30 protein-coding genes are annotated in these 44,404 nt (G+C 57.7%); 22 read left to right on the forward strand and 8 right to left on the reverse strand.

The genetic code is table 11. The features are described 5' to 3' along the window. The first annotated feature begins 343 nt into the window (after positions 1–343). The 10 genes from KDX30_RS22710 to KDX30_RS22755 all read left to right on the forward strand — a co-directional run bounded on the left by KDX30_RS22710 (position 344) and on the right by KDX30_RS22755 (position 19,714). Positions 344–994 carry a GNAT family N-acetyltransferase gene (locus tag KDX30_RS22710; RefSeq protein WP_231677562.1) on the forward strand — a complete coding sequence of 217 codons (651 nt, stop codon included), beginning with the start codon at positions 344–346 and terminating at the stop codon, positions 992–994. Positions 995–1,060: 66 nt separating this feature from the next. Continuing rightward, positions 1,061–2,794 carry an autotransporter assembly complex protein TamA gene (locus KDX30_RS22715; protein ID WP_231677563.1) on the forward strand — a complete coding sequence of 578 codons (1,734 nt, stop codon included), beginning with the start codon at positions 1,061–1,063 and terminating at the stop codon, positions 2,792–2,794. Next, positions 2,791–6,480: a translocation/assembly module TamB domain-containing protein gene (locus KDX30_RS22720; protein ID WP_231677564.1), complete on the forward strand. Its 3,690-nt coding sequence runs from the start codon at positions 2,791–2,793 to the stop codon at positions 6,478–6,480. The genes KDX30_RS22715 and KDX30_RS22720 overlap by 4 nt, the downstream gene beginning before the upstream one ends. A 159-nt stretch (positions 6,481–6,639) precedes the next feature. Next, positions 6,640–7,140, forward strand: coding sequence for a thiol peroxidase (gene tpx, locus KDX30_RS22725; protein WP_095093918.1), 501 nt, complete (start codon positions 6,640–6,642; stop codon positions 7,138–7,140). Between the two features lie 159 nt (positions 7,141–7,299). After that, positions 7,300–8,610, forward strand: coding sequence for an MdtA/MuxA family multidrug efflux RND transporter periplasmic adaptor subunit (locus KDX30_RS22730; protein WP_231677565.1), 1,311 nt, complete (start codon positions 7,300–7,302; stop codon positions 8,608–8,610). Next, complete coding sequence (locus KDX30_RS22735) at positions 8,607–11,717, forward strand: MdtB/MuxB family multidrug efflux RND transporter permease subunit (RefSeq protein ID WP_027897984.1); 3,111 nt, start codon at positions 8,607–8,609, stop codon at positions 11,715–11,717. Before KDX30_RS22730 ends, KDX30_RS22735 begins: the two co-directional genes overlap by 4 nt. Further along, a complete protein-coding gene (locus KDX30_RS22740) occupies positions 11,714–14,821 on the forward strand; it encodes a multidrug efflux RND transporter permease subunit (protein WP_099268836.1) in 3,108 nt (1,035 codons plus the stop codon). The genes KDX30_RS22735 and KDX30_RS22740 overlap by 4 nt, the downstream gene beginning before the upstream one ends. Further along, a complete protein-coding gene (locus tag KDX30_RS22745; protein ID WP_231677566.1) occupies positions 14,818–16,296 on the forward strand; it encodes an efflux transporter outer membrane subunit in 1,479 nt (492 codons plus the stop codon). The genes KDX30_RS22740 and KDX30_RS22745 overlap by 4 nt, the downstream gene beginning before the upstream one ends. A 324-nt stretch (positions 16,297–16,620) precedes the next feature. After that, positions 16,621–18,708 (forward strand): putative bifunctional diguanylate cyclase/phosphodiesterase, encoded by a 2,088-nt coding sequence (locus KDX30_RS22750; protein ID WP_231677567.1) that lies wholly within the window; start codon positions 16,621–16,623, stop codon positions 18,706–18,708. Positions 18,709–18,967: 259 nt separating this feature from the next. Then, positions 18,968–19,714, forward strand: coding sequence for an SDR family oxidoreductase (locus KDX30_RS22755; protein ID WP_099268839.1), 747 nt, complete (start codon positions 18,968–18,970; stop codon positions 19,712–19,714). 5 nt (positions 19,715–19,719) lie between these two features. Here the strand turns inward: KDX30_RS22755 and mapR are convergent, their stop codons facing one another. Next, entirely contained in the window at positions 19,720–21,150 is a 1,431-nt protein-coding gene (gene mapR, locus KDX30_RS22760) for a GntR family transcriptional regulator MpaR (RefSeq protein WP_231677579.1), read from the reverse strand. Positions 21,151–21,503: 353 nt separating this feature from the next. Between mapR and KDX30_RS22765 the strand changes: the two genes are divergently transcribed. Then, entirely contained in the window at positions 21,504–22,034 is a 531-nt protein-coding gene (locus KDX30_RS22765) for an MgtC/SapB family protein (protein ID WP_099268840.1), read from the forward strand. A 9-nt stretch (positions 22,035–22,043) separates the two neighbouring features. On the opposite strand, the gene KDX30_RS22770 is transcribed toward KDX30_RS22765, so the two are convergent. Continuing rightward, complete coding sequence (locus tag KDX30_RS22770) at positions 22,044–22,220, reverse strand: hypothetical protein (RefSeq protein WP_164581897.1); 177 nt, start codon at positions 22,218–22,220, stop codon at positions 22,044–22,046. A 347-nt stretch (positions 22,221–22,567) separates the two neighbouring features. On the opposite strand from KDX30_RS22770, the gene KDX30_RS22775 reads away from it, so the two are divergent. The 3 genes from KDX30_RS22775 to glgB are packed head-to-tail and all read left to right on the forward strand — an operon-like array spanning position 22,568 to position 30,162. After that, the gene (locus tag KDX30_RS22775) at positions 22,568–24,595 is read left to right on the forward strand and encodes an alpha-1,4-glucan--maltose-1-phosphate maltosyltransferase (RefSeq protein WP_231677568.1); all 2,028 of its coding nucleotides are present in this window, start codon (positions 22,568–22,570) and stop codon (positions 24,593–24,595) included. 12 nt (positions 24,596–24,607) lie between these two features. Next, positions 24,608–27,931, forward strand: coding sequence for a maltose alpha-D-glucosyltransferase (treS, locus tag KDX30_RS22780; protein WP_231677569.1), 3,324 nt, complete (start codon positions 24,608–24,610; stop codon positions 27,929–27,931). Further along, the gene (glgB, locus tag KDX30_RS22785) at positions 27,931–30,162 is read left to right on the forward strand and encodes a 1,4-alpha-glucan branching protein GlgB (protein ID WP_231677570.1); all 2,232 of its coding nucleotides are present in this window, start codon (positions 27,931–27,933) and stop codon (positions 30,160–30,162) included. The genes treS and glgB overlap by 1 nt, the downstream gene beginning before the upstream one ends. A gap of 574 nt (positions 30,163–30,736) precedes the next feature. On the opposite strand, the gene KDX30_RS22790 is transcribed toward glgB, so the two are convergent. Together KDX30_RS22790 and KDX30_RS22795 are read right to left on the reverse strand one after the other, a co-directional pair. Continuing rightward, complete coding sequence (locus KDX30_RS22790) at positions 30,737–31,495, reverse strand: endonuclease/exonuclease/phosphatase family protein (protein WP_049827046.1); 759 nt, start codon at positions 31,493–31,495, stop codon at positions 30,737–30,739. Between the two features lie 106 nt (positions 31,496–31,601). Then, positions 31,602–32,813 (reverse strand): MFS transporter, encoded by a 1,212-nt coding sequence (locus KDX30_RS22795; protein WP_231677571.1) that lies wholly within the window; start codon positions 32,811–32,813, stop codon positions 31,602–31,604. 173 nt (positions 32,814–32,986) lie between these two features. On the opposite strand from KDX30_RS22795, the gene KDX30_RS22800 reads away from it, so the two are divergent. Next, positions 32,987–34,114, forward strand: a complete 1,128-nt coding sequence (locus KDX30_RS22800; RefSeq protein WP_231677572.1) for a lactonase family protein — start codon at positions 32,987–32,989, stop codon at positions 34,112–34,114. A gap of 211 nt (positions 34,115–34,325) precedes the next feature. Here the strand turns inward: KDX30_RS22800 and KDX30_RS22805 are convergent, their stop codons facing one another. Then, positions 34,326–35,912 carry an ABC-F family ATPase gene (locus KDX30_RS22805; RefSeq protein ID WP_099268846.1) on the reverse strand — a complete coding sequence of 529 codons (1,587 nt, stop codon included), beginning with the start codon at positions 35,910–35,912 and terminating at the stop codon, positions 34,326–34,328. Between the two features lie 434 nt (positions 35,913–36,346). On the opposite strand from KDX30_RS22805, the gene KDX30_RS22810 reads away from it, so the two are divergent. Together KDX30_RS22810 and KDX30_RS22815 are read left to right on the forward strand one after the other, a co-directional pair. Then, complete coding sequence (locus tag KDX30_RS22810) at positions 36,347–36,790, forward strand: hemerythrin domain-containing protein (RefSeq protein WP_099268926.1); 444 nt, start codon at positions 36,347–36,349, stop codon at positions 36,788–36,790. Positions 36,791–36,871: 81 nt separating this feature from the next. Further along, positions 36,872–37,216, forward strand: a complete 345-nt coding sequence (locus tag KDX30_RS22815) for a 2-oxoacid ferredoxin oxidoreductase (protein ID WP_231677573.1) — start codon at positions 36,872–36,874, stop codon at positions 37,214–37,216. A 69-nt stretch (positions 37,217–37,285) separates the two neighbouring features. Here the strand turns inward: KDX30_RS22815 and KDX30_RS22820 are convergent, their stop codons facing one another. After that, complete coding sequence (locus tag KDX30_RS22820; protein WP_049826835.1) at positions 37,286–37,615, reverse strand: hypothetical protein; 330 nt, start codon at positions 37,613–37,615, stop codon at positions 37,286–37,288. A 100-nt stretch (positions 37,616–37,715) separates the two neighbouring features. Continuing rightward, positions 37,716–38,045, reverse strand: coding sequence for a DUF6388 family protein (locus KDX30_RS22825; RefSeq protein ID WP_231677574.1), 330 nt, complete (start codon positions 38,043–38,045; stop codon positions 37,716–37,718). Positions 38,046–38,354: 309 nt separating this feature from the next. Between KDX30_RS22825 and KDX30_RS22830 the strand changes: the two genes are divergently transcribed. The 4 genes from KDX30_RS22830 to KDX30_RS22845 all read left to right on the forward strand — a co-directional run bounded on the left by KDX30_RS22830 (position 38,355) and on the right by KDX30_RS22845 (position 41,845). After that, entirely contained in the window at positions 38,355–38,744 is a 390-nt protein-coding gene (locus KDX30_RS22830) for a RidA family protein (protein ID WP_027899441.1), read from the forward strand. 152 nt (positions 38,745–38,896) lie between these two features. Beyond that, the gene (locus KDX30_RS22835) at positions 38,897–39,661 is read left to right on the forward strand and encodes an IclR family transcriptional regulator (RefSeq protein WP_231677575.1); all 765 of its coding nucleotides are present in this window, start codon (positions 38,897–38,899) and stop codon (positions 39,659–39,661) included. Positions 39,662–39,677: 16 nt separating this feature from the next. Further along, positions 39,678–40,883 carry an amino acid deaminase gene (locus KDX30_RS22840; RefSeq protein ID WP_231677576.1) on the forward strand — a complete coding sequence of 402 codons (1,206 nt, stop codon included), beginning with the start codon at positions 39,678–39,680 and terminating at the stop codon, positions 40,881–40,883. A 17-nt stretch (positions 40,884–40,900) separates the two neighbouring features. Then, positions 40,901–41,845 carry a 2-dehydro-3-deoxygluconokinase gene (locus KDX30_RS22845; RefSeq protein ID WP_231677577.1) on the forward strand — a complete coding sequence of 315 codons (945 nt, stop codon included), beginning with the start codon at positions 40,901–40,903 and terminating at the stop codon, positions 41,843–41,845. Positions 41,846–41,993: 148 nt separating this feature from the next. Here KDX30_RS22845 and KDX30_RS22850 read toward each other — a convergent pair whose 3' ends face one another. Next, positions 41,994–42,269 (reverse strand): peptidylprolyl isomerase, encoded by a 276-nt coding sequence (locus tag KDX30_RS22850; protein WP_017133756.1) that lies wholly within the window; start codon positions 42,267–42,269, stop codon positions 41,994–41,996. A 237-nt stretch (positions 42,270–42,506) separates the two neighbouring features. Here KDX30_RS22850 and KDX30_RS22855 point away from each other — a divergent pair, with 237 nt between their 5' ends. Continuing rightward, the gene (locus KDX30_RS22855) at positions 42,507–43,676 is read left to right on the forward strand and encodes a PilT/PilU family type 4a pilus ATPase (RefSeq protein ID WP_231677578.1); all 1,170 of its coding nucleotides are present in this window, start codon (positions 42,507–42,509) and stop codon (positions 43,674–43,676) included. Positions 43,677–44,404 lie beyond the last annotated feature (728 nt).

Raw genomic sequence — 44,404 nt, forward strand, 5'->3', positions numbered from 1 at the left:
AGGGCATGGTCAGATCCTCGCGAAATCGACCCTGCCAGTTAAAAACTGTTACCTATGTGCGTGAACTGATTTGTAACCCATGTGGGTGAGTCATACCGGCAAGAGCCTTTTGCTTACTTTTGGGCTCCTTTCAAAAGTGAGGCGCTGTAAAAGCGCAGCCAATATCAGCCCTCACCGCAGAAACGGATATGTACACAAGAATCAAGCAATAAAAACGCACGTCCAACTAAGCCCAAATAGCATCCCAAAAGGATATTGGAACTGTGGCTGCGAGCCATGACTCGAACCCTTATAGCAATGGAGCGCTGCCGTCCGAGCTGCGCCGTTAATGAGAGGTTGTTCCATGCCAGAATCGTCTGCCATCGTGGCTGAAGTGCGTCAGCTCGACAGCGGTTACTCGAGGGAAACCCGCTCTCTGCTTTACGAAGCCTATCGCCACGAACCGAGTTTCGCCTACCTGCTCAACGCTCAACGCAGCGGCTTTGACCAACGCGTACGCGCCACAGTCAAAGCATTGGTCAAACAGCACTTTCTTCAGCAACTGCCCGCGATCGGCCTGTTCATCAATGACCGACTGGTCGGTGCAGCGCTGATCGCACCTCCGCAGCGACGCCTAGGTATTACCGAAAGCTGGGCGTGGCGCCTGCGCATGGTGCTCAGCGCCGGCTTCAACTGCACGCGCCGTTACCTGGAATACTACAACGCAGTCTTGGCGTGTCTGCCTTCAGAGTCCGTGCATGTATTACCTCTGCTCGGAATTCATCCAGAATTTCAAAGTGAACAGCTTGGTGAGCAACTGTTGCAGGCTGTACATAATTGGTGCGCCGAAGATGAAAACTCCCAGGGCATCGTCCTCGATACGGGAAATGCGCGATATCTTGAGTTCTTTAAGCGACAGGGTTACGAGGAAATCGGTGAAGTGGCTGTAGGACCCGTCCGCGAACACGTATTTTTCCACCCAAATCCGCAGGTTTCACTGCAAGCCACGGCATAAAGGCATGAAATTTCAACTGCTTGGCGTGTTCCAGTGATAGCCGTTGCCCGTGTTAGCATTCGCGCCATGAAGTTTCTTGCAATGTTTACCAGCGGTTTGATTCTTGGTGTATCCAGCGTCACGGCGTTCGCCGAAGGACAGCTGGATGTAAAGGTCACGCCTGCCAATTCCGCGCTCAAAGCCAACATCGAAGGCTATGTGGGCAGTCCCGGCGAGCGTGATGCTGACAGCCTGCAGCATTTCAGCATCGGTGCCGAAGAGCAGGCGCAGCGCGCAGCGCAGGCGCTGGGTTATTACCAGGCGAAAATCACCAGTGAAGTAAAGACCGGTAAAGACAATCAGCCACACCTGGTTATCAGGGTTCAGCCGGGTGAGCCCATTCATCTGCGCAACGTCACGGTACGCATTGAAGGCGAGGCCGCTTCACTCAAGGCATTTCGGGTCCCCGAAGGCGATGCGCTGAAAAGTGGTGCGGTGCTGAATCATGGTCATTACGAAGACGCCAAGCGCCTGATCCTGAATCAGGCATCTCGCTATGGTTTCTTCTCCGGTCGGTTCATCCAGCAGCGTCTCTCGGTCGATCCTGCTGCCGGTATTGCCGACATCGATCTGGTTTACGACAGCGGTCCACGCTATTCGCTGGGCAAAGTCAGCTTCAGTGGCGACGCGCCTTTTGATGACGACTTGCTGAAGCGCATGGTGCCGTTCAAGGAAAACACGCCTTACGATTCCGAACTGATTGCCGAACTGAATCAGGCGATGCAAACCAGTGGCTATTTCGAGGGCGTGCGTGTGGATGCGGCGCCGACCGCCGCTGTGGGGCAAGAGATTCCTGTCACTGTCCAGCTGGAGACACGTAAACCTCGCACCATGGGCCTCGGGCTGGGTTATTCAACGGACGTCGGACCGCGGGGCAAGGCCAACTGGACCCGGCACTGGGTCAATCCCCAAGGCCACAGCTACGGCATCGAAAGTGAATTGTCTGCACCGCGTCAGAACGTCGGCCTTTGGTATGACATCCCGCTGGACCCGCCGCTGACTGACAAGCTGCGCTTTGCAGGTGGGTATCAATACGAGGAGATCGCCGGGACTGACACGCTGAGCAAGCTGCTCACGGTTGGCCCGGAATGGCACAGCAAATTACCCAGCGGCTGGGAGCGGGTTGTCTCATTGAAGTGGCAGCGCGAGGAGTATCGACTGGGCAATGATTCGGGCCTCAGCACGCTGCTGATGCCGGGCGTCAGCTATTCCTATCTGCGAAGCGACAATCGTATCGATCCGCATAATGGCTACCGCCTGCAGTTCGATGCTCAAGTCGCCAAGGAAGGGCTGATGTCCGATTCGAACCTGCTGCATGGCAATGTGTTGCTGAAGGGCCTGACCACGCTTTGGGACAATCACCGCTTTCTCGCCCGCGTGCAGTTCGGCGGCAACGCCACCAATGGCTATAAATCGATCCCGCCGTCTCTTCGCTTCTTCGCGGGTGGTGACCAAAGCGTTCGCGGTTATGACTATCAGACGCTTTCACCGGAAAACTCCGACGGTGACCGTATTGGCGGACGTTACATGGTGGCGGGCAGTGTCGAATACCAATACTCCATCGCTGAAAAATGGCGAGTAGCGACCTTCGTCGATCAAGGCAACTCTTTCGATACGCTGGAATTGCCGAGCCTCAAGACTGGCGTCGGCATTGGCGTGCGCTGGGTTTCACCGGTAGGCCCGTTGCGCCTGGATCTGGCTCATGCACTGGACGATGACGGCGGCATTCGGCTGCACTTTTCCATGGGGCCTGAGCTATGAAGCCGTTCAACTGGCGACGTTCGCTGAAGGCTCTTGGGTTGGCACTGGTCGCCATTGTGCTGCTGGTGTTTGTCAGTCTGTGGGGGCTACTGGGCACTGAGACGGGTAGCCGATGGGTGTTGGCACGCGTACCGGGTTTGCAGCTGCAAAACTTCAATGGCCGCCTGGGCGGGCAATGGCAGGCTGATCACTTGATTTGGCAACAAGAGGCCACTCGAGTCGAAATAGACAAACCGGTGTTGGACTGGTCGCCTGGGTGCCTGCTGAAAATGACCCTGTGTATCGAGCAGCTTCACGCTGATCAGGTTCGCCTGCAACTGGCCCCGGCTAACGATGCAGCGCAAAGCGAACCTTTGCAGTTGCCCGATCTGAAGCTGCCTTTGGCGATCCGTCTGGGCGATGTGCGTATCGGCAGTGTGTCACTGGATGGCAACGAGCAGGTCGCCGACCTGAAACTGGCCGCGCACTGGACCGCAGAAGGTTTGCGTCTGGATAACGTTCATGCGCGTCGGGATGATCTGGTGCTGGATCTGGCTGGCCTGATTCAGCCGTCCGGGGAGTGGCCTTTGTCCGCCACCGGTTTAGTGAAACTACCTGACGTCGACGGTCGCGCCTGGACACTCAATCTGGATATCCAGGGTGATCTGCTCAAAACCCTGCAGCTCAAGGGCATCAGCAGTGGCTATCTGCAGGGCTTGCTGGACGGCGAACTGCAACCGCTGGCGGAGAACCTGCCCGCACAGTTAAGGATCAGTGCCGAACCGTTCAAAGCGACCGGCTCATTGCCGGATACCCTGCAACTCAATCAGTTACTACTGGATGCGAAGGGCGATCTTCAAAACGGTTATGAGCTACAGGGCTCGGCCAGTCTGCCTGCCGAGCAAGGTCCTGTGGCTCTGGCACTCAACGGGCGCGTTGATGCCAAGGGTGCAGTGATCGAGGCTCTTGATCTGAATGCCAGTGCCGAGCAGCACTTGAGTCTCAAAGGGGCGTTGAACTGGGAACATGAGTTTCGTGCCGATGCGAAGCTCGACTGGCTTGATTTCCCCTGGCACCGCTTGTATCCACTGATCGAAGAACCACAGGTGGCCTTGCGCAAATTCACTGGGGAAGTGTCCTACACCGACGGTAAATATCTGGGGAATTTCAACGCCAATCTTGACGGTCCGGCAGGTGCGTTCAGTCTTGTGAGTCCATTCAGTGGTGATTTGACTCAGATCTTCCTGCCGCAGTTGGAAATGGTTGCCGGGCAGGGTAAGGCCACAGGGCACCTGAACCTGCAATTTGCCGATGGCATCGGCTGGGATACTGCACTGGACCTGAGCGCCATTGACCCTGCCTATTGGGTCGCGCAAATGCCGGGCACGCTGGCCGGACCGCTGCGCAGCAAAGGGCAGATCAGAAACGAGCAGCTGAGCCTGAGCGCGGATCTGGACCTCAAGGGCCGTCTGCGTGGTCAGCCTGCGGCTTTGCAGGTCAAAGCCGATGGTGCGGGTGACAAGTGGAATGTCGGTGCGCTTGAAGTGCGCCTCGGGGATAACCGGGTTCAAGGCAATGGCAGCCTGCAGCAGCGTCTGCTGGGTCAACTGGATATCAACCTGCCGCGGCTGGGGCAGCTATGGCCAGGGCTGCAAGGGCATGTCAAAGGCCGCCTTGATGTGGCCGGAACGTTGAACGCGCCCCAAGGCCAGTTGGGCATGCAAGGCTCGCAATTGGCCTTTCAGGGCAATCAGCTGAAAACGCTGAACGTGAACGCCAGACTCGATAACGCCCAGCGCGCCAATGTCGATATCAAAGGCAATGGTATTCAAGTCGGCGACAAGCAGCTGGGCACTCTTATTGTTGATGCTCAGGGCGATATCAAACGCCAGCAGATGAAGCTCGACTTGCAGGGACCACTGCTAAAACTGGCGCTGGGTCTGGACGGCAACCTCGACAAGGGCAACTGGCGCGGAAGGCTGTCCAGTGGCGATGTGCAGACGGGGGGGCAACGCTGGCAATTGCAGCAGCCGGCCAGGCTGGAGCGTCTGGCTGACGGCAAGGTGAACTTTGGTGCACATTGCTGGCTCTCCGGCGCGGCCAGTCTGTGTGGTGAAGATCAGCGCCTGATGCCCGAACCGCGTCTGCGTTACCACTTGAAGAATTTTCCTCTCGACAGTCTGGCTCAGTGGCTTCCAAAGGATTTTGCCTGGAAAGGCGCGCTTAATGCTGACGTCCAACTCGATGTGCCTGCCGCCGGCCCTAACGGCCAAATTACGGTGAATACCAGCGGTGGAGCGCTGCGCATCAAAGAGAAGGAACAATGGCTGGACTTCCCTTACGAGAGTCTGGTTCTGACCAGCAAACTGACCCCGAAACTCATCGACAGTCGCCTGGATTTCCGTGGTGGAAAGCTTGGGACGTTGCAGGTAAACGCCCGCATTGATCCGCTGGCGCAGAACAAGACCTTGAGCGGCGATTTCAACCTGAGCGGGCTTGATCTGTCCATTGCCCGCCCGTTCCTGCCCATGGTGCAGAAACTCAATGGGCGACTGAATGGCAGCGGACGTTTGTCTGGTGGTCTTCTTGCGCCGCAAGTGAACGGCAGCGTAAACCTCAGTGGTGGCGAGGTATCCGGGCCAGAGTTGCCGATGAGCGTGCAGGATTTGCAGATTCAGGCGTTGATCGCCGGAGAAAACGTTCAGCTCGACGGCATCTGGAAAAGCGGCGATACCGGGGTAGGGCGCCTGGCCGGGCAGATTGGCTGGAGTCAGGCGTTGGCGGTCGATCTGAGCGTCAAAGGTTCGCGTCTCCCAATCATGGTTGAACCTTATGCCAGACTCGAAGCTGCACCTGACCTGAAAATCTCGATGCAGGGCGGTCGTCTGGGCATCTCCGGCAAAGTATTGATTCCCCAAGGCACGATAACTGTTCGTGAGCTGCCGCCGTCCACAGTCAAGTTGTCAGGCGACACCGTGATCGTTGGGCAGCAAACGGAGGAGGGCGAGCCGCCACTGGCGATGGCCATGGACATCGACGTTCAGGTCGGGCAGGAAAAGCTGAGCTTTACAGGCTTCGGGTTGACCGCCGACCTTGCGGGCCGGGTGCACATTGGTGACAACCTGGACACTCGGGGCGAACTCAACCTCAACAATGGCCGCTATCGCGCCTATGGGCAGCGATTGACGATTCGCAAGGCACGGCTGTTGTTTGCCGGGCCAATCGATCAACCGTATCTGGATGTGGAGGCGATTCGGCAAACAGATGATGTTGTCGCGGGCATCCGGTTGTCGGGCAGTGCCGAGCAACCGACCACTACCGTATTCTCCGAGCCCGCCATGAGTCAGGAGCAGGCGCTGTCCTATCTGGTGCTGGGAAGGCCGCTGAACAACACGGGCGAAGACAGCAACATGATGGCCCAGGCTGCCTTGGCGCTAGGGCTGGCGGGCAGTGAGTCAACCACTGGCAAGCTGGCCAAGGATTTGGGTATTCGTGACTTTGAACTGGACACCTCGGGCTCGGGGGAAAAAACCAACGTCGTCGCCAGCGGTAAAATTACCGACAAACTTAGTTTGCGCTATGGCGTCGGGGTGTTCGAACCAGCGAATACCATTGCCCTGCGCTACATGTTGAGCAAAAAGGTCTACCTGGAAGCTGCAAGTGGTCTGGCCAGTTCGCTGGATATTTTTTACAAACGGGATTTTTGACAAAACCCATGTATCTGCTGGAATTGGGGTGCTCCCGCAGGCGCACGCGTTCCAGAGCAGTAACGCGATTTTATTAACAACCACCTGCACTCTAGGTCGATCAACACTTTCATGGTTAACTTCTCCGTCTAATCAACCCGTGGAAAAAGGACTCAGTTCATGGCTCAAGTGACTCGCAGAGGCAACCCTGTCCAAATCAATGGCGAACTGCCAAAAGTCGGCGCTGCAGCCCCGGCCTTTTCGCTGGTCGGCGGTGATCTGGCTGACGTGACCCTGGCTGACTTTGCTGGCAAGCGCAAAGTGCTGAACATCTTCCCAAGCGTCGACACACCTACCTGCGCAACTTCCGTTCGCAAGTTCAACGCCCAGGCCAATGACCTGACTAACACCGTCGTGCTGTGTATTTCTGCCGACTTGCCGTTCGCACAGGCGCGCTTTTGCGGTGCGGAAGGTCTGGAAAACGTGAAGAATCTCTCCACCCTGCGTGGCGGCGAGTTCATGGAAAACTACGGTGTTGCCATTGCTGATGGTCCGATGGTTGGTCTGACCACTCGCGCTGTCGTCGTACTGGATGAGAACGATAAAGTGCTGCACAGCGAACTGGTCCCGGAAATCGGCCAGGAACCCGACTACGACGCAGCATTGGCCGTATTGAAGTAACACCTGGCAATACCTGGACGGCCTGAATATGTTCAGGCCGTTTTCGTTTACGCTTCAGCTGTTTAACAAAAGTAAGGACAAAGTAAATTGCCGGTAAAGGCGCTTTGCTTGTCACGCATCTGTGCTTATTGTTCAGCCTCCTGAAAAGCCCCATCCGCAATGGTTGATTTATTCATGCAATCGTCTGGCCCCCGTAGTCCCCGTCGCTGGCTCATCAGCCTGTTGGTCCTGTTGATTATCGTCGGCTTGTGCTGGTGGTTGTGGCCTGCATCTGCGCCGGGCAAAGACGGCGCGCACCGCAAATCAGGCAGTACGGCCGAAAGTGGCGTGGCGCGTCCTGGCTTTGGTGGTTCTACTATTCCCGTGCCGGTTCGGGTGGCTCCGGCAGTGCTGGGCGATTTCCCGATTTACTACAAGGCCTTGGGCACCGTGACCGCGATGAACACCATCAATGTGCGCAGCCGGGTGGCGGGCGAACTGGTCAAGATCAACTTTCAGGAAGGGCAAATGGTCAAGGCCGGGGACTTGCTGGCCGAGATTGATCCACGCAGTTATCAGATCGCCCTGCAGCAGGCGGAAGGTACGCTGGCGACCAATCAGGCTCTGCTGAAAAACGCCCAACTGGACGTGCAGCGCTATCGCGATCTGTATGCCGAAGACAGTATTGCCAAGCAGACGCTGGATACCGCCGAATCGCTGGTCAATCAGTATCAGGGCACGATCAAGACCAATCAGGCAGCGGTAGGTGACGCCAAACTCAATCTTGAATTCACTCGCATTCGTGCCCCGATTGCCGGACGTATCGGCCTCAAGCAGCTGGACGTCGGGAATCTGGTGGCGGCCAATGACACCATGGCGCTGGTGATCATCACCCAGACCAAGCCCATCACCGTTGCTTTCACACTGCCCGAGAAAGACCTGGCCAATGTGATTACCCGCTACCGCAGTGGCGACAAGTTGCCCGTGGAGGCCTGGGATCGTGGTGACTTGAAACAGCAGGCCCAAGGTGTGCTGGCGAGTCTCGACAACCAGATCGATGTGGCCACCGGAACGCTGAAGTTCAAGGCCCGCTTCGAGAACCAGAACGAAGTGCTGTTCCCTAACCAGTTCGTCAATGTGCATCTGTTGGCCGATACCCTCAAGCAGGCTGTATTGGTGCCTACCGCCGCGATTCAGTTCGGTACCAACGGCACCTTTGTGTACGCGATGGATGGCGACAACAAGGTCAAGATCCGCGCACTCAAGACTGGCGCCAACAACGAGCAAATGACTGTGGTCAGCGAAGGGCTGTCTGCCGGGGATCGTGTCGTGCTGGAAGGCACTGATCGTCTGCGGGATGGCGCTACGGTAGAAGTGGTCAGCGACAGCAAGGATGTCCCGACGACCCCGGGTCAGCAGCTACAGGGTAAGCCGGGCAAGAGCACTGATGAGTCGGCGTCGGTTGGCAAGGCGGAAAGCACTCGCGCATGAACATCTCCAGACTGTTCATCCTGCGGCCGGTCGCAACGACCCTGAGCATGCTCGCCATCGTTCTGGCCGGTTTGATCGCCTACAAGTTGCTGCCGGTATCTGCACTGCCGCAAGTCGATTACCCGACCATCCGGGTCATGACCTTGTACCCGGGCGCCAGTCCGCAAGTGATGACCAGCGCCGTCACGGCGCCTCTTGAGCGCCAGTTCGGGCAAATGCCGGGGCTGAGTCAGATGGCGTCCACCAGTTCCGGTGGTGCATCGGTGATTACCTTGCGATTCAGTCTCGACCTGAATATGGACGTGGCCGAGCAGTCGGTACAGGCCGCGATCAACGCCGCGACCAATCTTCTGCCCACTGATTTGCCGGCGCCTCCGGTTTATAACAAGGTCAACCCGGCAGACACCCCGGTCCTGACCCTGGCTATTACGTCCAAGACCATGTTGTTGCCCAAACTCAACGATCTGGTCGACACGCGCATGGCGCAAAAGATTTCCCAGATCAGTGGCGTCGGCATGGTCAGCATCGCCGGTGGCCAGCGTCAGGCGGTACGGATAAAGGTCAATCCCGAGGCACTGGCCGCCAACGGCCTGAACCTTGAGGATGTGCGTACCTTGATTGGTGCGTCCAACGTCAATCAGCCCAAGGGTAACTTCGACGGTCCGACCCGGGTGTCGATGCTCGACGCCAACGACCAGCTCAAATCCCCTGAGGAATACGCCAATCTGATTCTGGCCTACAGCAACGGCGCGCCACTGCGTCTCAAGGATGTAGCGGAAATCGTCGATGGTGCCGAGAACGAGCGTCTTGCGGCCTGGGCCAACGAGAATCAGGCGGTGCTCCTCAACATCCAGCGTCAGCCGGGTGCCAACGTTATCGAGGTTGTGGATCGCATCAAGGCGTTGCTGCCGAGCATCACCGATAACTTGCCTGCGGGGCTGGATGTTGTGGTTCTGACGGACCGGACCCAGACGATCCGGGCCTCGGTCAAAGACGTGCAACACGAATTGCTTATTGCCATCGTGTTGGTGGTATTGGTGACTTTCCTGTTTCTGCGTCGATTCAGCGCCACGATTATTCCGTCGATTGCAGTACCGCTGTCTCTGGTGGGCACCTTCGGGGTGATGTACCTGGCGGGTTTTTCGGTCAACAACCTGACATTGATGGCCATGACGATTGCCACCGGTTTCGTGGTCGACGATGCCATCGTTATGCTGGAAAACATCTCACGACATATCGAAGAGGGTGAATCACCGATGCAGGCGGCGCTCAAGGGCGCGAAGCAGATTGGCTTTACGCTGGTGTCGCTGACGATCTCCCTGATTGCCGTATTGATTCCGCTGCTGTTCATGGCTGACGTAGTAGGGCGGTTGTTCCGCGAGTTTGCGATCACCCTGGCGGTGGCGATTCTTATATCGCTGGTTGTGTCGCTGACCCTGACGCCCATGATGTGCGCCCGGTTGCTCAAGCGTGAACCCAGGGAAGAAGAGCAAAGCCGCTTCTACCGCGCTAGCGGTGCCTGGCTGGACTGGCTGGTTGAAGCGTACGGCAACAAGTTGCGCTGGGTGCTCAAGCATCAGCCGCTGACGTTGCTGGTGGCGATTGCCACGCTGGCATTGACCGTCTTCCTTTACATGGTGGTGCCCAAGGGCTTCTTCCCGGTGCAGGACACCGGCGTGATTCAGGGGATTTCCGAGGCACCGCAATCGATTTCCTTCGCCGCCATGAGCGAGCGACAGCAGTCACTGGCGAAAATCATTCTGCAAGATCCCGACGTGACCAGTCTTTCGTCCTACATCGGTGTGGATGGCGATAACGCGACTCTGAACAGCGGGCGTCTGCTGATTAACCTGAAGTCCCACGGCGATCGGGATGTCACCGCAACCGAGATCATCCAGCGCTTGCAGCCGCAACTGGACAAGCTGTCCGGCATACGTCTGTTCCTGCAGCCTGTTCAGGACCTGACCATTGAGGACCGGGTCAGCCGTACCCAGTATCAGTTCAGCATGTCCTCCCCGGACGCCGAATTACTGAGTCTGTGGAGCGGTCGGCTGGTGGATGCGCTGAGCAAGCGTCCGGAACTGACGGATGTTGCCAGCGATTTGCAGGACAAGGGTTTACAGGTCTATCTGGCAATCGACCGTGATGCGGCGAGTCGTGTCGGCGTGACGGTGGCAAACATCACCGATGCGTTGTATGACGCGTTTGGTCAACGGCAGATTTCGACGATCTACACTCAGGCCAGTCAGTATCGGGTGGTGTTGCAGGCCGCATCTGCCAGCGAATTGGGGCCTCAGGCGCTAGAGCAGATTCACGTCAAGACCACCGACGGTGCACAGGTCAAACTGTCGAGTCTGGCCCATGTGGAACAACGTCAGGCGCAACTGGCGATAACACATCTGGGGCAGTTCCCGGCAGTCATGATGTCTTTCAACCTGGCGCCGAATGTTGCACTGGGGTCAGCGGTGGAGATCATTCAGCAGGTCGAGAAAGACATTGGCATGCCCATTGGCGTACAGACCGAGTTTCAGGGGGCAGCGCAAGCCTTCCAGGCTTCGTTGTCCAGCACCTTGCTGCTGATCCTCGCGGCTGTCGTGACCATGTATATCGTGCTGGGCGTGCTCTACGAGAGCTACATCCATCCGATCACCATTCTTTCAACATTGCCGTCAGCGGCGGTGGGGGCCTTGCTGGCGTTGCTGATCAGTGGCAACGATCTGGGCATGATTGCGATTATCGGCATCATCCTGTTGATCGGTATCGTCAAGAAAAACGCCATCATGATGATCGACTTCGCCCTCGATGCAGAGCGCAACCGGGGTGTGGATCCTGAAACAGCCATTTATGAGGCGGCTTTGCTGCGCTTCCGGCCGATTCTGATGACGACAATGGCGGCGTTGTTCGGCGCTGTGCCGCTGATGCTGGCCAGCGGCTCTGGCGCTGAACTGCGTCAACCGTTGGGGCTTGTGATGGTCGGCGGCTTGATGTTGAGCCAGGTGTTGACCTTGTTTACGACACCGGTGATTTACCTGTACTTCGATCGTATGGGCCGCCGCTGGGGCCGGAAACCGGACGCTGATGCGCGTCTGGAGCAGGCCGACGCATGAACCTGTCCGGTCCTTTCATACGCAGGCCGGTAGCAACCATGCTGCTGAGCCTGGCGATCATGCTGTTGGGCGGCGTCAGTTTCGGCTTGCTGCCCGTCGCACCGCTGCCAAACATGGATTTCCCGGTCATCGTGGTGTCCGCCAGTTTGCCGGGTGCCAGCCCCGAGATCATGGCATCCAGTGTCGCGACGCCGCTGGAGCGTTCGCTGGGATCGATTGCCGGTATTAACACCATGAGCAGTCGTTCGAGCCAGGGCTCCACGCGGGTGATCCTGCAATTTGACCTGGACCGCGACATCAACGGCGCGGCGCGGGAAGTGCAGGCGGCGATCAATGCCTCGCGAAACCTGCTGCCCAGCGGTATGCGCAGCATGCCCACCTACAAAAAGGTAAACCCGTCCCAGGCGCCGATCATGGTCCTGTCGCTGACGTCCGAGGTGCTGGAGAAGGGCGAGCTGTATGACCTGGCGTCCACCATCCTTTCCCAAAGCCTGTCTCAGGTCAGCGGTGTGGGTGAAGTACAGATCGGCGGCAGCTCATTGCCCGCAGTGCGCATCGAACTTGAGCCGCAGTTGCTTGACCAGTATGGCGTGTCCCTCGATGAGGTGCGTACGGCGGTCAACAACGCCAACGTCCGTCGTCCGAAAGGGGCAGTGGAAAACTCCCGGTATAACTGGCAGGTTCAGGCTAACGACCAGCTGGAAAAAGCCTCGGATTATGAGTCGCTGATCATTCGTTATCAGGATGGCGCAGCGCTGCGGCTCAAGGATGTCGCGAAAGTCAGCGATGGTGTGGAGAACCGCTACAACTCAGGCTTCTTCAACAAAAAACCTGCGGTGCTGCTGGTTATCAACCGGCAGGCGGGGGCGAACATTATTGAAACCGTGGCGCAGATCAAGGCGCAATTGCCGGCCCTGGAGGCTGTCTTGCCCGCCAGCGCCACGCTCAAGCTGGCGATGGACCGTTCGCCAGTCATCAAGGCGACGCTGCACGAAGCAGAGATGACGCTGTTGATCGCGGTGATTCTGGTGATCCTCGTGGTGTACCTGTTTCTCGGCAACTTCCGGGCTTCGCTGATCCCGACCCTGGCAGTTCCGGTGTCCCTGGTGGGCACTTTCGCGATCATGTACCTGTACGGTTTTTCCCTGAATAACCTGTCGCTGATGGCGTTGATTCTGGCCACCGGGCTGGTGGTCGATGACGCCATTGTGGTCCTGGAAAACATTTCCCGACACATCGATAAAGGCGTTGCCCCGATGCAGGCGGCGTACCTCGGTGCCAAGGAAGTGGGCTTCACGCTGTTGGCCATGAACGTGTCGCTGGTGGCGGTGTTCATCTCGATTCTGTTCATGGGCGGGCTGGTGGAAAGCCTGTTCCGCGAGTTCTCCATTACGCTTTCGGCGTCGATCATCGTCTCGTTGCTGGTTTCCCTGACACTGACGCCTATGCTGTGCGCGCGCTGGCTCAAGCCGCATGTGCCGGGCAGCGAGAACAGGCTGCAACGCTGGAGCAACCGGGTCAATGACCGCATGGTGGCAGGCTACGACCGCAGTCTCGGCTGGGTGATGCGTCATCGACGTCTGACGCTGTTGAGCCTGTTGGTCACAGTGGTAGTCAACGTTGCGTTGTATGTGGTGGTGCCCAAGACATTCCTGCCGACTCAGGACACCGGGCAACTGGTGGGTTTTGTAAGGGGTGATGACGGCCTTTCGTTCACGGTCATGCAGCCTAAGATGGAAATATTCCGCGATGCGATACTTACCGATCCCGCCGTAGACACGGTGACAGGCTTCATCGGTGGTACCAACGGCACCAATAACGCGTTCATGCTGGTGCGGCTCAAGCCCATATCCGAGCGCAAACTCAGCGCCGAACAGGTCGTAGAACGTTTGCGCAAGGAAATGCCCAAGGTGCCGGGCGGGCGGGTGTTTCTGGCCCCTGATCAGGACTTGCAACTGGGCGGTGGCCGCGAGCAGACCACATCGGCCTATCAATACATTCTGCAAAGCGGCGACCTGAATGCGTTGCGTGAGTGGTATCCGAAAGTGGTGGCAGCGCTCAAATCCCTGCCGGAGCTGACTGCCATCGATGCCCGGGAAGGACGCGGTGCCCAGCAGGTCACGTTGCAGGTTGACCGCGACGCCGCCAAACGTCTGGGCATCGACATGGACATGGTGACTGCGGTGCTTAACAACGCTTACAGCCAGCGTCAGGTGTCGACGATTTACGACAGCCTCAACCAGTACAAGGTGGTAATGGAGGTCAATCCCCGATTTGCTCAGGACCCAGCGACTCTTGAGCAGGTTCAGGTGATTACTGCGGACGGCAATCGCGTGCCGCTGTCGAGCATCGCACGCTATGAGCGCAGTCTGGCCGACGACACGGTTTCCCATGACGGTCAGTTTGCTTCGGAAAACATCTCATTCGATCTGGCCGAAGGCTATAGCCTCGATCAGGCCACAGTTGCCATTGAGCGCGCCGTCGCGGGGGTCGGCTTGCCTTCGGATGTGATCGCGAAGATGGCCGGTACCGCCGATGCGTTCGCCGCGACCCAGAAAAGCCAGCCGTGGATGATTCTCGGTGCCTTGCTGGCGGTTTATCTGGTGCTGGGCATCCTGTACGAAAGCTACATTCATCCGCTGACGATTCTGTCCACGCTACCGTCGGCCGGAGTAGGGGCCTTGCTGAGCATTTACGTGCTGGGTTCGCAATTCAGCCTGATCTCGTTGCTGGGCCTGTTCCTTCTGATTGGGGTCGTGAAGAAAAACGCGATCATGATGATTGACCTCGCGCTGCAACTTGAGCGCGACAGTGGCATGAGTCCCGAAGCGTCGATTCGCGCCGCCTGCCTGCAGCGTCTACGGCCTATTCTGATGACGACCATGGCAGCCATACTCGGGGCTCTGCCGCTGCTGTTGAGCACAGCGGATGGCGCTGAAATGCGTCGTCCACTGGGTCTGTGCATCATCGGCGGTCTGGTGTTCAGCCAGGTCCTGACCCTTTACACCACCCCGGTGGTTTACCTCTATCTCGACCGTTTACGCCATCGTTTCAATAAATGGCGTGGCGTGCGCACCGATGCCGCTCTGGAAACTCCGCTATGACCGCACAGCAGAAGATCAAATCCTTCAAACACCGGCCTGGACGCACGCTGTGTCTGGCGTTGTGTGCTGCGCTATTGAGTGCCTGCGCGGTCGGCCCGGATTATCAAAAGCCTGAAATGCCGACGCCTGCGCAGTTCAAGGCGGCTGAAGGCTGGACCCAGGCTGCGCCCAGTGATGCGATGGCCCGGGGCGCCTGGTGGGAGGTTTACGGCGACACGCAACTCAATGGCCTGGTAGAGAAACTCAACAGCTCCAACCAGACCGTCGCCCAGTACGAGGCTCAATACCGTCAGGCCAGGGCGCTGGTTCGCAGTTCTCGCGGGGCGTTCTTCCCGACTCTCGATTTCTCCGCTGGCAAAACCCGTTCAAGCCAAGGCACAGGCAGCAGCAGTTCGAGCCTGAGCAGTTCCAGCAGCGGTATTCGTGACACGTACAACACTCAGTTGGGCGTGAGCTGGGAAGCCGATATCTGGGGCAAGTTGCGCCGCGGACTGGAAGCCGATACTGCCAGCGCCCAGGCCAGTCTTGGCGATCTCGCTGCCATGCGGTTGAGCCTGCAATCAGAGTTGGTGCAGAACTACCTGCAACTGCGGGTGATTGACGAGCAAAAGCGTTTACTGGAGGCCACTGTCGAGGCTTATCAGCGCTCATTGAGACTGACCCAGAATCAATACCGCGCGGGTATTTCCGGGCGTGATTCTGTGGCTCAGGCGCAAACCCAACTGAAAAGTACTCAGGCTGATCTGATCGATCTGGTCTGGCAGCGTGCGCAGTTCGAGAACGCCATTGCCGTGCTGATGGGGCAGGCCCCGGCGGACTTCAATCTGGCGGCCAGCACCTCTATTCCGGCGTTGCCAGCGATTCCTCTGGAGTTGCCGTCGCAGTTGCTTGAGCGTCGCCCGGATATCGCCGCAGCCGAGCGTTCGGTGATGGCGGCCAACGCCAACATCGGAATCGCCAAGGCGGCGTATTACCCGGACCTCACCCTGAGCATGAGTGGTGGTTACAGCAGCAGTACATTCTCCAACTGGATCACCTTGCCCAATCGTTTCTGGTCGGTGGGCCCACAGCTGGCGATGACGCTGTTCGATGGCGGTCAGCGTTCGGCAGAAGTGGACCGCACCGAAGCGGTGTACGACCAGACCGTGGCGCAGTACCGCCAGACTGTCCTGACTGGCTTCCAGGAAGTGGAAAATTACCTGACCCAGCTGAAAGTCTATGAAGACGAAGCCAGCGTGCGCGCCGAGGCACTGGACGCTGCCCGTGAATCTCTGCGCCTGACCAGCAATCAGTACAAGGCTGGCCTCATTGGTTACCTGGACGTGGTCAACGTCCAGGCCACCGCCCTGAGCAATGAGCGCAGCGTGCTGACCTTGCTGCAAAGTCGTCTTATTGCCAGTGTTCAACTGATCGCTGCACTGGGCGGTGGATGGGATGCGCAGAGTGGTCTGGATATGCAGGCGGACAAGGATTGAGGGGACTGATTTTGCTCTGGTTATTCAAAGAGTGTCAATTCGAATGCGATCAAGCTGTGGGGGCAGAGCTTGATCTGGGCGGCATCTCGGCGATAAACGATAACGCGGAATGTCTCTAAGCTGCGTCTCATGCATCGCGGGCAAGCCCGGCTACCACAAGGGATATGCGCCCACTCGTTCCAACAAATCCGTTACTTTAAAACCCCAGCTGATGGCTATGCGCCATATTTTCGACGAGTGACCGCCACAACCCATTGAACAAACGGTAGAATCGGGTTTTTGACTGGGCATGGATACGCTCATTTATCCAGGTCGCGGTCATCCATGCTGATTGGCAGTTACACCTCGTCGTTGGTTCTGGTTTCAGTTTTCGTCGCCATCCTCGCTTCCTACACCGCACTTGATCTCGCCGGGCGCATTGCATCCGCGAAAGGCCGGGCCGCTGCCTTCTGGATATCCGGCGGTGCCTGTTCCATGGGCGTTGGTATCTGGTCCATGCATTTTATTGGCATGCTCGCCTTTGACCTGCCTATAGAGCTGGCCTTCGATCTGCCCATCACGTCTCTGTCACTGCTGATTGCGGTCCTGTCTTCGGGGTTTGCGCTGTGGCTGGTCAGCCAGCCGCAGATGCCTCTGTCCGTGCTGGGCCTGGGGGCTTTGTTCATGGGCGCAGGCATCAGTGCCATGCACTACACCGGCATGGCCTCGCTTCGTATGTATCCCGGAATCACCTACGACCCCGCCACGGTGCTGGCCTCACTGGCTATTGCCGTTGCCGCTTCGGCCGCTGCACTCTGGATTGCCTTTCGCTTGCGCCGACAGGCGCCCCATGTACGCCTGGCCCGTGGTGCAGCGGCGGTGGTGATGGGTATGGCCATTGTCGGCATGCATTACACCGGCATGGCGGCGGCAGGATTTTCCGAGGACAGCTACTGCGGCGCACTCGCTGACGGCATTCACTACAACGGCCTGTTCTCGCTGGTATTAGTGGGAAGTCTCGCGGTGCTGACCTTCACCTTGCTGACGTCGATACTCGATGCAAGGCTTGAGGCAAGGACTGCCGAGCTGTCGCAGTCTCTGATCCAGGTCAACCGTGAACTGCAGCATCTGGCCTTGCATGACACATTGACGGGGTTGCCGAATCGGGTGTTGCTGGCGGAACGGATCGAGGAGGCCATGCAGCGCGTTGACGCTAAAGGCGGGGGTTTCGCCCTGATGTTCATGGATCTGGATGGCTTCAAACCCGTCAACGACGCCTTTGGTCATCACGTTGGCGATCAACTGCTGCGGGATGTGGGTTTGCGTTTGCGGGCCAACCTGCATCGTCGGGATACTCTGGCGCGGATCGGTGGCGATGAGTTCGTTCTGCTGGTGGATGTGGAGGATATTCATGATGCGCCCTGTATCGCTGCACGTCAGGTCGATGTGATTGCACAGCCGTTTCATATTGCCGATCAACTGTTGCAGATATCCGTCAGCATTGGCATCGCGCTTTATCCAGGGTGCGGACAGACTCAGGAAGAGCTACTGATGAACGCCGATGCCGCGATGTACCACGCCAAGGCAGCGGGTAAAAATGGCTACAGCTTCTTTGATCCGAGTATGAATACCAACGCGCGCAATCAGTTGGAGCTGTTGCAGGAACTGCGTGTTGCGATCAAGTACAAGCATTTCAGTCTTTACTATCAACCCAAATTCGATGCTGTCAGCGGTGAGCCGGTGGGGGCCGAAGCGCTGTTGCGCTGGAATCACCCGCAAAAGGGGCTGCTGTTGCCCGATGCCTTCATGGGCCTGGCCGAAAAGACCGGGCTGATTGTCAGTATCGGTGAATGGGTACTGGACGAAGCCTGTCGCCAGATGCGTATCTGGGCGGACATGGGTTATGGCCACTGGCGTGTCGCGGTGAATCTTTCGACGCTTCAGTTCTGTCATTCCAGCCTTGTGGAAACCGTTGCCAAAGCGCTCGAACTGCACCGCTTGCCGGCCAATAACCTGACCCTGGAAATCACCGAAACCACGGCCATGAGCGACACTGAGGCGAGCATCAGCGTATTGCAAAAGTTATCGGAAATGGGCGTCGACCTGTCCATTGACGATTTCGGCACGGGCTATTCGAGCCTGATGTATCTCAAGCGACTGCCTGCCAATGAACTGAAGATTGATCGTGGCTTCGTTCGTGATCTGGAGCATGACAGTGACGATGCAGCGATCATCTCGGCCATCGTCGCAGTAGGGCAGGCGCTGAATCTGCGGATCGTTGCCGAAGGGATCGAGACGGACCGTCAGCAGAGTTTCCTGACGCGTCTGGGCTGTGATGCACTGCAGGGTTATCTGCTAGGCCATCCACAACCTGCCGAACGCTTCATGGCTGACATCCATGCGGCAAGAGGCGCTACCGTTCTGGCAGGCTGACTGGTAGTCTTCGAGCAATTTCTGACACCTCGCTGTCGCTAAGTAAACACGGACCCTGTAGGAGTGAGCTTGCTCGCGATTCGATTTCATGGTTAACGAATTTATCGCTTTAACTGACGCCATCGCGAGCAAGCTCACTCCTACAGGCCAATGGCTGCCTCAATGCAGCGCCGTGTCAGCTCTCACGGCAAATGCATTTCAATTCAGAGTACTGAGTTTCGTTTGATCAGCGTCATGCGTACCTCTACAGGAGACATTTATGGATAAAGTTCTCATCATCACCGGTGGCTCACGAGGTATCGGTGCCGCCACTGCATTGCTTGCCGCAGCACAAGGCTATCGAATCTGCATCAACTACCACTCCGATCATCAGGCCGCCGAAACGACCTGTGAGAAGGTCCGGGCCATGGGCGCTTCGGTGATGGCCGTTCAGGCTGACGTCAGCAATGAAGATGAAATCATTCGCCTGTTCGCCCGGGTCGATGCCGAGTTCGGGCCTGTGACCCATCTGGTCAACAACGCTGCAACAGTGGCCCATGCCTCTCGTGTCGAAGAACTGACCGAATTCCGTTTGCTGAAAATGATGATGACCAATGTGGTCGGTCCGATCCTGTGCAGCAAACACGCGCTGCTGCGCATGTCCCCGCGGCATGGCGGTAAAGGCGGCAGCATCGTCAATGTCTCCTCGGTCGCGTCGCGTCTTGGCTCCCCCGGTGAATACGTCGACTATGCAGCCTCCAAGGGCGCGCTCGACACCTTCACCACGGGCCTGGCTCGTGAAGTGGCAGGCGAGGGCATTCGCGTCAACGCCGTTCGACCGGGTTATATTTTCACTGACTTCCACGCCCTGAGCGGTGATCCCTACCGGGTCAGCAAACTGGAGTCCGGGATTCCCATGGGCCGTGGCGGCGTCGCCGAAGAAGTTGCTGAAGCCATCGTCTGGCTGCTGTCGGAAAAAGCTTCGTATGCAACCGGCACATTCATCGATCTGGGCGGCGGTCGCTGATCCGTTCAGTCCGCAAGCAGTGAGTGAATGATCCGTCCCAGGGTCTGCATGGCCTTATCCGACGCGTCGTTCCAGGCACCACCGTAGTTCAAGCGAATACAGTGACGAAAACGTCGGGTCGGAGAAAAGATCGGGCCCGGCGCGATGCTGATTCCCTGGGCCAGCGCTGTCTTGAATACCTGCAATGAATCGACTTGCTCTGGCAGCTCCAGCCACAGGAAGTAGCCGCCCTCTGGCCGACTGACTCTGGTCTGCGCCGGGAAGTAGCGCGCAATGGCACCCAGCATTGCCCGTTGCTGATCCTCAAGGGCGTAGCGCAATTTGCGCAAATGCCGGTCGTAACCGCCGTGCTGCAAGTAGTCCGCAATTGCCGCCTGGGCGGGCATCGATGCGCAGAGCGATGTCATCAGCTTCAGGCGTTCGATTTTCTGCGCATAGCGCCCGGCCGCCACCCAACCGATCCGGTAACCCGGCGCAAGGCTTTTGGCGAACGAACCGCAGTGCAACACCAGACCTTCCGTATCAAACGCTTTGGCAGGTCTGGGCGCGTGAGGACCGTAATACAGTTCCGCATAGACATCGTCTTCAATCAGCGGCACTTGATGTTCGCGCAACAGCTCTACCAACGCTTGTTTACGGGCTTGAGGTACCAGCGCGCCGGTGGGGTTCTGAAAGCTGGTCATGCACCAGCAGGCCTTGATGGGATGTCGTTGCAGTGTCTGCGCGAGGATGTCCAGGTCAATGCCGTCCCGAGGATGGACCGGAATTTCCACCGCCTTGAGTTTGAGGCGCTCCAGCACTTGCAAGCAGGCGTAAAAAGCCGGCGCTTCGATGGCAACCAGATCACCCGGCTCAGTGACGGCCTGCAGGCAAAGGTTCAGCGCTTCCAGTGCGCCGTTGGTGATCAGCAGTTCTTCCATGGGCAGTGTCAGCCCGCCAACCCTGTAACGCAGGGCAATCTGCTGCCGCAGTTGTGGATGGCCCGGAGACATGTCAGTGACCACCATCCGCGGGTCCATGTCCCGGCTGGCGCTGGCCAGTGATCGCGACAAGCGCTGCATGGGAAACAGCATCGGGCTGGGGAACGCTGAGCCAAAAGGCACTGTGTCCGGGTCTTTGATAGAGCTGAGCACCGAGAAGACCAGTTCGCTGACATCTACTTCAGTGGACTCGCCCACTTGAGCGTCCTTCAGCGGCTCATTGAAGCTGTGGCCGGGCTGATCCAGCGCCTTTGGGTTGACGAAATAACCGGAGCGGGGCCGGGCACTGATCAACCCGCGGCGCTCCAGCAGGTAATAGGCCTGGAACACGGTTGACGGGCTGATGCCGTGGGTCTGGCTCGCATAGCGTACCGACGGCACTCGCTGCCCGGGGGCCAGAACGCCAGTCCGGATCAGCTCGGCGATAGTATCGGCATACTTCTCGTAGCGCTTCATGGCGTCTCGCGGGCTCTGTTCGATCATGTCGGACGCTCATATCTACGGCTTGGCGGATAGCCATAGGGTGAGCGGCGGAGGGAATGGAGAACAGCGTCAGCTTAACGATAAAAAACCGGATCAGATAGCGGGTGACTGCTGCACTCTTGCAGAGTGCTGCTGTCCATTTCTGCACTTGAACCCTATTGCGACGAACGTGCAGCAGCGCGCCGACATTTGCGCCTGAAGCATGACATGCCCTTCTCCAGGAGCTGCCGAAGGCTGCGAAGCAATTATCCTGATACACCGCATCGCAGCCTTCGGCAGCTCCTACAGATTCGATATATGTCCGCTACACATTCCAAGGAGCAACAATGACCGCATGGTGGCAAGAAGTCTGGGTAACGCTGCAATCCGAATTCTCCGATATCACTGATGCCTCACAGTTGACCCGGATCACGGTTCGCCTCACGCTCGCGGCCTTGCTGGGCGGGATTCTGGGGTTTGAACGGGAACACAAGGGCAAAGCTGCCGGGGTACGTACGCACATGCTGGTGGCCATGGGGGCGGCTTTATTTGTCCTGGCTCCGCACATGGCGGGTGCTGATGACGCCGCGCTTAGCCGGGTCATTCAAGGCATCGTCGCGGGGATTGGCTTTCTGGGTGCCGGAACGATCCTAAAGGACCGCGCGCAACATACTGATCAGGTCAAGGGCCTGACCACGTCGGCAGGGTTGTGGATGACCGCCGCGATCGGAATCGCGGCGGGGATGGGGCGTGAGGCTACAGCGGTATTAAGTACCATCCTGGCGTTGGGAATCCTGAACCTGATGCCCATTGTCGTCGGCAAGATTGACCCGGCAGAAGACAATCCAGACAAAAAGGACGGTTCGGAAAAACCCTGATAAGCAAATCTATTCAGGGAAGTCCTCGCCCAACACAGCCGGTGGCTCGTTCGGTGGCGGGTCACCTATAGGGCCTGGCGTTACCTCGGGTGGAGTCGAGGGCGGCTCCTGATCGGGTGGCGGCTCAGGCAAGGCTGGATCATCGATCATCGGATCGGGGGTTTCAGCTGGGACAGGAATGCTCATTGGCGTCACCTCTACGTTTGGCAAATGCACAGGGGCAAGTGCGTTTTCAATATGACATTTTCTGGACACGCCTCTTTGGACCGCAGGTAATCACGGATGGCTCAAGCGATTAACAGGCGCGGCCCGGATCTGCGTCTAAGCTGACACACGGCATGTGTGCATCGACTGCAAACCTCTTTGAACTTTTCCCGTCCAGGACCGATCGGAAACCAGTAGGCCGGATTCAGTCAGTTGACTGTGGCCGCTCAAAAATTCTTGCTCAGGTAGCCAGCGGTAAGGCGGCCTGACCATCGTCAATGCATGGATTGCACAGGAGCGTCCCCGTGGGGCGTGAGGAGTGATGCTCGATGAATGTGACCGCTGATCAGCCGTACGGCCCGGATTCCCTGGCCCGTGATGTTTCCAACCCGACTCGACCTCTACCTTTGACCCAAGCCCTTCAGCTGCCGCGGATCGTGATTGAAGACACGACTCCGGTTATTGAGGGTGGGTTGTTTGCTGTCAAAGGCATTATTGGTCAACCCGTGACAGTGACCAGCAAAGTGTATGCAGACGGCCACGACAAAATGGCCGTACATATCCGTTGGCGTTCTGTCACCGAGGACACTTGGCACAGCGCGCCCATGCAGGAACTGGGCAATGACAGCTGGACCGGTGAGTTCACGCCGACCAGCGTCAGCCGGTACATTTTCCGTCTCGAAGCGTGGATCGATCAGTTCGCCAGTTATCGCTATGAGCTTGAGAAGAAGTTTGGCGCGGGCGTTTCCATCGAGCTGGAATTGACTGAAGGCCGTATTCACCTTGAGCACGCTGCCGAACGTAGTTCCGGCGAGCTCAAGGCGCAAATTCTGGGTGTCTTGGGCGAGCTGGAAAAAGCTGAACCCGAAGCCCGCGTGGCGTTGCTGTTGAACAGCGAAACGTCGGCGCTGATGAGTCAGGCCGACAACCATGCGTTCCTCAGTCGCAGCATTGAGTTCCCGCTGGAGGTGGAGCGTGAGCTGGCGCAATTTGCCAGTTGGTACGAGCTATTCCCGCGTTCGATTACTGATGATCCCGAACGCCACGGCACCTTTAATGATGTGCACAGCCGGTTGCCGACAATTCGGGACATGGGCTTTGATGTGCTGTATTTCCCGCCGATTCATCCCATCGGTCGTTCCCATCGTAAAGGTCCTAACAACTCCCTGACGGCTGGTCCGGATGATCCCGGCAGTCCGTATGCCATCGGCAGTGAAGACGGCGGCCATGACGCGATACACCCACAACTGGGCAGCCGCGAGGATTTCCGCAATCTGGTGGCTGCTGCGGCCGAGCACGGTCTGGAAATCGCCCTTGATTTCGCCATTCAGTGCTCTCAGGACCACCCGTGGCTCAAGCAGCATCCGGGCTGGTTCACCTGGCGTCCGGACGGCACTATCCGCTACGCGGAGAATCCGCCGAAGAAGTACCAGGACATCGTTAACGTCGATTTCTATGCGCCTGATGCGATTCCGAGCCTGTGGCTGGAATTGCGCGATGTCGTGTTGGGCTGGGTCGAGGAGGGTGTGAAAATCTTCCGTGTCGACAATCCCCATACCAAGCCTTTGCCATTCTGGCAGTGGATGATTGATGACGTCCGCAGCCAGCATCCGGATGTAATGTTCCTTGCGGAAGCCTTCACCAAGCCAGCGATGATGGCTCGGTTGGGCAAGGTCGGTTATTCCCAGAGCTACACTTATTTCACCTGGCGCAACACCAAGGCCGAGCTGTCGGAGTACTTCACCGAGCTTAACCAGGCCCCTTGGCGTGATTGCTACCGGCCGAATTTCTTCGTCAACACCCCCGATATCAATCCGCACTTTTTGCACGAGTCCGGGCGTGCCGGATTCCTCATCCGCGCTGCGTTGGCAACCATGGGTTCGGGTCTGTGGGGCATGTATTCCGGCTTCGAATTGTGTGAGTCGGCGCCAGTGCCGGGCAAGGAAGAGTATCTGGATTCCGAGAAGTACCAGTTGCGCCCTCGGGATTACACCGCGCCGGGCAATATCATTGCCGAGATCGCGCAGCTCAATCGCATTCGCCGTCAGAACCCGGCATTGCAAAGCCATCTGGGCCTGAAGCTGTACACGGCCTGGAATGACAATATTCTGTACTTCGGCAAACGCAGTGCTGACGGCAGCAACTTTGTGCTGGTTGCCGTCAATCTTGATCCATTCAATGCGCAGGAAGCGCATTTCGAATTACCCCTGTGGGAAATGGGTTTACCCGATGATGCGGCCACTTCCGGTGAGGACTTGATGACCGGACACCGCTGGACCTGGTATGGAAAGACCCAGTTCATGCGTCTCGATCCTTCGTACCAGCCTTTCGGCATCTGGCGTATCCAGTCCAATTAACAGGGAATGACCATGGCAAAGAAACCCAAGAGCGCGGCCTTTATCAAGGACCCGCTCTGGTACAAAGATGCAGTGATCTATCAGGTCCATGTGAAGTCGTTTTACGATTCCAACAACGACGGCATCGGTGACTTTCCAGGGCTTATTTCCAAGCTGGATTACATCGCCGAACTGGGCGTGAACACCATCTGGTTGCTGCCGTTTTATCCGTCGCCGCGGCGTGATGACGGCTATGACATTGCTGAATACAAAGGGGTGCACAGTGATTACGGCACCATGGCTGACGCGAAGAAATTCATCGCCGAGGCGCATAAACGCGGCTTGCGGGTAATCACCGAACTGGTAATCAACCACACCTCGGATCAGCACCCGTGGTTTCAGAAGGCGCGAAAGGCCAAGAAGGGTTCCAAGGCACGAGACTTTTATGTCTGGTCTGATACGGACGACAAGTACGACGGCACGCGGATCATTTTTCTCGATACCGAGAAGTCCAACTGGACCTGGGATCCGGTCGCTGAGCAGTATTTCTGGCACCGTTTCTATTCCCACCAGCCGGATTTGAACTTCGATAACCCGCAGGTTATGGAAGCAGTGCTGGACGTGATGCGTTATTGGCTGGACATGGGTATTGATGGCCTGCGTCTGGATGCGATTCCGTACCTGATCGAACGCGATGGCACCAACAACGAAAATCTGCCTGAAACCCACACGGTGCTTAAGCAGATTCGTGCCGAGATTGACGCGAACTATCCGGATCGTATGCTCCTGGCAGAGGCCAACCAGTGGCCGGAAGACACCCAACTGTATTTTGGCGACACCAAGGGTGACAACGGCGACGAATGTCATATGGCGTTTCACTTCCCGTTGATGCCGCGCATGTACATGGCGCTGGCTCAGGAAGACCGCTTTCCGATTACAGATATTCTGCGCCAGACCCCGGAAATTCCGGCCAACTGCCAGTGGGCGATCTTCCTGCGCAACCACGATGAATTGACCCTGGAAATGGTCACCGATCGTGAGCGTGATTACCTGTGGAATTACTACGCCGCGGATCGTCGCGCCCGGATCAATCTGGGCATTCGTCGTCGTCTGGCGCCGTTGATGCAGCGTGATCGCCGCCGCGTTGAACTGCTCAATAGCATGCTGCTGTCGATGCCAGGTACGCCGACGTTGTACTACGGCGACGAGATTGGCATGGGCGACAACATCTACCTCGGTGACCGGGACGGGGTGCGCACGCCGATGCAGTGGACCATCGACCGCAATGGCGGCTTCTCGCGCGCCGATCCGGCGAGCCTGGTGCTGCCACCGATCATGGACCCGCTGTACGGCTTTCAGTCGGTCAACGTCGAGACCCAGAACAGTGATCCGCATTCGCTGCTGAACTGGAACCGGCGCATGTTGGCAGTGCGCAAACAGCAGAAGGCGTTCGGGCGCGGCGTGCTGAAAATGCTGTCGCCGAGTAACCGACGCATCCTGGCTTATACCCGTGAGTACACCGGAGCGGACGGCAAGACCGAGATCATTCTGTGCGTCGCCAACATGTCCAGCGCGTCCCAGGCGGCCGAGCTGGAGCTTTCTGCCTACGCGGGCACGGTGCCCGTGGAAATGCTCGGCGGCAGTGCCTTTCCGCCCATTGGTCAATTGAATTATCTGTTGACGTTGCCGCCTTACGGCTTCTATTGGTTCTTGCTGGCTGCAGAAAACCAGATGCCTTCCTGGCATGTGGAACCTGCGCAAAGCATCCCGGATTTCCCCACTATGGTCCTGAAAAAACGCCTCGAAGAATTGCTCGACGAACCTTTGCGCACGGTGATGGAACAGAATTCACTGGCGCAGTACCTGCCCAAGCGTCGCTGGTTTGCGGCCAAGGACAAAGCCATCGACAAAGTACACATCGCTTATGCGGTGCGTTTTGGCGACGCCGCGCATCCGGTGTTATTGAGCGAAATCGAAGTCACCGCGGGCGACCATCACGCACGTTACCAGTTGCCGTTTGGCATGCTGGCTGAAGACGATATCAGCAGCGCCTTGCCTCAGCAGTTGGCGCTGGCTCGCGTGCGTCGAGGTCGTCAGGTGGGTTTGGTCACCGATGCATTCACACTGGAAACCTTTATTCGTGCGGTGGTACACGGCATGCAAGTGCAGACCGTGCTGCCTAGCAGTGAAGGGGAGCTGCGTTTCGAGCACACCTCTCAACTGAAGCCGCTGGGTCTTGGCAGTGAATCTGAAGTTCGCTACCTGTCGGCCGAGCAGTCCAACAGTTCCGTGGTCGTCGGCAGCAGCCTGGTGCTGAAAATGATTCGCCGGGTCAACCCGGGTATCCATCCGGAGCTGGAGATGGGCGCCTACCTGACCCATGCCGGTTACAAATACATCTCGCCATTGCTGGGCTCCGTGGTGCGCATCGGCAACGATGGTCAGCATCACTTGCTGATGATTGCACAGGGTTATCTGAGCAACCAGGGCGATGCGTGGGAATGGACGCAGAACAATCTGGAACGGGCTGTTCGCGATGAGATGTCCCACGGTATTTCCGGCCAGGAGCAGCACTACAACGCGCTGCTGGAACTGGAGGATTTCGCGGGCAATCTCGGCAAGCGTCTGGGTGAGATGCACCAGGTTTTGGCGGCGTCCACCGACAACCCGGACTTTGCTGTGGAAGTCACCAGTGTCAAAGACAGCCAGGCTTCCGGTAAAAGCGTCACTGCTCAAATGGAACACGCGCTGAAGTTGCTGGAGCAGAACAAAGCGGCGCTGGAGCCTGTGGATCAGCAACTGGTCAGTGATTTGCTGACCAACCGCAAGAAGGTGCTGGCCCACGTGCAAGCGTTGGCCAAGCGTTCGGTGGGCGGTCTGCGCATCAGGGTTCACGGTGATCTGCACCTCGGGCAAGTATTGGTGGTCAAAGGCGACGCTTACCTGATCGATTTCGAAGGTGAGCCGGCGCGTTCTGTTCAGGAACGACGTGCCAAATACAGTCCGTTCAAGGATGTCAGCGGCGTGCTGCGTTCCTTTGATTACGCGGCGGCCATGGCCGTACGCAGCGCACAAAGCGTCGACACGTCGCCGGAGGCCGCTGAGGCGCGCCGCCGTGTGGCTGAAACTTATTTGAACCAGGCCCGTGCTGCCTTCATCGAAGGTTATGGTTCGGCCACTGCCGGACTGGCCCATGCCTGGAAAGACGCCAAGGGTGAAAAAGCAGCGCTTGAGTTGTTCACTCTGGAAAAAACCGCTTATGAAGTAGTCTACGAAGCTGAAAACCGCCCGACCTGGTTGTCCGTGCCGTTGCAAGGTTTGCGTGGTCTGCTCAATCTGTCTGATGGAGAGTCTTGATGAATGCGCCTGACAAAACTGGTGCGGGTCTGCAACTGATGCCCGCTGCCGTAGACATGGATGCATTGATCCGTGCCGAACACCGTGATCCTTTCTCGATCCTGGGCCCCCATGGCGATGGTGCCAACGGGCAGATCATCCGGGCTTATCTGCCTGCTGCGTTGAGCGTCACAGTCCTTGCCCGTGAAGGCGGGCATGAGCTGGGCGCGCTGGAAATGAGCGAGGTGCCGGGCTTTTTTGTCGGGCGCTTTCCTGACGTCCAGCCCTACCTGTTGAAGATCAACTGGGCGGGCGGTGAGCAGATCACTGAAGACCCTTACAGCTTTGGCCCGCTGCTGGGCGAGATGGACTTGTACCTGTTTGCCGAGGGTAATCACCGCGATCTGAGCAGTTGCCTGGGCGCACAGGTGACCACGGCCGAAGGCATTCAAGGGGTGCGTTTTTCGGTTTGGGCACCTAACGCCAGACGCGTCTCGGTGGTCGGCAGCTTCAACAATTGGGACGGTCGCCGTCACCCAATGCGCTTGCGCCATCCTACCGGCGTCTGGGAAGTGTTCGTTCCCCGACTGCAACCGGGTGAGCTCTACAAGTTCGAGATTCTGGGCGCTCACGGGATTCTGCCACTCAAGTCTGACCCAATGGCGTTGGCAACCACTCTGCCACCGGATACCGCGTCCAAAGTGTCGGCACCGCTGCACTTTGAATGGCACGACAACGACTGGCTGCAATCCCGTGGCGACCGTCACGGCGCCAACGCGCCGTTGTCGATCTACGAGCTGCACGCCGGTTCCTGGCAGATGGAGCAGAACGACGAAGGCCAATGGCGTCAGTACAACTGGCGTGAGCTGGCAGATCGCCTGATTCCGTATGTGAAGGAGCTGGGCTTCACGCATATCGAATTGATGCCGATCATGGAGCATCCGTTCGGTGGTTCGTGGGGCTATCAACTGCTGGCGCAATTTGCCCCGACGTCGCGCTACGGTTCGCCCGAAGATTTCGCTGCGTTCGTCGATGCCTGTCACCAGGCCGAGATCGGTGTGATCCTGGACTGGGTGCCTGCACACTTTCCTACCGACACCCACGGTCTGGCGCAATTTGACGGCACGGCACTGTATGAGTACGCCAACCCACAGGAAGGCTTCCATCAGGACTGGGACACGCTGATCTACAACCTGGGCCGCACCGAAGTGCACGGCTTCATGCTGGCGTCCGCACTGCACTGGCTCAAGCATTACCACATCGATGGTCTACGCGTGGATGCTGTGGCCTCGATGCTGTATCGCGATTATTCGCGTAAAGCCGGGGAGTGGGTGCCTAACCGTTTCGGGGGGCGTGAAAACCTCGAAGCTATTGATTTCCTGCGCCACCTCAATGACGTGGTCGCGCTGGAAGCACCGGGTACGCTGGTCATTGCCGAAGAATCCACCGCATGGCCAGGTGTCAGTCAGAGCACCCAACAGGGCGGTCTTGGCTTTGCCTACAAGTGGAACATGGGCTGGATGCACGACACGCTGCATTACATCCAGCAGGACCCGATCCATCGCGCCCATCACCACGGCGAGCTGAGCTTCGGTCTGATGTACGCCTGGTCGGAGAAATTCATCCTGCCGATTTCCCACGATGAAGTGGTACACGGCAAGCATTCGCTGATCGATAAAATGCCGGGTGATCGCTGGCAGAAATTCGCCAACCTGCGCGCTTATCTGACGTTCATGTGGACTCATCCGGGCAAGAAACTTTTGTTCATGGGCTGCGAGTTCGGTCAGTGGCGCGAATGGAACCACGACGAACAGCTGGACTGGTACTTGCTGCAGTACGCCGAGCACATTGGCGTGAAAAAGCTGGTGAGCGATCTTAACCGTGTGTACCGCGAAGAGAAGGCGCTGCACGAGCGTGATACCGAGCCAATGGGCTTCCAGTGGTTGATCGGCGATGACGCTGCCAATAGCGTGTTTGCGTACATGCGCTGGAGCAAGGAGGGCGAGCCGTTGCTGGTGGTTGCCAACCTGACACCGGTACCGCGTGAGGGTTATCGCGTGGGCGTGCCGTTCGGCGGCAACTGGACTGAGCTGCTCAATAGCGATGCTGAAATGTATGCAGGTTCGAACCTGGGTAATGGCGGCGGCGTGCACACGGACGAGGTCAAGAGCCATGGCCAGCCAGTGTCACTTTCGCTGAATCTTCCGCCGTTGGCGGTGTTGATTCTCAAGCCTAAGGCGAGTGAGGGGTAATCGCATAATCTGAAAGACCGCGCTGCCCTTATCATCGGCATGCCTCCCAGACCAAGCCCAGCTTTCACAGGAGATCCAGCCCTGTGGGAGCCGGGCTTGCCCGCGATGCAGACGCTGCGATTTTGCAGTTGAACCGAGTCGTCCATATCGCGGGCAAGCCCAGCTCCCACAGGGTTATGGGCTGGCTGCGCGATAGCGACCTCTGAAGTATGCCGTCGTTGGCCAACTTTGCCTCGGCAGGTGCTCGCTTTCACTTGTGGGAGCCGGGCTTGCCCGCGATGCAGACGCTGCGATGTTGCAGGTGAACCTAGTTGCCCATATCGCGGGCAAGCCCAGCTCCTATCAAACAAAATATAACTATCTGATTTAGAATGCTTTTTACTGTAGGAGTGAGCTTGCTCGCGATAGCTCCAGTGCAGGCAATATATTCATCGACTGACAGGCCGAATCGCGAGCAAGCTCACTCCTACAGGGTAGGTGTTTGCTGCGCGACAGCGTGGTGTCAGGGACACCGGGGCGACTCCCACAGAGTTATGGGCTGGCTGCACTACAACCTATTTTCAGACGTTGGCAGTTACAGATGCACTTCAACCGCTAAGGGAAGATGGTCAGAGAGGTGCGTCCAAGGCTTGTTACCTAGAATCCGCGGCTCATGACTGCTGGCATTGCGCAGGTAAACCCGGTCCAGACGCAGCATCGGGAAGCGTGCGGGATAGGATTTTGCCAGCGCGCCGTGATGGCGCTCGAACACTTCGTGCAAATACTCGCAACGCGCCAGGCGCTTGTTGCCGCGCAGTTGCCAATCATTGAAATCCCCCGCGATGATCACCGGCGCATGACTGGGCAGGGAATCCAACAACTTGCACAGCAGGTCGAGCTGCAATTGCCGATGACTTTCTAGAAGACTCAGGTGCACGCAGATCGCATGGACTTCATCGTGGCCGGGCACTTGCAACACGCAGTGCAGCAGGCCTCGGCGCTCGGGACCGGTGATGGAAATATCCAGATTGCGATGCTGCAGGATGGGGTATTTTGAGAGGATGGCGTTACCGTGGTGACCGTCGGGGTACACCGCGTTGCGGCCGTAAGCGAAGTCGCTCCACATACTGTCAGCGAGGAACTCGTAATGTGACGTTTCTGGCCAGTCAGCGTGTCGCGACGCGTGGCGCTCATGGCTACCCAGTACTTCCTGAAGAAACACCAGATCAGCACTGGTGCTGCGCACGGCTTCGCGTAGTTCGGGGAGGATGAAACGTCGATTGAGCGCAGTGAAGCCTTTGTGCGTATTCACCGTGAGCACGCGCAAGCGATGAATATCGGGAATATCACTCATGTCCATGATGTCGGCGCTTACGCCAGCTGGGTCAGGGGGCACGCGGATGCTCCTATAAACGGGGTATGTAGATCGGACTGGTGCGTGATGTTCCAGTTCATCTTTTTTATGCCCCGCTAACCCTGACCTGCGCGCGTCGCGACAGCAGTACCGTCAGGCCCAGCCCGCCAATTGAAAGCAGTGAAGCGAAGAAGAAAATCCACGAATAACCCAGCCCCAAAGCAATCGCGCCCATGATGGGCCCGGCGATGGCCAGCGCCAGATCAAAGAACACGGCGTAAGCACTCAGCCCGGCGCTACGGCTGCTGGACGGCACTTGCTTGATCGCTTCGACGCCCAGCGCCGGATAAACCAGCGATAGCCCGAGGCCGGTCAGACCGGCACCGGTCAAGGCGAATGTCGTGTTGGGCGACACCCAGAGCAGCACCAGTCCCAGAGTTTCGACGCCCATACATAGGATGGCCGAGGTGAAGCCGCCGAGTCGATTGATCGCGCCGATGAACAACAGCCGCGCGGCGATGAAGCACACACCGAATACACTCAGACACCAGGCTGCACCTTCCCATCCGCGGCTGACATAAAACAGGGTGATAAACGTAGTCATCGTGCCGTAGCCAATCGACGCCAGGGTCAGACTCAGCCCGTAAGGTGCAATCCGGCCAAACACCGACCAGAAGGGCAGCCGCTCGCCCTTGATCACGGGGGGCGCCGTTTGTTTACGAATGACCAGCAATGACAGGGAGGCCATCACCGTCAGCGCGATACCCAGGGTGAAGAAGCCCAGCTCATGGCTCATGAGGTAGCCCAACGGCGCGCCGATGGCGATGGCGCCGTAGGAGGCGATACCGTTCCAGGAAATCGCCCGTGCCGTATGCTCCGGACCCACCTTGCCGATGCACCAGCTGATGCTGCCCACGCCGATCAGGCCTTGCGAGACCCCCAGGAACAGCCGGGAGACGATCAGAATAGTCAGGCTGACTTCAGGCAGGTGTTCGAGCAGCGCTGCGGCCAGGGTCAAAACGCCGCTGATCGCGATACCGGACATGCCGTACACCACGGCGAGCTTGGTGCCGATGGTGTCGCATATCTTGCCTGCCGTTGGGCGGCTGAGCAGGGTGGCCAGGTATTGGGAGCCGATCACAAGGCCCGCAACGACTGCGCTGAAGCCTAGCTGGTCATGCACATAACCGGGCAACACCGCGATCGGCAAGCCGATACAGAGGAAGGCAACGAAGGTGTAGAAAACCACTGAAACGATTTGCAGGGTGATCGTCATGGAACTGGGCTGTGCAACGGGCGGCGGGGAGGCAGCAGACATTGGGCTCTTTCGCTGGCAGGCGGTAGGGAGTGACCACATCATGGCCTTGCACGCAAACAAATGAAAGCATGCTAACGATGTAAAGGCGCAACAATTTGTAAAACAGTAATTGCTGGAACTCTCAGGTGGTCATAGGATGACTGACCACAATCATAAAAACAAAGGATCCTCCTGTGAGCAAACCTCTTCTCATGGCTGCGGCCGTTATCTGCGGATTAAGCATGAACGCCAATGCGTCAACCTTCGCTTATATCTCAAGCCCTGTCGACGGAATGATTTCCCAATACAGTCTGGATGAAGCCAGCGGGAAGCTGAACCTGGTGGAGCAGACAAAGGCAGGAGACATGGTCAATCCAATGGCCATCAGTCCGGACGGGAAAGTGTTGTACGCCGCGTTGCGGGTCAAACCTTTTCAGGTAATGGGCTTCAGCATTGACCCCAAAAACGGGCACTTGACTGAACTGTCCCGGGGCCCGCTGGCTGAAAGTCTGGCTTATCTGTCGACTGATCGCAGCGGCCGCTTCCTGATGGGGGCTTCTTATGGGGCTGATGCCATTACCGTGCAGGCCATCGACGAAGCGAAAAAGCCTGACGAAAAAATTCAGACCTACAGAACCGGCCCGCATGCCCACTCGGTCCGAACCGATCCGAGCAACCGCTTTGCTTACGCCGGCAACCTCGGTGCTGATCACGTGCTGCAATACCGACTGGACGACAAGACCGGAGCGTTGACGCCGATAGGCACTGGTTTTGTCAGCGTGCCGGCCAAAACCGGCCCACGGCATCTGGCGTTCTCCAGCGACGGCAAGTTTCTGTTTGTCGATGGTGAGATGAGCGGCACCGTCACTGCGTTTTCCATTGACGACAAGACCGGCGCACTGACTCAAGTCGCCCAGGCCAGCGGCATTCCAGAGCGTCTGAAACTGGCCCATGGTGAAGTGCGCGATGCGAGCAACAACGACCTGAAGGATGACCCGACGCCACGCATCTGGGCGGCTGATCTGCGTTTGTCGCCAGACGGCAAGCTGCTGCTCATGACTGAGCGCACCACCAGTTCGGTATCGGCCTTCGCGGTCGATGGTGCAACCGGTGCACTGACCTTTCTCGATAACTACCCAGTGGAAGAGAAACAGCCACGTAACATTGCTTTCTCGCCAAACGGCAAGTGGTTACTGGTAACCGGTGAAAAAGCCGACAAGGTGGGCGTTTACGAGGTAGGCGACAAAGGCGCACTGAAGCGCGTCAGCGAAGCAGAGTCGGGCAAAGGCGCGTTGTGGATTGAAGTGCTGCAGATGAAGTAATGCGTAGCAGGAAATGAAAAAGCCCGGTCAGATTGACCGGGCTTTTTGCGTTTTGAGCTGTGTGCAAGCCCTCGGAACTGTAGTGCTATCCCGGTAGGAGCGAACTTGTTCGCGAAGCGCTATTCCAGTAACAGCCTTGCTGCCTGACACTCCGCCTCGCCAACAAGTTGGCTCCTACCGGTTTCGCAAGCTCAGAAATTAAGCAGCCTTATCAGAACACCACACCCTGGCTACGCAGGTAGTCATCGTAGGTGCCGCTGAAGTCGGTTACGCCGTCCGGGCTCAGCTCGATAATGCGGGTGGCCAGTGAGGAAACGAATTCACGGTCGTGGCTCACGAAGATCAACGTGCCCGGATAGTTTTCCAGCGCCAGGTTCAGCGCTTCAATGGATTCCATGTCCAGGTGGTTGGTCGGTTCGTCCATGATCAGTACGTTTGGCTTTTGCAGGATCAGCTTGCCGAACAACATACGGCCTTGCTCACCACCGGAAATCACCTTCACCGACTTCTGGATCTCGTCGTTGGAGAACAGCATGCGCCCCAAGGTCCCGCGGATCATCTGCTCGCCCTGAGTCCACTGGCCCATCCAGTCAAACAGCGTGACATCGTTTTCGAAGTCGTGAGCGTGATCCTGAGCGTAGTAACCAAGTTCTGCCGCGTCGGTCCACTTGATGCTACCGGCGTCCGGAGTCAGCTCGCTGACCAGGGTGCGAAGCAGGGTGGTCTTGCCGATACCGTTCGGGCCGATGATCGCCACGCGTTCGCCAGCTTCAACCTGGAAGCTGAAGTCCTTGAACAGAGGCTTGCCGTCGAAGCCTTTAGCCATGCGCTCGACGATGACCGCCTGACGGTGCAGCTTCTTGGTTTGTTCGAAACGAATGAACGGGCTGACACGGCTCGAAGGCTTGACTTCGGCCAGCTGGATCTTGTCGATTGCCTTGGCGCGGGAGGTGGCCTGCTTGGCTTTCGAGGCGTTCGCCGAGAAGCGGCTGACGAACGATTGCAACTCGGAAATCTGTGCTTTCTTCTTGGCGTTGTCTGACAGCAGTTGCTCGCGGGACTGGGTCGCCACGGTCATGTACTCGTCGTAGTTGCCCGGGAACAGGCGCAGCTCGCCGTAATCCAGGTCAGCCATGTGGGTGCACACGCTGTTCAGGAAGTGACGGTCGTGAGAGATGATGATCATCAGGCTGTTACGCTGGGTCAGGATGTTTTCCAGCCAGCGAATGGTGTTGATGTCCAGGTGGTTGGTCGGTTCGTCGAGCAACAGCACTTCAGGATCGGAGAACAGTGCCTGAGCCAGCAGCACGCGCAGTTTCCAGCCCGGCGAAACTTCGCTCATCGGGCCGTTGTGCTGCTCGATGCCGATACCCAGACCCAGCAGCAATTCACCGGCTCGGGATTCGGCGGTATAGCCGTCCATTTCCGCGAATTCGGTTTCCAGTTCGGCGACAGCCATGCCGTCTTCTTCGGTCATTTCCGGCATCGAGTAGATGCGGTCACGCTCTGCCTTGACCTTCCACAGCTCTTCGTGGCCCATGATCACGGTATCGATCACGGTAAATTCTTCGTAGGCGAACTGGTCCTGACGCAATTTACCCAGACGCACATTCGGCTCGAGCATCACTTGCCCACCAGAAGGCTCCAGATCGCCGCCCAGGATCTTCATGAAGGTGGATTTACCGCAGCCGTTGGCGCCGATGAGGCCGTAACGGTTACCGGCACCAAACTTGACCGAGACGTTCTCGAACAAGGGTTTGGCGCCGAACTGCATGGTGATATTCGCTGTGGAGATCAATTACCTTACCTTTCAATAGCTTGGAGTTGGCTGGGTGCAGCCGGTACCGATTTGATGCCCGTTTCCGTCTTTGCCCTGGCGATTTTTATCACGGGCCGAGGCCATTCTTTGGGCCATATCTAGCCAGCATCTGCGACGTAAAGAGTCGGATGACTGGAAATGAATGCGGGATTCATGCCGAATTTGGCGCGCATTGTCGCATAGAGTGAGTGGCAGTTGTATGGCAAGCCGGATTAATCATCCATCGCGCTCACTGCGGGTAGGAGCGAACTTGTTCGCGAGGCGGCGTACCGGGTACACCGGCAAGTGAACGGCTAGAGGACGCAGAGCGCAAGCAGCAAATTTGCAGTGCTCACGGACTGAACTGCCGCTTTCCCGGAGATGTCTAGTAACCATCGCTTCCACATTCGGAAGCTGTCCCTGGAGTACAGCCCGTGAATATTTTTGAAGCCTTGAGAGAAAGCCATGACCGTCAGCGTAACTATGCCGACATTCTGGTCAAGACCAGCGGTGATAACGCTGAGCGCGTTGAAGCCTACAAACAGCTGAAAGCTGAACTTCAGGCCCATGAAACCGCCGAAGAGCGCTTCTTTTATATCCCTCTGATGGAACACGATAACGGCGTGGACCTGAGTCGCCACGCGATCTCGGAGCATCACGAGATGGACGAGATGATGGAAACGCTGGATGAGACCGAGATGTCCAGCCCCGCTTGGCTGGCTACTGCCAAGAAGCTGTCCGAGAAGGTTCACCATCACCTGAAAGAAGAAGAGCAGAAGTTCTTTCAGATGGCGGGTAAGCTACTCGACGAGAAGCAGAAAGAATCCCTGGCTGGCAAGTACGTCAAGGAATACGAAGAGCAGCTTACCGAAGCGTGAAAACCGGGGCGGGGCGCATGTCTTGTTCATGCGCTTTGCCGGGCGGTGTAGAATCCGCTTTTTTCGCGTTCAAGGAATGTCATGAAATTTCTGATTTCGGCAGTCGCTCTGACGGTGTTGGCAGGTTGCACCTCGCCATCCAATCAGGCTCGGGCTGTTGGCCCTTACAAGACGTATTCGAGTCAGAAAACTGCGGCTGTGGTTGCGCAGTGCATTGAGTATTCGTGGCAGGACGAAGCTCTGATGGGGGCTGAAGCCGATGCTTTCATGCAATCCAGTGAAAAGGGCTTCACTGTTTACAACACGGGCGCGGAGTTCTTCGCGGATGTCCAGCCTCAAGGCGGTGCAAGTGCGATTCAGTATTACGCGCCGTCTTCAAATCTTGCGACTGAGCGTCGTGGTGCTGCTCTGGCGACTTGTTTGTAAGCATTGACCCAACGTGCAGCGCAAAAAAAGCCCGGCTTCAATAGCCGGGCTTTTTCACGCTCGCACCGATCAATTGTCGGGGGAGCCAGCAGCACCGCCACCGGTGCCGTTAGGGCCGTTCTTGCCAGGACCGCCAGTTTTGCCAACAGCACTGCCAGTGGTGCCGCCATCAGTTGACTTGCCTGCGCCTGAACCTGTGGCTCGACCATTTGCGTCAGCGCTTTTGGTGCTGCCCGACGCCGGTGCTGGGTGAGTACCAGGCGGCACTGCCGAACCAGTCTGGACGCCACCAGTTTCAGGTTTTACCGGACCTGTGCTGGAGGAAGCTGCAAATGCGGAACCAAACGAAAGTGAAAGCAGGCCTGCGAGCAAAAAGTTAGTCGTCTTTGACTTCATCATGGTACGTCTCCAATTTATGAGCGTTACCTGATATTGGTCAGCCACGCCCTCGCAAGAGTGCCCTTGATGGCGACGAACGGTCACATCGCGCTGATCAGGTTCAAGGTTCCAGCTTGTTCAACTCGCAATATTCCAACCAGTCCATACCGGCCATCTGCGCCACTTCCTTATGGACCTCACGCCGCTGGCTTTGATATTCCTCAGGGTTGGCAGCGGTCAGTTGCAATGTCAGCTCCCAGGCAAACAGACCCTGGCGTTCAGCCTCGGCCTCGAAGGCCTCATGCAAACACTCTTCGCGGTATTGCTCACGTGTCAGACCAGCAGCCTGCGCGGCCAGTGGGTTGAGCTTTTCCAGTTCCTGCTGCAATTCAGGATGCTGAGACAGGAAAGTTTCCAGCGCTAATGTGTGGGGATGTTCTGCTGTAGCCATTGGATCTCCGTAGTGTATTTCCAGGCATGTCATCAAACAGACCGTCACTGATGATACTCGTTGGTTTTTTTCCATCCAGTGCTGTGGCACACTCAAAACATATTTCCGCTATTTCAGATAGTGTTCCGATATAGCGGAAAGACCAACGACTTTATTTGCATTAAAACGCAGTCCCTGTAGGAGCTCAGCGAGGTTACGAGGCCAGCGATGACGGTGTGTCAGACATACCTTGATCGCTGGCCTCGTAACCTCGCTGAGCTCCTACAGGATTCGGTTTAATTCGGATTGTATTTTTTACAGGAGACCTTCATGAGCATCACTCGTTATGGCGCAGGTAGCGTCGCTGGGGGCGGGCAGCCGCGTCCTTTCGCTCGTGCTGTTGAAGCCGACGGCTGGCTCCATGTGTCGGGCCAGGTGCCCGCAGAAAACGGCGAAATCATTGTAGGCGGCATCGTTGAGCAGACGCACAAGACCCTGCAAAACCTGGTCGCGATCCTCACTGAAGCGGGCTATGGTCTTGAAGATGTGGTCCGGGTTGGCGTCTGGCTTGAAGATCCGCGGGATTTCTGGAGTTTCAACAAAGTGTTCGGTGAATACTTCACACCCGAACATGCCCCGGCGCGTGCCTGCGTGCAGGCAAGCATGATGGTTGACTGCAAGGTCGAGATTGACTGCGTGGCGTACAAGAAAAAGGCCTGATCTAGAGGAGCTATCCCGGTGTCCATGACACCGCGCTATCTCGCGGCAAATATTGAATGGGTAGGAGCTGCCGAAGGCTGCGATGGCGGTGTCAGGGTGAACGCTTCGCAGCCTTCGGCAGCTCCTACATAAGTACGCAAGGGTTTCCAGACATGACCGAAGACACCATCAAACGCCGGGCCCGCGGGCTCGATCGGGCGTTCGATATCCTCGACTTTCTCAAGGAGCAGGGCAAGCCCATGCGCCCCAACGAGATCGCCAACGGTATCGGCGGCCCCAAATCGACGGTTTATGAACTGGTCGGTTCGCTGCTGGAGCGACGCATCCTGGAGTCCGTGGGCAAGGATGGGCATGTCTACCTGGGGCGTCAGTTGTACTTTCTCGGTCAGGCTCACTTGCGTCATTTCGACTTCACCCGCGAGGCGCAAGTCTGCCTGGGCGATGTCGTCAGCCAGACCCGCGAAACCGCGCAGATGTGTCTGCTCAATGGCCGCAAGTACACCGTCGCGTTAATGAAAGAGGGTGAGCGACACTTCCGCATTTCCTCCAACATCGGCGAAAACGCGCCGATTCCGTGGACGGCTTCCGGGCGTTTGCTCCTGTGCCACCTGAGCGATCAGGAAATCGTCGACCTGATCGATGCCGACGACTTCGTGTTGCCCGACGGTCAGCTTCTGCCGATTGAGACCTTCCTTGGCGAAATCCGCAAGGCGGGTGAGGAGGGCTTCTTTTCCTTCGACAGCGTTGCTGACACCTTCACCCATTGTTTCGCTGCGCCAGTCAAAGACGAACATGGCGTGTGCATTGCAACGCTGTGCATCGTTGCTCCGCGAGCCGATGCAAAAAAACACTATGCCGACTACCGCAGAGTGCTGATCGAGAGTGCCAACGGGCTAGCGGCTCGCATCAATGATTAACATCCGGGAGACCACCATGACTATTGCAGCTGTAGAAAAGGGCGCCGCCGCTCCAGGCGATCATCTGGTGCGTGATGTAAGTTTGCCCGCGCTGGTGATCCATCGTCAGGCGCTGGATCACAACATCCGGTGGATGCAGGCGTTCGTCACTAACAGCGGCGCTGAACTGGCGCCCCACGGCAAAACCAGCATGGTTCCGGCGCTGTTTCGGCGGCAACTGGAAGAGGGCGCCTGGGGGCTGACGCTGGCTACGGCGGTTCAGACCCGGGCTGCCTATGCACACGGGGTTCGTCGGGTCTTGATGGCCAACCAATTGGTCGGCAATGCAAACATGGCGTTGATCGCCGAGATGCTCGGGGACTCTATGTTCGACTTCCATTGCATGGTCGACCATCCGGATAACGTGGCGGCACTGGGCGAATTTTTTGCGGCCCGCGGTTTGCGCCTGAACGTGATGATCGAATACGGCGTAGTGGGGGGGCGTTGCGGTTGCCGTACCGAGCAACAAGTCCTGGAACTGGCCGAGGCGATCGCCGCACAACCGGCCCTGGCGCTAACAGGCATTGAAGGCTACGAAGGCGTGATTCACGGCGATCAGGCTGAAAGCGGCATTCGTGCTTTCGCGGCCTCGCTGGTGCGTCTGGCGGTGGATCTGCAGGATCGTGGAGCATTTGCGCTGGAGCGGCCCATCGTCACAGCGTCGGGTTCGGCCTGGTACGACTTGATCGCCGAAGCTTTCGACGAGCGTCAGGTGCGTGAGCGATTCCTCGGTGTTTTGCGTCCCGGCAGCTATGTCGTGCATGACCACGGCATCTATAAGGACGCGCAATGCTGTGTGCTGGATCGCCGCAGTGATTTGCACGAAGGCCTGCGCCCCGCAATGGAAGTCTGGGCTCACGTGCAATCGATGCCAGAGCCTGGCTTCGCCGTGATTGCCATGGGCAAACGCGATGTTGCCTATGACGCGGGCTTGCCAAGTCCATTGCTCTGCTACAAGCCCGGTGTTGTACCGGCGCAAGGCGTGGACGTCAGCGCCTGCAAGGTGACAGCCGTGATGGATCAACACGCATTCATGACCGTCGCGCCGGGATGTGAGCTAAAAGTCGGCGACATCATTGCGTTCGGTTCCTCCCACCCGTGCCTTACGTTCGACAAGTGGCGCAGTGGCTGTCTGGTGGATGAAAACCTGCAAGTCATTGAAAGTTTCGACACGTATTTCTAGTTCGGGAGTCGCACTCAATGAGTGAGCTGATCAGCCATAGTCACCCACGGATCGCCCTGATCGGCGAATGCATGATCGAGCTGCAACAGCATGCCAGCGGCGCACTGCAACAGAGCTTCGGCGGCGATACGCTCAACACGGCGGTTTATATGACCCGCCAATTGGGCAGCAGCGCACAGGTGGATTATGTCACCGCGCTGGGCGATGACAGTTTCAGTGATGCAATGTGCCAAGGCTGGGCGCAGGAGGGCATTGGGCTGAGCAAGGTGCAGCGTCTGTCTGGGCGGTTACCAGGGTTGTACTGCATTCAGACTGACGCCAGTGGCGAGCGTCGTTTCCTGTATTGGCGCAACGAAGCTGCGGTGCGTGACTGTTTCAACACTCCGGACGCTGAAAAGATTCTTGGGGCATTGCCGGACTATGACCTTCTTTACCTGAGCGGGATCACTTTGGCGGTGCTGGGCGAGCAGGGGCGGCAACGTCTGTTCTCAGCGCTGGCTCAAGCGCGTGCTTCAGGTGCCAGGGTGGCCTTCGACAACAATTACCGGCCACGTCTCTGGGCATCGGGTGAACAGGCACGCGAGGCGTATCGTGCGTGTCTGGCCCACGTCGACGTGGCGTTGCTTACCGAGGACGACGAGCAGGCACTGTTTGGCTATACCGACAGCGAGCAATTGTTGAGCGCCTACCGCGAACTGGGCATCAGCGAAGTCGTCGTCAAGCGAGGCTCGCAGAGCTGTCTTGTTGAGTCGGGCGGTGAACGCTTTGAAATTCCTGCTCGACGTGTTGAGCGAGTGATCGACAGCACTGCGGCGGGTGATTCGTTCAGTGCGGCTTATCTGTCAATGCGCCTGCGAGGCGGCAGCCCGGTGCAGGCCGCCGAAGCCGGACATCGTCTGGCGAGTGTGGTGATTCAGCATCCGGGGGCTTTGATTCCCAGGAGTGTGATGCCGGGGTTGTAGGTGATTCCGCTGTCGCGTCTTGTGCAACCTGTGGGAGCCGAGCTGCTCGCGATAAAGTGCCTGATAAATGCAGCGCCCTTATCGCGAGCAAGCTCGGCTCCCACAGGAAAGCATTTCTGTCCTGATGCTTGTGAGGATTTAAAAAAACTCAATCCCGATAAAACACCTGAACCAGGTGATAACCAAACTTGCTCTTGATCGGGCCATGCACCGTGCGCAGCGGCTTTTTGAAGATCACCTGATCAATCGCGCCCACCATCTGCCCAGGGCGGACTTCGCCCAGGTCGCCACCGCGTTTGCCCGAGGGGCAGGTCGAGTGCTTCTTGGCCAACACATCAAATGCTTCGCCCTTGGCGATGCGCTGTTTGAGTTGTTCGGCCTCTTCGGCGGTTTTCACCAGAATGTGGCGTGCTTGGGCTTTCATGGGGCAGGGGCCTGAAGAAAAAACGGCGGGTATTATCACACAGCAGGCAGACCTTGTTTCCAGGTACTGCCCCTAATGACAAAAAATACGCGCTCTGTTGCACAAGCAGCCTGATCAATCATTGCGTACCGAGGTGTTCTACCGCCAAGCTATGCGCACTCATCCCGGATCGTGATCCGGTTGAACGTCGCACGAGAGGCGGCCTCTTTCAGTCAAATCATTTGTGCGGTGTTGCTTATGGATTTCCCGGCGTTGTTGAAGACTCTGGCCAGTCAGGATGGATCGGACCTTTATCTTTCTACTGGGGCACCGCCCTGCGCCAAGTTCAATGGCGTGCTCAAGCCGTTGGGCACTGAGTCCCTCAAGCCTGGTCAGGTGGCTCTGGTTGCCGACGGGTTGATGGATGCCGAGCAGAAGCGGGATTTCCATCGAGATCTTGAGATGAACCTCGCGGTGTCCATGGCAGGGATCGGGCGTTTCCGTATCAATATCTTCATGCAGCGCAACGAAGTATCGATCGTGGCGCGAAACATCAAGCTGGATATCCCGCGCTTCGAAGACCTGCACCTTCCTCCGGTGCTGCTCGACGTGATCATGGAGAAGCATGGCCTGGTGCTGTTTGTGGGCGCGACCGGTTCAGGCAAATCCACCTCACTGGCGGCGCTGATCGATCATCGCAACCGCAATGCCAGCGGGCACATCATTACCATTGAAGACCCGGTGGAATTCATTCACCGGCACAAGAAGTCGATCGTCAACCAGCGCGAGGTCGGGGTTGATACCCGCAGTTTTCGCGCCGCGTTGAAGAACACTCTGCGCCAGGCACCGGATGTCATCCTGATCGGTGAAATCCGCGATCGGGAAACCATGGAACATGCGCTGGCCTTCGCCGATACCGGACACTTGTGCCTTTCCACACTGCACGCCAACAACGCCAATCAGGCGCTGGACCGAATTATCAACTTCTTCCCGGAAGAACGACGCCAGCAACTGCTGCAGGACTTGGGCAACAACCTCAAAGCGTTCGTTTCCCAGCGTCTGGTCAAGACTCTGGATGGCAACCGCAGGGCGGCCGTGGAGGTCATGATGGGCACGCCGACCATTCGCGACCTGATTCAGCGCAATGAGTTGACTGAACTCAAAGGCATCATGGAAAAGTCCGGAAATCTCGGTATGCAGACCTTCGACAGCGCGCTGTTCGATCTGGCCGTAGCTGGTGTGATCAGCGAAGAGGAAGCGCTCAAATACGCCGATTCCCAGAACAACCTCCGCCTGCGCCTCAAGCTGCATGGTGAAGGCGTGACGGCCAACCCCATCGCCGCGCCGAGCGCTCCTGTCGGTACCTCCAGCGTGAACGTGTCGGATTGGGGGTTGGTGGATGAGCGCGATGAGGGTGGGCAGAACTGATTTAATACCGGGCAAGCCCAGCTCCCACAGGGTTATGTGCTGGCAGAGAGATAGCTTCTCTGAAGTCAACTGTCGCGGCCAGCGTTGCTTTGACAGGCGATCGTTTTCTCCTGTGGGCGCCGGGCTCGCCCGCGATGCAGACGCCGCGATTTTGCAGTGGAACCGAGTTGCCTTTATCGCGGGCAAGCCTAGCTCCCACAGGGTTATGTGCTGGCAGCGAGATAGCTTCTCTGAAGTCAACTGTCGCGGCCAGCGTTGCTTTGACAAGCGATCGTTTTCTCCTGTGGGAGCCGGGCTTGCCCGCGATGCAGACGCCGCGATTTTGCAGTGGAACCGAGTTGCCTTTATCGCGGGCAAGCCCAGCTCCCACAGGGTTGTGTGCTGGCAGCGAGATAGCTTCTCTGAAGTCAGCTGTCGCGGCCAGCGTTGCTTTGACAGGCGATCATTTTCTCCTGTGGGAGGCGGGCTTGCCCGCGATGCAGACGCCGCGACTCTGCCGTTGAACCGAGTTGATTTTATCGCGGGCAAGCCCAGCTCCCACAGGGTTGTGTGCTGGCAGCGCGATAGCTTCTCTGAAGTCAACTGTCGCGGCTAGCGTTGCTTTGACAGGGGATCGTTTACTCCTGTGGGAGCCGGGCTTGACCGCGATGCAGACGCCGCGATTTTGCAGTGGAACCGAGTTGCCTTTATCGCGGGCAAGCCCAGCTCCCACAGGGTTATGTGCTGGC

This window comes from Pseudomonas quasicaspiana, assembly GCF_021147825.1.
GTDB lineage: Bacteria > Pseudomonadota > Gammaproteobacteria > Pseudomonadales > Pseudomonadaceae > Aquipseudomonas > Aquipseudomonas quasicaspiana.

Bases quoted from the DNA above. Each gene is read 5' to 3' on its own strand.
- treS (WP_231677569.1), top strand. From the start codon at position 24,608: ATGGCAAAGAAACCCAAGAGCGCGGCCTTTATCAAGGACCCGCTCTGG.
- KDX30_RS22795 (WP_231677571.1), bottom strand. From the start codon at position 32,813: ATGTCTGCTGCCTCCCCGCCGCCCGTTGCACAGCCCAGTTCCATGACG.
- KDX30_RS22815 (WP_231677573.1), top strand. From the start codon at position 36,872: ATGAAATTTCTGATTTCGGCAGTCGCTCTGACGGTGTTGGCAGGTTGC.
- glgB (WP_231677570.1), top strand. From the start codon at position 27,931: ATGAATGCGCCTGACAAAACTGGTGCGGGTCTGCAACTGATGCCCGCT.
- KDX30_RS22850 (WP_017133756.1), bottom strand. From the start codon at position 42,269: ATGAAAGCCCAAGCACGCCACATTCTGGTGAAAACCGCCGAAGAGGCC.
- KDX30_RS22825 (WP_231677574.1), bottom strand. From the start codon at position 38,045: ATGGCTACAGCAGAACATCCCCACACATTAGCGCTGGAAACTTTCCTG.
- KDX30_RS22735 (WP_027897984.1), top strand. From the start codon at position 8,607: ATGAACATCTCCAGACTGTTCATCCTGCGGCCGGTCGCAACGACCCTG.
- KDX30_RS22820 (WP_049826835.1), bottom strand. From the start codon at position 37,615: ATGATGAAGTCAAAGACGACTAACTTTTTGCTCGCAGGCCTGCTTTCA.
- KDX30_RS22710 (WP_231677562.1), top strand. From the start codon at position 344: ATGCCAGAATCGTCTGCCATCGTGGCTGAAGTGCGTCAGCTCGACAGC.
- KDX30_RS22845 (WP_231677577.1), top strand. From the start codon at position 40,901: ATGAGTGAGCTGATCAGCCATAGTCACCCACGGATCGCCCTGATCGGC.
- KDX30_RS22765 (WP_099268840.1), top strand. From the start codon at position 21,504: ATGACCGCATGGTGGCAAGAAGTCTGGGTAACGCTGCAATCCGAATTC.
- KDX30_RS22745 (WP_231677566.1), top strand. From the start codon at position 14,818: ATGACCGCACAGCAGAAGATCAAATCCTTCAAACACCGGCCTGGACGC.
- mapR (WP_231677579.1), bottom strand. From the start codon at position 21,150: ATGAAGCGCTACGAGAAGTATGCCGATACTATCGCCGAGCTGATCCGG.
- tpx (WP_095093918.1), top strand. From the start codon at position 6,640: ATGGCTCAAGTGACTCGCAGAGGCAACCCTGTCCAAATCAATGGCGAA.
- KDX30_RS22830 (WP_027899441.1), top strand. From the start codon at position 38,355: ATGAGCATCACTCGTTATGGCGCAGGTAGCGTCGCTGGGGGCGGGCAG.
- KDX30_RS22840 (WP_231677576.1), top strand. From the start codon at position 39,678: ATGACTATTGCAGCTGTAGAAAAGGGCGCCGCCGCTCCAGGCGATCAT.
- KDX30_RS22770 (WP_164581897.1), bottom strand. From the start codon at position 22,220: ATGAGCATTCCTGTCCCAGCTGAAACCCCCGATCCGATGATCGATGAT.
- KDX30_RS22790 (WP_049827046.1), bottom strand. From the start codon at position 31,495: ATGAGTGATATTCCCGATATTCATCGCTTGCGCGTGCTCACGGTGAAT.
- KDX30_RS22720 (WP_231677564.1), top strand. From the start codon at position 2,791: ATGAAGCCGTTCAACTGGCGACGTTCGCTGAAGGCTCTTGGGTTGGCA.
- KDX30_RS22775 (WP_231677568.1), top strand. From the start codon at position 22,568: ATGAATGTGACCGCTGATCAGCCGTACGGCCCGGATTCCCTGGCCCGT.
- KDX30_RS22750 (WP_231677567.1), top strand. From the start codon at position 16,621: ATGCTGATTGGCAGTTACACCTCGTCGTTGGTTCTGGTTTCAGTTTTC.
- KDX30_RS22740 (WP_099268836.1), top strand. From the start codon at position 11,714: ATGAACCTGTCCGGTCCTTTCATACGCAGGCCGGTAGCAACCATGCTG.
- KDX30_RS22855 (WP_231677578.1), top strand. From the start codon at position 42,507: ATGGATTTCCCGGCGTTGTTGAAGACTCTGGCCAGTCAGGATGGATCG.
- KDX30_RS22835 (WP_231677575.1), top strand. From the start codon at position 38,897: ATGACCGAAGACACCATCAAACGCCGGGCCCGCGGGCTCGATCGGGCG.
- KDX30_RS22755 (WP_099268839.1), top strand. From the start codon at position 18,968: ATGGATAAAGTTCTCATCATCACCGGTGGCTCACGAGGTATCGGTGCC.
- KDX30_RS22715 (WP_231677563.1), top strand. From the start codon at position 1,061: ATGAAGTTTCTTGCAATGTTTACCAGCGGTTTGATTCTTGGTGTATCC.
- KDX30_RS22730 (WP_231677565.1), top strand. From the start codon at position 7,300: ATGGTTGATTTATTCATGCAATCGTCTGGCCCCCGTAGTCCCCGTCGC.